Origin of the sequence: Paenilisteria newyorkensis (genome assembly GCF_000766145.1) — a bacterium.
In the GTDB taxonomy this organism is placed as follows: domain Bacteria; phylum Bacillota; class Bacilli; order Lactobacillales; family Listeriaceae; genus Listeria_A; species Listeria_A newyorkensis.
In genome coordinates this window covers 1-57,671 of sequence record NZ_JNFB01000015.1, presented here as the reverse complement: position 1 = coordinate 57,671, position 57,671 = coordinate 1, and the positions used below count along the sequence as shown (strand labels likewise).

Annotated in this window: 54 protein-coding genes (1 of these 54 running past the window's edge); 7 read left to right on the top strand and 47 right to left on the bottom strand. The window is 44.5% G+C overall.

Annotated features, from left to right (window positions below; all coding sequences use genetic code 11):
- The 19 genes from ftsH to EP58_RS08105 all read right to left on the bottom strand — a co-directional run.
- On the bottom strand, positions 1-1,255 hold the 5' portion of the coding sequence (gene ftsH / locus EP58_RS08190) for an ATP-dependent zinc metalloprotease FtsH (protein WP_036092256.1). It extends 854 nt beyond the left edge of the window; only the first 1,255 of its 2,109 coding nucleotides appear in the window; its start codon is at positions 1,253-1,255; its stop codon lies beyond the left edge, outside the window.
- A 324-nt stretch (positions 1,256-1,579) separates the two neighbouring features.
- Positions 1,580-3,520, bottom strand: a complete 1,941-nt coding sequence (hpt, locus tag EP58_RS08185; protein ID WP_103035030.1) for a hypoxanthine phosphoribosyltransferase — start codon at positions 3,518-3,520, stop codon at positions 1,580-1,582.
- A 112-nt stretch (positions 3,521-3,632) separates the two neighbouring features.
- Positions 3,633-4,073, bottom strand: a complete 441-nt coding sequence (locus EP58_RS08180; RefSeq protein WP_036092254.1) for a S1 domain-containing RNA-binding protein — start codon at positions 4,071-4,073, stop codon at positions 3,633-3,635.
- Between the two features lie 90 nt (positions 4,074-4,163).
- Positions 4,164-4,559, bottom strand: coding sequence for an FtsB family cell division protein (locus tag EP58_RS08175; protein ID WP_036092252.1), 396 nt, complete (start codon positions 4,557-4,559; stop codon positions 4,164-4,166).
- 192 nt (positions 4,560-4,751) lie between these two features.
- The gene (locus EP58_RS17510; protein ID WP_156110591.1) at positions 4,752-4,904 is read right to left on the bottom strand and encodes a hypothetical protein; all 153 of its coding nucleotides are present in this window, start codon (positions 4,902-4,904) and stop codon (positions 4,752-4,754) included.
- A gap of 63 nt (positions 4,905-4,967) precedes the next feature.
- Positions 4,968-5,681, bottom strand: coding sequence for a DUF2238 domain-containing protein (locus EP58_RS08170; protein ID WP_036092249.1), 714 nt, complete (start codon positions 5,679-5,681; stop codon positions 4,968-4,970).
- A gap of 86 nt (positions 5,682-5,767) precedes the next feature.
- Positions 5,768-6,418 carry a response regulator gene (locus tag EP58_RS08165; protein WP_036092247.1) on the bottom strand — a complete coding sequence of 217 codons (651 nt, stop codon included), beginning with the start codon at positions 6,416-6,418 and terminating at the stop codon, positions 5,768-5,770.
- Positions 6,415-7,449 carry a sensor histidine kinase gene (locus EP58_RS08160; protein ID WP_036092245.1) on the bottom strand — a complete coding sequence of 345 codons (1,035 nt, stop codon included), beginning with the start codon at positions 7,447-7,449 and terminating at the stop codon, positions 6,415-6,417. Before EP58_RS08160 ends, EP58_RS08165 begins: the two co-directional genes overlap by 4 nt.
- Before the next feature lie 6 nt (positions 7,450-7,455).
- Positions 7,456-7,899 (bottom strand): GAF domain-containing protein, encoded by a 444-nt coding sequence (locus EP58_RS08155; RefSeq protein WP_036092242.1) that lies wholly within the window; start codon positions 7,897-7,899, stop codon positions 7,456-7,458.
- A 21-nt stretch (positions 7,900-7,920) separates the two neighbouring features.
- Positions 7,921-8,943: a uroporphyrinogen-III C-methyltransferase gene (gene cobA, locus EP58_RS08150; RefSeq protein ID WP_052171406.1), complete on the bottom strand. Its 1,023-nt coding sequence runs from the start codon at positions 8,941-8,943 to the stop codon at positions 7,921-7,923.
- Positions 8,940-9,251, bottom strand: a complete 312-nt coding sequence (nirD, locus tag EP58_RS08145; protein WP_036092239.1) for a nitrite reductase small subunit NirD — start codon at positions 9,249-9,251, stop codon at positions 8,940-8,942. The genes cobA and nirD overlap by 4 nt, the downstream gene beginning before the upstream one ends.
- Positions 9,252-9,256: 5 nt before the next feature.
- A complete protein-coding gene (gene nirB, locus EP58_RS08140; protein WP_036092237.1) occupies positions 9,257-11,656 on the bottom strand; it encodes a nitrite reductase large subunit NirB in 2,400 nt (799 codons plus the stop codon).
- 114 nt (positions 11,657-11,770) lie between these two features.
- Positions 11,771-12,202: a precorrin-2 dehydrogenase/sirohydrochlorin ferrochelatase family protein gene (locus EP58_RS08135; RefSeq protein ID WP_036092234.1), complete on the bottom strand. Its 432-nt coding sequence runs from the start codon at positions 12,200-12,202 to the stop codon at positions 11,771-11,773.
- Positions 12,199-12,909, bottom strand: a complete 711-nt coding sequence (locus tag EP58_RS08130; protein WP_036092232.1) for a sirohydrochlorin chelatase — start codon at positions 12,907-12,909, stop codon at positions 12,199-12,201. The genes EP58_RS08135 and EP58_RS08130 overlap by 4 nt, the downstream gene beginning before the upstream one ends.
- Before the next feature lie 69 nt (positions 12,910-12,978).
- On the bottom strand, positions 12,979-13,242 hold the full coding sequence (locus EP58_RS08125; RefSeq protein ID WP_277619741.1) for an RNA-binding S4 domain-containing protein: 264 nt from the start codon (positions 13,240-13,242) through the stop codon (positions 12,979-12,981).
- Between the two features lie 316 nt (positions 13,243-13,558).
- Positions 13,559-15,130 (bottom strand): putative polysaccharide biosynthesis protein, encoded by a 1,572-nt coding sequence (locus tag EP58_RS08120; protein WP_036092229.1) that lies wholly within the window; start codon positions 15,128-15,130, stop codon positions 13,559-13,561.
- A gap of 38 nt (positions 15,131-15,168) precedes the next feature.
- Positions 15,169-18,714: a transcription-repair coupling factor gene (mfd, locus tag EP58_RS08115; protein WP_036092228.1), complete on the bottom strand. Its 3,546-nt coding sequence runs from the start codon at positions 18,712-18,714 to the stop codon at positions 15,169-15,171.
- Between the two features lie 64 nt (positions 18,715-18,778).
- Positions 18,779-19,333: an aminoacyl-tRNA hydrolase gene (gene pth / locus EP58_RS08110; protein ID WP_036092225.1), complete on the bottom strand. Its 555-nt coding sequence runs from the start codon at positions 19,331-19,333 to the stop codon at positions 18,779-18,781.
- A 429-nt stretch (positions 19,334-19,762) separates the two neighbouring features.
- Positions 19,763-20,296, bottom strand: coding sequence for a hypothetical protein (locus EP58_RS08105; protein WP_036092222.1), 534 nt, complete (start codon positions 20,294-20,296; stop codon positions 19,763-19,765).
- 137 nt (positions 20,297-20,433) lie between these two features.
- Here EP58_RS08105 and EP58_RS08100 point away from each other — a divergent pair, with 137 nt between their 5' ends.
- A complete protein-coding gene (locus EP58_RS08100; protein WP_036092221.1) occupies positions 20,434-20,664 on the top strand; it encodes a hypothetical protein in 231 nt (76 codons plus the stop codon).
- Between the two features lie 380 nt (positions 20,665-21,044).
- Here the strand turns inward: EP58_RS08100 and EP58_RS08095 are convergent, their stop codons facing one another.
- The 4 genes from EP58_RS08095 to EP58_RS08080 all read right to left on the bottom strand — a co-directional run bounded on the left by EP58_RS08095 (position 21,045) and on the right by EP58_RS08080 (position 25,584).
- Entirely contained in the window at positions 21,045-21,806 is a 762-nt protein-coding gene (locus EP58_RS08095; RefSeq protein ID WP_036092219.1) for a tyrosine-protein phosphatase, read from the bottom strand.
- Positions 21,807-21,828: 22 nt separating this feature from the next.
- Entirely contained in the window at positions 21,829-23,331 is a 1,503-nt protein-coding gene (locus EP58_RS08090; protein WP_036092217.1) for a phosphohexomutase domain-containing protein, read from the bottom strand.
- A 92-nt stretch (positions 23,332-23,423) separates the two neighbouring features.
- Complete coding sequence (locus EP58_RS08085; RefSeq protein WP_036092216.1) at positions 23,424-24,353, bottom strand: WYL domain-containing protein; 930 nt, start codon at positions 24,351-24,353, stop codon at positions 23,424-23,426.
- Complete coding sequence (locus EP58_RS08080; RefSeq protein ID WP_036092214.1) at positions 24,340-25,584, bottom strand: WYL domain-containing protein; 1,245 nt, start codon at positions 25,582-25,584, stop codon at positions 24,340-24,342. Before EP58_RS08080 ends, EP58_RS08085 begins: the two co-directional genes overlap by 14 nt.
- An 88-nt stretch (positions 25,585-25,672) precedes the next feature.
- Between EP58_RS08080 and EP58_RS08075 the strand changes: the two genes are divergently transcribed.
- Positions 25,673-26,890: an RtcB family protein gene (locus EP58_RS08075; protein WP_036092213.1), complete on the top strand. Its 1,218-nt coding sequence runs from the start codon at positions 25,673-25,675 to the stop codon at positions 26,888-26,890.
- Positions 26,891-26,955: 65 nt separating this feature from the next.
- Here EP58_RS08075 and EP58_RS08070 read toward each other — a convergent pair whose 3' ends face one another.
- The 5 genes from EP58_RS08070 to EP58_RS08050 all read right to left on the bottom strand — a co-directional run bounded on the left by EP58_RS08070 (position 26,956) and on the right by EP58_RS08050 (position 30,701).
- On the bottom strand, positions 26,956-27,285 hold the full coding sequence (locus EP58_RS08070; RefSeq protein ID WP_036092288.1) for a DUF2200 domain-containing protein: 330 nt from the start codon (positions 27,283-27,285) through the stop codon (positions 26,956-26,958).
- Positions 27,286-27,438: 153 nt separating this feature from the next.
- Positions 27,439-27,828, bottom strand: coding sequence for a DUF956 family protein (locus tag EP58_RS08065; RefSeq protein ID WP_036092212.1), 390 nt, complete (start codon positions 27,826-27,828; stop codon positions 27,439-27,441).
- A 117-nt stretch (positions 27,829-27,945) separates the two neighbouring features.
- A complete protein-coding gene (locus EP58_RS08060; protein WP_036092210.1) occupies positions 27,946-28,863 on the bottom strand; it encodes a PTS system mannose/fructose/sorbose family transporter subunit IID in 918 nt (305 codons plus the stop codon).
- 22 nt (positions 28,864-28,885) lie between these two features.
- Positions 28,886-29,692: a PTS mannose/fructose/sorbose transporter subunit IIC gene (locus EP58_RS08055; RefSeq protein ID WP_036092207.1), complete on the bottom strand. Its 807-nt coding sequence runs from the start codon at positions 29,690-29,692 to the stop codon at positions 28,886-28,888.
- A 25-nt stretch (positions 29,693-29,717) separates the two neighbouring features.
- A complete protein-coding gene (locus tag EP58_RS08050) occupies positions 29,718-30,701 on the bottom strand; it encodes a mannose/fructose/sorbose PTS transporter subunit IIA (RefSeq protein WP_036092206.1) in 984 nt (327 codons plus the stop codon).
- A gap of 576 nt (positions 30,702-31,277) precedes the next feature.
- Here EP58_RS08050 and EP58_RS08045 point away from each other — a divergent pair.
- Complete coding sequence (locus tag EP58_RS08045) at positions 31,278-32,141, top strand: hypothetical protein (protein WP_036092204.1); 864 nt, start codon at positions 31,278-31,280, stop codon at positions 32,139-32,141.
- A gap of 43 nt (positions 32,142-32,184) precedes the next feature.
- Here EP58_RS08045 and EP58_RS08040 read toward each other — a convergent pair whose 3' ends face one another.
- From EP58_RS08040 to EP58_RS08030, 3 genes are all read right to left on the bottom strand, one after another.
- Positions 32,185-32,595 carry a type II toxin-antitoxin system HicB family antitoxin gene (locus EP58_RS08040; protein WP_201740715.1) on the bottom strand — a complete coding sequence of 137 codons (411 nt, stop codon included), beginning with the start codon at positions 32,593-32,595 and terminating at the stop codon, positions 32,185-32,187.
- A gap of 12 nt (positions 32,596-32,607) precedes the next feature.
- Positions 32,608-32,814: a type II toxin-antitoxin system HicA family toxin gene (locus EP58_RS08035; protein WP_216362200.1), complete on the bottom strand. Its 207-nt coding sequence runs from the start codon at positions 32,812-32,814 to the stop codon at positions 32,608-32,610.
- A gap of 87 nt (positions 32,815-32,901) precedes the next feature.
- The gene (locus tag EP58_RS08030) at positions 32,902-33,669 is read right to left on the bottom strand and encodes an SDR family NAD(P)-dependent oxidoreductase (protein ID WP_036092200.1); all 768 of its coding nucleotides are present in this window, start codon (positions 33,667-33,669) and stop codon (positions 32,902-32,904) included.
- 96 nt (positions 33,670-33,765) lie between these two features.
- Here EP58_RS08030 and EP58_RS08025 point away from each other — a divergent pair, with 96 nt between their 5' ends.
- The gene (locus tag EP58_RS08025) at positions 33,766-34,131 is read left to right on the top strand and encodes a MerR family transcriptional regulator (protein ID WP_036092198.1); all 366 of its coding nucleotides are present in this window, start codon (positions 33,766-33,768) and stop codon (positions 34,129-34,131) included.
- Positions 34,132-34,181: 50 nt separating this feature from the next.
- Here the strand turns inward: EP58_RS08025 and EP58_RS08020 are convergent, their stop codons facing one another.
- The 12 genes from EP58_RS08020 to EP58_RS07965 form a co-directional block, all read right to left on the bottom strand.
- Positions 34,182-34,538: a DUF805 domain-containing protein gene (locus EP58_RS08020; RefSeq protein WP_036092195.1), complete on the bottom strand. Its 357-nt coding sequence runs from the start codon at positions 34,536-34,538 to the stop codon at positions 34,182-34,184.
- 76 nt (positions 34,539-34,614) lie between these two features.
- Positions 34,615-36,804 carry an alpha-galactosidase gene (locus tag EP58_RS08015; protein WP_036092192.1) on the bottom strand — a complete coding sequence of 730 codons (2,190 nt, stop codon included), beginning with the start codon at positions 36,802-36,804 and terminating at the stop codon, positions 34,615-34,617.
- 15 nt (positions 36,805-36,819) lie between these two features.
- Complete coding sequence (locus EP58_RS08010; protein WP_171002425.1) at positions 36,820-38,808, bottom strand: beta-galactosidase; 1,989 nt, start codon at positions 38,806-38,808, stop codon at positions 36,820-36,822.
- Positions 38,809-38,826: 18 nt separating this feature from the next.
- On the bottom strand, positions 38,827-39,651 hold the full coding sequence (locus EP58_RS08005; RefSeq protein WP_052164990.1) for a carbohydrate ABC transporter permease: 825 nt from the start codon (positions 39,649-39,651) through the stop codon (positions 38,827-38,829).
- On the bottom strand, positions 39,648-40,505 hold the full coding sequence (locus EP58_RS08000) for a carbohydrate ABC transporter permease (RefSeq protein ID WP_036078035.1): 858 nt from the start codon (positions 40,503-40,505) through the stop codon (positions 39,648-39,650). Before EP58_RS08000 ends, EP58_RS08005 begins: the two co-directional genes overlap by 4 nt.
- Positions 40,506-40,595: 90 nt before the next feature.
- Entirely contained in the window at positions 40,596-41,876 is a 1,281-nt protein-coding gene (locus EP58_RS07995) for an ABC transporter substrate-binding protein (RefSeq protein ID WP_036092191.1), read from the bottom strand.
- A 185-nt stretch (positions 41,877-42,061) separates the two neighbouring features.
- Complete coding sequence (locus tag EP58_RS07990) at positions 42,062-43,051, bottom strand: LacI family DNA-binding transcriptional regulator (protein ID WP_036092188.1); 990 nt, start codon at positions 43,049-43,051, stop codon at positions 42,062-42,064.
- Between the two features lie 140 nt (positions 43,052-43,191).
- Complete coding sequence (locus EP58_RS07985) at positions 43,192-43,380, bottom strand: hypothetical protein (protein WP_036092185.1); 189 nt, start codon at positions 43,378-43,380, stop codon at positions 43,192-43,194.
- Positions 43,381-43,399: 19 nt separating this feature from the next.
- The gene (locus EP58_RS07980) at positions 43,400-43,738 is read right to left on the bottom strand and encodes a zinc ribbon domain-containing protein YjdM (RefSeq protein ID WP_036078022.1); all 339 of its coding nucleotides are present in this window, start codon (positions 43,736-43,738) and stop codon (positions 43,400-43,402) included.
- Between the two features lie 43 nt (positions 43,739-43,781).
- A complete protein-coding gene (locus tag EP58_RS07975) occupies positions 43,782-44,105 on the bottom strand; it encodes a type II toxin-antitoxin system RelE family toxin (protein WP_052164989.1) in 324 nt (107 codons plus the stop codon).
- Positions 44,102-44,422, bottom strand: coding sequence for a hypothetical protein (locus EP58_RS07970; protein WP_036092184.1), 321 nt, complete (start codon positions 44,420-44,422; stop codon positions 44,102-44,104). Before EP58_RS07970 ends, EP58_RS07975 begins: the two co-directional genes overlap by 4 nt.
- Positions 44,423-44,559: 137 nt before the next feature.
- Positions 44,560-49,335: a SpaA isopeptide-forming pilin-related protein gene (locus EP58_RS07965; protein WP_052171405.1), complete on the bottom strand. Its 4,776-nt coding sequence runs from the start codon at positions 49,333-49,335 to the stop codon at positions 44,560-44,562.
- Positions 49,336-49,814: 479 nt separating this feature from the next.
- Here EP58_RS07965 and EP58_RS07960 point away from each other — a divergent pair, with 479 nt between their 5' ends.
- Positions 49,815-50,534: a YebC/PmpR family DNA-binding transcriptional regulator gene (locus EP58_RS07960; RefSeq protein ID WP_036092181.1), complete on the top strand. Its 720-nt coding sequence runs from the start codon at positions 49,815-49,817 to the stop codon at positions 50,532-50,534.
- A gap of 163 nt (positions 50,535-50,697) precedes the next feature.
- Positions 50,698-50,844, top strand: a complete 147-nt coding sequence (locus EP58_RS17800; protein ID WP_308738479.1) for a putative holin-like toxin — start codon at positions 50,698-50,700, stop codon at positions 50,842-50,844.
- Positions 50,845-51,025: 181 nt separating this feature from the next.
- On the opposite strand, the gene EP58_RS07950 is transcribed toward EP58_RS17800, so the two are convergent.
- The gene (locus tag EP58_RS07950; RefSeq protein ID WP_036092176.1) at positions 51,026-51,415 is read right to left on the bottom strand and encodes an ester cyclase; all 390 of its coding nucleotides are present in this window, start codon (positions 51,413-51,415) and stop codon (positions 51,026-51,028) included.
- A 112-nt stretch (positions 51,416-51,527) separates the two neighbouring features.
- Between EP58_RS07950 and EP58_RS07945 the strand changes: the two genes are divergently transcribed.
- Positions 51,528-52,940 (top strand): MFS transporter, encoded by a 1,413-nt coding sequence (locus tag EP58_RS07945; RefSeq protein ID WP_036092171.1) that lies wholly within the window; start codon positions 51,528-51,530, stop codon positions 52,938-52,940.
- Positions 52,941-52,987: 47 nt separating this feature from the next.
- On the opposite strand, the gene EP58_RS07940 is transcribed toward EP58_RS07945, so the two are convergent.
- The 3 genes from EP58_RS07940 to EP58_RS07930 are packed head-to-tail and all read right to left on the bottom strand — an operon-like array spanning position 52,988 to position 57,538.
- Positions 52,988-53,731, bottom strand: coding sequence for a hypothetical protein (locus EP58_RS07940; protein WP_036092170.1), 744 nt, complete (start codon positions 53,729-53,731; stop codon positions 52,988-52,990).
- A 33-nt stretch (positions 53,732-53,764) separates the two neighbouring features.
- Positions 53,765-57,094 (bottom strand): DEAD/DEAH box helicase family protein, encoded by a 3,330-nt coding sequence (locus EP58_RS07935; RefSeq protein ID WP_036092167.1) that lies wholly within the window; start codon positions 57,092-57,094, stop codon positions 53,765-53,767.
- A 30-nt stretch (positions 57,095-57,124) separates the two neighbouring features.
- On the bottom strand, positions 57,125-57,538 hold the full coding sequence (locus tag EP58_RS07930; RefSeq protein WP_255309529.1) for a restriction endonuclease subunit S: 414 nt from the start codon (positions 57,536-57,538) through the stop codon (positions 57,125-57,127).
- Between the last annotated feature and the right edge of the window lie 133 nt (positions 57,539-57,671).

The following is a 57,671-nucleotide window of genomic DNA, read 5'->3' as shown; positions in this document are numbered from 1 at the left end:
CGGCGATAACGCGATCACTTGCTTCGTCCAAGTCTTTCATATCGATTTGTTTCTTATCGGAACGCGCGGCAACAAGGGCTGCTTCATTCAGTAAGTTTTCTAAATCGGCACCAGAGAATCCTGGCGTACGTTGAGCAATCGCTTTTAAGTCAACGCTCTTCGCAAGTGGTTTATTACGAGCATGCACTCGAAGTACGGCTTCACGTCCTTTAACATCTGGACGGTCTACCATGATTTGACGGTCAAAACGGCCTGGACGTAGTAACGCTGGGTCAAGTACGTCGGCACGGTTAGTCGCAGCAATGATAATGATTCCTTCGTTACCGCCGAAACCATCCATTTCTACAAGTAATTGGTTCAATGTTTGCTCGCGTTCGTCATGTCCGCCGCCCATTCCTGCGCCACGTTGACGACCTACAGCATCAATTTCATCGATAAAGATAATACATGGAGCGTTTTTCTTCGCATTTTCGAACAAGTCGCGGACACGGCTTGCACCGACACCAACGAACATTTCCACGAAGTCCGAACCACTGATTGAGAAGAACGGTACACCTGCTTCACCGGCTACTGCACGGGCAAGTAATGTTTTACCTGTACCTGGAGGACCTACGAGTAAGACCCCTTTAGGAATACGTGCGCCAAGTTCGGCAAATTTGCGTGGATCTTTTAGGAAATCTACAACTTCTACTAATTCTTGTTTCTCTTCATCTGCACCGGCTACATCTGTGAAGCGGACTTTATTCTTGTCGTCGTTATAAAGTTTGGCTTTACTTTTACCAAAGTTCATAACTCGACCGCCACCGCCGCCACCTTGTGCTTGGCTCATTAGGAAGAAGAACAGGATAAAGATAATAACGAAAGGAATGATAGAAGTGAAGAACGTGATCCAGCCACTATTTTGCTTTGCTGGTACAACTGTCATTTTCACATCGTTGTCATCCGCAACCTTATCCATTTGAGTTAGCAATTGATCACTGTTGATAGCATATGTTGTGAATTTCGTTGTTGTTTGATCTTTTCCAACTTTGCTGTCAGTTTTCACTGCTTTCTTCAGTTCTCCATTAATCACATACACGCTGCGATCCGGTTGTATGGAGAATGATTTGATTTGATCGTCACCCATTTTCGTGATGAACTCATCATAGCTGATTTCTTTTGCAGACTCACTATTGTTATTAAAAGTGGCTACGATTCCTATGATGACAAGGAAAATGATAACGTAAAATATGGCGTTTCTAAAAAAGCGATTCATTCCTTACCTCCTCCCACGTAAGAGCATGGATTAAGTCTTTACAGTTAGGTTTTTTTGCATTCCCTTTTTGGCTGTAAAAACAGATCCGCCTTGTGTTTCTCTCACGAAGACTTTCTATTAAAAAGCATGGTTTATTATTATTCCTCAAATAGGCATATTGAGCTAAAAACTAAGACTAATGATAGCATAACGAATTGCAATTTCCCAATGATTTGCATGTTGTTGGACACGTTTTTTTATCACAGGAAAAATTTAACGCGGAATAGCTACCTTTGTGCCTTGTTTTCTATATGTTAACAAATTTAATTCATTTTGTGAACTAAATCAATCTGCGTATATTTCTGGTTTCAAAACGCCGATGTATGGTAAGTTACGATATTTCTCTGCGAAGTCAAGACCGTAGCCAACGACGAATTCATTTGGAACGACAAACCCGACGTAATCTGCGTCAATATCTACATTGCGTCCTTCTGGTTTATCAAGCAACGTTACTAGTTTTACGGATTTGGCTTTGCGGTATTTTAGAAGATCAACTAAATAGCTAAGCGTGCGTCCGCTGTCGATAATATCTTCCAGAATCAGTACGTCTCGACCTTCCACTGATGTATTCAAATCTTTGATGATTTTTACTTCGCCGGTTGAAACTGTGCCGTTACCGTAGCTCGATACATCCATGAAATCCATTTCTAGATATGTATCTACTCGTTTTAGTAAATCGGTCATGAAAGGCGTTGCACCTTTTAAGACACCGATGACTAGCGGGAAGCGACCGTCGTACTCGGCTGTCAGTTCTTTGCCCAGCTCAGCAATTTTCTCCTGGATTTCATTTTCGCTAATCAACACTTTCTGAATATCGTTGTGCATACTTTTGTTTCCTCCTAAATTACGATGATATCTTATAATATATTGCTTTGTTTCACGGTTTGGTTTCGTTTGGTGGACCGACGCCTGAACGCCTGGAATCCATAAAATTTCACCTGAATAATCTGTCACAATAGGCCACGTATCACGTTCATGCTTCGGAATTTTGGCATCGATGAAAATCGATTTGAGCTTGCGTGTGCCACCTGTCGTTTTCATGCGATCACCGTTCATGCGCCCGCGGATAATGAGCGGTAACTGGATTGCCTCTTGATTCACAATCATACCATCTAATCCTGCTGTTTGCACAACTGAGCTTTTGGTCTTGATGCGAATCTCTGCACCATCTGCTAGCGTCACGCGATCACCGTCGTACAATTGATGATAAAAATCCTGCACTTTCTTGCTCGACTCGCCATAAAAGAAGTCCAGCTGGTCATACGCACGCCTCACAATTAAGCTATTCGGCAAATGAATGACGCCCGACGGATTGGTTTCCCGATTCAGTCGTAAAATCTGGTCCACATGCCCTGCCGAAATAAGCGACATCGTGTCTTTATACAGATGCTTCAATAGTAAATGAATTGTACGGCGTTGTAAAGGTTGGGGCAGTTTTCGCCACTCGGTTAATGAAAGTTTCACATCGGTTTCGCTATATTCGGTCATGTTTCGCAGCGCCTGTTCCGCCAACTCATTCAAAAACAGAAAATCTTCGGTCGTTTCTTCCGAAAAACGCCGGAATTGTTCATCGACATGCGTATTTTCTTGTTTTAAAAAAGGCAGTAAAGCTTTGCGATAGCGATTGCGCGTATACGTATCTTCCTGATTGGTCGCATCCTCTAAATAAGGAACGTCTTGCGCCTCACACAGATGCACAATCTCACTTTTCGTTAACGGGAGGAACGGCCGAACCACCATCCCCGTCGCAAAATCGCGTTTTGGTTGCATCCCGAGCCAGCCCAAATCGGAACTCCCTCGAACAAGCCGCATCAAAATCGTTTCCATCTGATCGTCCGCATGGTGCGCTAGAACGAGCTTCTGACAGTGATATTTCCGCATAAGCCCTCTGAAAAAGGTATACCGATACTTGCGCGCCGTTTCTTCAATCCCGGTTTTCTCCTGCTCCGCTAACCGCCTAATATCCAGTTGCGTCGCTTCAAAACGAATGCCGTAAGTCTCACAAACATCCGCGACGAGTTGCTCTTCATCGACAGATTCTGCTCGCAGACCATGATTGACATGCGCCACAATAATCGCCTCTTTTGGCACAATCCTTGTTTGGATTAGAAAATGAAGCAACGCCATGGAATCCGCGCCACCAGAAACCGCGACGAGCAGCTGATCGCTTGGCTTAATAAGTTGATGCTTATTTATAAACGCCATTACTTTTTCGCGAGCCATCATGTTTCCAACCTCTTTCATCATCCAAATCAGGCAAAAAAAGGAGTTGTACCTAAGCCAAGTAAATCAGACTTTAGTTGACTTTGAACAGCTCCTATAAATTCACTATTTATGATTAGCTACGTTTCGCGCCACGGCCGCCACGTTTGGACTCCGTTTGACGTTTTAAGGTAGATAAACGGTCTTCGCTATCTTTTAAGAATTTAGACATTTTATCTTCAAAATTCTCTGGACGTACTGGCTCTGCAGCCTTTTTGTTGTATTTCGGTTTGCGAGGACCATTGCTATAACTTCTCTCTGGTCTTTCTGGACGCTCCGGTTGGTCAACTGCTTTACGAATTGATAAACCGATTTTGCCGTCATCGCCGACATTCATTACTTTCACAGTGACTTCATCGCCAACCGTTAAAATGTCATTGATATCCTTCACATAGTTATCTGCAACCTCACTAATGTGAACAAGACCTGTCTTGCCACCCTCTAACTCAACAAACGCCCCAAAATTAGTAATCCCGGTAATCTTCCCTTGTAACTTGTTGCCTACTTCAATCGACATAAAACAATGCTTCCTCCTTAGAATTTCACTCTACCCTTAATTATAGCTAATATAAAAAGAGTGTCAATTACACGAAACTTTTTTCGCAAATTAATTGGACGACTCTTTCTTCTTATCGTTTTCGTCAGGAATATTGAAAATGATTTCCCCCTTCTCAGAAAGGAAATACTCACTCCTAGCCAGTTTCGCGATGTAGTCATCATCATGTAATTTGTTAATCGTGTTCTTTAGTTCTTTCTGATCTTGCGCTACTGCGAGTGCTTTCTTATCTAATTCTACTTTCTCTGTTTCCTTGGCGTGTAGTAAACTCACTTGTTGCGAGTAGACGTACACTAAACCACCGCTGACCACCACAATAACTGCGGCAAGCATTAATAGCCTCCGAAATAGTGCGACTCTTCTGCGTGATCGTTGTTTCTTCATGATCGTTTCATCTTGTACGTAACGATTATTTAGTCTTGTAACAGTACGTTGGTCTCTTTTCACACATCATCCCCCATTTCTTCAGTATTAATTCGCCACTAGCCCCAATTTAAAGACTAGCTGTGATCCGCCTTGAAAAAAATTGGTTCTTGTTTAAAATAATAACAATATTTCAGCCTTTTGTCCATTGCTATCCGTTATTTTGACGATCTTTTTTAAGTACATCTGTTCTATTTAGTTGCATAATTTATTTTTTTATGCTTTATGGTCTGGATATTTGTCCCTAGCTGGGCGGTTTTTCGTTCTGGATAAGGTAATGACTAATAGGATGATTGCTATGATAATTGTGATTGGAATGAAAAATACAATCGCCGTGAAAATCATGTCTCCCAATGAGAAGGCCATCATTTTGTTCCCCCTTTTCAAAAAAGGCTTGCAAGGAAAAACCATGACAAGCCTTTGATCGTACTATTACTTTTTCACTGTTTTTTTGAATTCGAATTTCGCCATCCAGCCTTTTTTGCGCTTCAGGTTGATGTAGCCGATAGTCGCGAATACGAAGGCCCCGAGGAAGTCGACGAACAGGTCTTCCATCGTGTCGGTTACCGCGGCGGTCCCAGCGAGTTTTGTGCCGTCTTCTAGCATCGTTTTTTGCATGTTCATGCCTAGCCATTTGTCGGATGCGAACTCGTAAAATTCCCAGACAACGCCTAGTGTTACCGCAAAACATACGGCGAACAAGGCTACAAAAGCCGGGCTTAAATTCATCGTTGTGCGCTCATCCTCATTGAGAAAGGAGATGACGGAAAATCCGAGTGCGCCGAGCATAGCACCACTAAATGTGTGTAAAATCGTGTCCCAATTTGGAATTAAATAGTAGAAACTTTGAACTTCTCCAAGGTAAATCGAGCAGTATAGAAAAATAATAAAGACGAGATACATGTTCCCTGGAATTTCAAATTTGAATCGACGTCCAAGAATCGACGGTAAAAACATGGCTACTAGCCCAAGAATACACTGGCTTACCATGAGCGAATAGTCGCTGCGTGTCGGTTCTCCTTCTGGTACACCGGTCGCTGGTGTCGTCATCAAATTGTAGATGGAAAATACTAATGATATTAATAGTGATGCGAAAACGAATATCGCGATGATTTTCGTCCAATTCCACTTTCTGGTTTTCTTCAAATGAATGCCACTCCCTTTTTCAAAAATCTTGCCATTTATTCATTATAATAACTTTTTCAGGAAAAAGGAAGTTTAAACCGAGCGCGTCATAAATCGATGAGGTTTTTCTTGATGGCGTATTTGACAATTTCGGCGCGGGTAGTGAGGTCGAGCTTGTTCATGATGTTTGATTTGTGTGTTTCGACGGTTTTCACGGAGATGCATAGTTTGTTGGCGATTTCTTTGTTGCCATAGCCGAGCGCGATGAGGGGTAAAACTTCTTGTTCGCGGTTGGAAAGCTGGACATAGGAATCGCTGACTTCTTCGCCGTTATTTTGTTGTAAAAATTGGCGGACGAGAGCCGTCGTTACTTTTGGATAGATATAGGTTTCGCCTTGCTGTAAGGCTCGGATGGCATCTAGTAGTTCGTCGTCTTTGGCATTTTTTAAGATGTAGCCGGTCGCGCCTAGTTTTAAAGCTCGGAACAGGTATTCTTCGTCGTCGTGCATCGTCAAAATGAGGATTTTAGTCGCAGGAAAGTTCTCCTTGATTCTTTTTGTGGTGACTAAGCCATTTTCGCCTGGTGGCATGCTGAGATCCATCAAAACAACGTCTGGTGCGTGGCGCTCGGTTTCAAGATAAGCCTCCAAACCATCTGCGGCGTCTGCTACGACGGTCATGTCTTCCTGGGAGTTGATGACGAAGGATAGGCCACTTCTGACTACGGCATGGTCGTCTACAACGAGTACTTTGATCATGTTGTTCTGCCTCCTTTTGGCTCGATTGGTATTCTGACGAGTACTTTCGTTCCTTGATTCGGCTCTGAACGAAGCTCGAATTCCCCGTGCAAGAGTTCCACGCGTTCTTTCATGTTTAGCAAGCCCAAGCCGCTTCCTTCTGCAGTAAAATGGTCTGGTGAAAAGCCAATGCCTTGGTCGTTGATTTCGAGTACGATCGTGTGCTTCGTCTTGAAAAGGTATACTTCGATTTCGTCTACATCGGCGTATTTAGCGGCATTCGTGAGCGCTTCTTGGGTGACGCGGTATAGCATGGTTTCGACGCTTGCTGGAAAACGCGTGCCATAAAGTTCGGAAACGAAGACAACATGGACACCGAAAAGTTGCTCATAGCGTTTAAAATAGACTTTTAGCGCTGCAAAAATTCCGAGGTCATCAAGGGAAGACGGACGTAATTCTACCGCCATATTGCGAATGTCTTCCAGTGTCGTTGCAAGCATCGAGTCCATTTCGGCAATACTTGATTCGTAGTCTTCTTTTTTAGTCATGTATTTGATTTTGCGAAGTTCGATGAGCGTGCTGAAAAGGCCTTGCGCCAAACCGTCGTGAAGCTCGCGGGATAGGCGTTTCCGTTCGTTTTCCTGGGCGTTGATAACGTATTCGGTCATTGTTTTTTGCTTCAGCAGTTGTTCGGTTTGTTGTTGTTGGGTTAGGTTGCGCAGGAGCAAGACGCTGATTCCAGCTGATTCGTCGATGAGCGTGTAACTCGCGCTAAATGGGATGTTTTCGCCGCCTTCCACGTTCAGGAAGATTTGGAAAGCTTCGTTATCAACTCGTTGGTGCAAGAAGCAATCAAGACAGGTTCGCTCTTCGAAAATCGAGGTATAGCCGCTGCAGTAGGTGCAGAAATCGTCTAGCTTCACTTCATAGCGATCGAGCAATTGGTTTGCCGCCGGATTCGACGCGATGATTTCACTTTTGTCTCGTAACAAAAAAACAGCGTCGCTCATCTGTTCGTAGGCTTTCATGAATAGTTCGGATGTTATTTCCATTTCGCATCATTCCTTTACGGCTAGTAAGCTTTGTTGCATTTTGTCGGCAATTGCTTGGAAATCGGTGGGCATCGAGGTTTTTATTTGCGTGACTTTACGGTAACCGCCCAGCATTACACCGATGACAGCGCCCTCGGACATGATGGGAACGGCGATAATGCTCGCTAAATTCTCGGTGAGTGCGATAGGATATTCTTGAAGCGGCGCGAGCCTCTCGGTTTTGAGATCTTCGGAAATCATTGGTCTTGCGGTCCGCCAAACGATTCCCGCGATGCCTTTGCCAACTTGGAGGACGATTTTTTGGTAGCGGTTATTGCGGTTGCCGGCGACGTATTTCCAGCGTATTTCTTTTTGTCCGTCTGCTGCAATCGCGGTGGCAATGCCGACAAAGTCTAGACCGAATTGCAGCCTAATATCGATCAGTTCGCTTGCTATGTCTTGTTCTTTCATTGGTTTGACATTCCTCCTTAACTACCCTTCTAGAATAACATGCGCGGGATCGTTTTGGAATATGTGAAAGGTTTCATTTATGCCCAATCGGAGTAATTCTTCTTGAAAAATTCGAGCTGGTGTTCCGTCGTGTAAAATGACGCCATCCCATTGTTGCTCGGATAAGACGCGGGTCGTGATGTCGTCGAATCTCGCGTCTTGGATTCGGAGCGCGTAAACATGAGCGCCGAGCTCGGTGTAGTCGCAGATTTGGTCGAAGGTGATGCCCGTTTCGGATGCTAGTAGGTAGCGTTTGCCGAATAGTGGCGTTTGTTCGAACCAAGAGGTGTCGCTGCGTTCTTTGACGACGTTTCCGATGATAATCATGGCAGGGTTCGCCATCGTGGTTTGCGCTAGCTCGGATTCGATTGTCGCGATGGTGCCTGTAAGTACTTTTTGGCGGCCGAGCGTTCCCCATTCGATAATGGCTACGGGAAGTTTGGCGAGTTCTGGTTGCTTGGTGATTTTTTCGCAGATGCGCGGGAGGTTTTCGATTCCCATGTAAAATGCGAGCGTGCCACCTTGTGCGAGTGTCGTCATGTCAATCTCCGTGAGGGCGTTGTTTTTCTGATGACCGGTTGCAAAAGTGACGTGCCCGTTATGGTCGCGATGTGTTAGGGGAATTCCCGCATAGATCGCCGCGGCGGAACTGGACGTGATGCCTGGAATGACTTGATAGGTCAAACCGGCGTCTCTGATGGCTTTCATTTCTTCGCCGACGCGTCCAAAGATAGCGGGATCGCCACCTTTTAGACGGACTACTTTTTTGCCTTGCGCGGCGTTCGCGACGATGGCTGCGTTGATTTGATCTTGGCGCATGATGTGATGGCGTGGTAGTTTGCCGCAGTATAGGAACTCAGCGTCTTTTTTCGCTAAGTAGAGCAGTGTCGGGTTGACGAGCCGGTCGTAAATGATGATATCTGCTGTTTCTAGGTGACGCCGGCCTTTTTGTGTCAAGAGTCCTGGATCGCCTGGGCCTGCGCCGATGAGATAGACGTTTATCATGGATTCGTTACCAGATAAATTTTGCCGTTTTCGACTACGGTTTCGTAGGTTTTGACGCAGCCTTCATCGGGCGCCACGACCAGACCCGTTTCTAATGATATTTTATAGTCGTGTAGCGGGCAGAAAACGTCGGTTCCAGATACGGTGCCTTCTGCAAGTGGACCATTTTTGTGTGGGCAGCGGTTTTCGATGGCTTTTATGCTGTCGTCTGATAGTCGGAATAACGCGATTCGGGCCTTGTCTAGGAGCACTTCACGGCCGATGAGTGGCACCAAATTTTCTAAGTCTGCTACATATTTTTTCTCCATCGCGGTCACACTCTTTCTACGTGATATAGTTTTTGTTTTTCTTCGTCTTGCAAAACTTGCTTCCATGGGTCATCGCGGCCTGCGAGTGCCTCATCTAGCGCGGTTTTTAGAATCGCTTGTTCGGCTGGGTCAAGAATGATATCGCGGACGTGTTCCATGCCCATGCGTTCAAGCCACGGCGCGGTTCGTTCCATGTAAACGCCGGTTTCGCGGTAGTATTGGACGAAGGCGCTGCAAATGTCGAGTACTTCTTGCTCGGTCGCGACGGTGGTTAGGAGCTGTGCTTCTTTGATTTCCGTGCCGCCGTTTCCGCCGATGTAGATTTGGTAACCGTTCTCGACGCAGATGATGCCATAGTCCTTGACACCTGATTCGACGCAGCTTCTTGGGCAACCGGAGACACCCATTTTGAATTTATGTGGCGTGTCGACGAACTCGAAGCGACGTTCTAAAGCTTCGCCGAGTGCGAGTGCATCTTGGGTTCCAAAACGGCAAAATTTCGAACCGACACAGGATTTTACGGTGCGTAAAGTTTTTCCGTATGCAAAACCGGAACGCATGTCGAGTTCTTCCCAGATTTTCGGAAGGTCTTCTTTTTTGACGCCATATAGGCCGATGCGTTGTCCGCCAGTTAGTTTGAGTAGTGGGACATCGTATTTTTCGGCGACTTTGGCGATTTTGATGAGTTGTTGTGGGTCGGTTTGGCCTGCGTACATCCGCGGAATGACGGAGTATGTGCCGTCGTTTTGAATATTGGCGTGTAGCCGTTCGTTGACGTAGCGGCTTTCTGGCTCGTCGGCGTGCGTTTGCGGATAGATCATGTTGAGGTAGTAATTGAGTGCTGGACGGCATTTCGAGCAGCCTTCTGGGTTGCGGAACGCTAGGACGTGACGGACTTCTTTTGCGGTTTGTAGTTGTTTGGAGCGGATTTGGATGATGAGCTGGTCGCGCGTGAAGTCCGTACATCCGCAGATTCCTGCTGGTGCGGCGCTTACGAAATCGTCGCCGAGTGTGTGTTCGAGAATGTCGCCGATGATTGGTTTACATTTCCCGCAAGATCCGCCGGCTTTGGTGTATGCAGTGACTTCGCCGATTGTAGTTAGGCCTTTGTCTGTGATGGCGTGCGTGATATCGCCTTTCGTGACGCCGTTACAGCCACATACGGATTCGTCGTCGGGCATTTCTGCGACGCTCGCGCTTTCTGTTTCGCCTGATTTGTGGAGTAGCGAAACGAGCGTGAAGTCGGTGAGTTCTTCTTCTTTTTTGAGCAGGTTATAGAGGCGGTTGCCTTCTGTTGTATCACCGTAAAGCACGACGCCGACTAATTTCCCATCGCGCATGAAGATTTTTTTATATTTGTTTTCGATGCTATTGAAAATCGTGACGCCTTTGATTTCGGCGTTTTCTTTGATGTCGCCGGCCGAGAATAGGTCGCAACCGGATACTTTGAGCTGGGTGAACATTTTGCTACCATGATAGCCTTTCGTTTCGATGCCGCATAGGTAATCTGCGAGGACTTTTCCTTGCTCATAGAGTGGCGCTACAAGGCCATACGCGATGCCATTATGTTCGGCACATTCTCCAACGGCAAAAATGGCTGGATCGGCGGTTGTCATAAAATCGTCGACTACGATGCCGCGTCCTGTCGGTAAGTTCGCGTGTTGTGCTAGTTCGATTTCGGGTTTGATGCCGATTGCCATGACTACTAGATCTGTCTCGATTTGTGAGCCGTCTTTAAACGCTAGACCTGTGACGCGTGATTTGCCGAGAATTTTGGAGGTCGCTTTTTGCATGAGAAATTTCATGCCTTGCGCTTCGAGATCTGCTTTTAAAAGTTCGCCTGCTTTCGCGTCAAGTTGGGTTTCCATTAACCAGTCTGCGAGATGGATAACCGTGACGTCCATACCTTGATCGAGGAGTCCACGCGCTGCTTCCAAGCCAAGCAGACCACCGCCAATGACAGTAGCTCGTTTGTATTTTTTGGATGCTGCAATCATTTTTTCTGTGTCGGCTATGGTTCGGAATCCGAGCACGCCTTCTAAATCTGCGCCTGGAATTGGCAGGATGAAAGCTCTTGATCCTGTCGCTAAAATGAGACGGTCGTATGTGATATTGCGCTTTGTCGTGGTGACGGTGTTGGTGAGCCTGTCGATTAAAATGGCTTGCTCGTCTGTATGTAGCGTGATGTTGTTGGACGCGTACCATGTTTCGTCGTTTAGGATAATTTCGGACGGCGTCATTTTGTTTTGCAGAATATTGGACAGCATGATGCGATTGTAGTTCGGATGTGGCTCATCGCCGATAATCGTGATGTCGTATTTGTCTGGATCGCGGTCTAGAATTTCTTCAATCGTGCGCACACCAGCCATTCCGTTGCCGATCATGAGTAGTTTTTGTTTTGGCATGTGTTTCCCCTCCTGTTAATTGTGAAAATATGAACAATTAATTATAAAATTAGATAGGTTCATTATACAGGTAACATGTGATTTCATACATGGGGGAAAACACTGAAAAAGCGCCTAAATATCAGCGCCCTGTCGGATTTTTTGAAGGATTTCTTTGGCTCGTGTTGGGTCGTTTCCATTTGTCGAAATCGCGATGAGGTGGTCGTCTTGTTGCAGCGTTGCCATATTGAAAAAGTCAGACCTTGATTTGTCGGTGCAGTCGTTGATTAGTTGGTGCGGGGCTGCGTCTCGGATGATTTGTGTGTTCACCGCTGGATCATTTGTGCAGCAGAAAATGAGGAAGGCTTTGTTTAGATGCGCGGCTTGGTAGTTTTCTTGAATTCGGTGAATGGGCATTTGTTGTAGTTCTTCCGTGAAAATTGGTGCGATGACTGTAATGTTGGCGCCAGTTGTGAGTAAACCTCGTGCTTTTCTTGTTGCGATTTTGCCGCCGCCGATGATGGTGACATTTTTGCCAGTCAGTTGTAGAAGGACGGGGTAGCTCATATTGTGGCCTCCTCGATTTTGCGCAGGACTGCGGCTGCGAGGTTTTCATCTAATTCAAGACAGTTCGTTTCGCGCCAAGTTGGGCTGATTTCGGTGATGCCTGCGCGAATTTTGTCGACAAGTTGGCCTGTGAAAAGGAAATAGGGCATCCAGTAGACATTTTCATTTGTCGCGACTAATTCGGTGGCGACTTGCTTGTAGTTCGGCTCGCCGTGGAGCATGCCTAAGGTTACTTTGCGGCCAAGTTGAGCGCTTAGTTCTGCGACGACGCCTTGCATTTGGTCTCTCGGCTTGTCGTAGGATGCGCTTCCGTGGGCGATGACGAGGATTGTCGCGTCTGGCTCGGGTTTGGCGTCGCGGATTCGTGCGGTTGCCGTGGCGATTGTTTCCGGTTCGGCGCCGAATGTGTCCGCGATTCGAAACGCCACATTTGGGTGCGCGGCTTGCAAGTTGGCAACGTGTTCTGGGATGTCTTTTGTGGCGTGCATCGCTGGGAATAGGAGCATCGGCACGACTGTAATCTCGGTGGCACCTTCTTCCATCATCGCTTCGCCCACGAGTAGCATCGTTTCGTCTTCTTTTTCTAGAAAAGCGATTTTTTGGCAGGTTTCAGGTCTTTTTCGGGTGATTTTCGCTACGAAAGCGCGGAATTCGCGGTTTTTTTCGGGCAAGCGACTTCCGTGAGCAACGTACATGATGGCTTTCATTGATTTTCCTCCTTGGAATGTGAAAAAAGAGCTTGAAACCAGTCGTGCGTCTCAAACTCAAATCTTCATTTATTCTTCGTCTTTGCGTTCTTCTTTTAAAATCGTGTACATTTCTGTCGCGACTTCTTTGCGGGCGTTTTCTTCTAAACGGTCGATGCGCGCCGTCACGGTTTTTTGTCCAAATTTGATGACAAGTTCGTCTTCTACTTTGACATTCGTGCCGGGTTTTGCGACAACGCCATTCACGGAAATACGGCCTTTTTCAGCGACTTCTTTCGCGACAGTGCGCCGTTTGATTAGTCGGGATACTTTTAAAAATTTATCTAAACGCATTGTTACTGCCATGTTCATCCATCCTTTGTTTGTAAAATTTATCTTTATCTTCGCATGATTAACGCGAAATTGCAACTATCCTAAATGTTTTTCACTAAACTCGATGCAACGCTAACCGAGCGAAAGCGTTTGTATTCAGGGGATTTGGATAGGATTAATCGTTCACGGTGTTCACGCCTATATTGGGACTGTAACTCATTACATGTCGAACAGTCCCAACAAAGCGGAGCATACCCCCGTATGTGAGAACCGGAAGTCCGCCAAATCCCCTGAATACGAGCGTTTGCCGCCGGTTTCCAGATTGAGCCACCAAACATCACCTCTTATGGATTTTGTTGGCGAGCCATAATAGCTTGGAGCCAAATGGCATGTAGACGAGGTCGCGGGTCGTGAGTAGCCGGAATTTGATGATGCAGTAGAAAAAGATTGTGCCTCCGATTAGTGCGCCGAATAGGGCTTGGATCGCGCTGCCGGTGCGGCTTGTGAGTGGCCAGAACGCTTCCCATGTGACTGGGACGATGATCATTGCAGCGAACGCGAGTAGGGCCCAGCCAATCATGTGTGTTCGGATGAACGGGACTGGGAGTTGGCGTTTTAGCAGGATATAGCACATGATGAGCGTTGCTGTGAGGCCAATGACGGTGGACCAGGAGGCGCCGTATGTGGCGAATCGCGGTACTAGGATGGCGTTTGTTGCGACCTTGACGGCGAGTCCGACGCACACGGCGACGGCTGGGCCTGCCATATTGCCGAATCCTTGTAGAATGCTGCTCATGGTCACGATTAGCGAGCTTATGAACAATGATAGGATGAAAATTTGCAGGACGCCGGTTCCTGCTGCGGTTTCGAAAAGCATCTGGTTTGTTGGACGCATAATCGCGATGAGTCCAAGTGTTGCTGCGCCTGAAAGTAGGATGGTGAGCTTGATGATAAGCAGGACAGAGCGCCGTAATTCTTTTGTTTCACCGCGTGCTTTTGCGGATGTAATCATGGGTACGATGGCGAGCGCGAGGCCCATGCAGAGCACCAAGCCTAGTTGTAGCAATGGCTGACCGCGATCATAGACTCCTTTTAGACTTTTTGCAGTGGTGGCGTCGATGCCTGATTCGCGCATGAGGCGGTACACTTGGAATGAGTCTAAAAGTTGGAACAGGATGAGCATGGCGCTTGTGGTGCAGACGGCGATACTTTGCGCTAGGAAGCGTTTGACGAACTTCGCGCTGGCCCATTTTCTGGTGAATTTGATGGTTTCGGGTTTCTTGCGCCAGTAGAAATAGAGGAGCGTGCCAAGTGCACCGAATCCGCCGACGACTGCGCCGCTCATGGCAACAGCGCCAGTCATGTAGAGGTTCCAGCCGAGCGCGACGGCGCCTGTTGCTCCAGCGATAATGATGACGACGCGTACGAGTTGTTCGATGGTTTGCGAGATGGCGGTCGGGATCATCTGCTCATGCCCTTGGAAAAAGCCGCGCAAACTGGCTAGAAACGGCATTAATAGGAATGCAAAACTGATGACGCGAATCAGCACGGTTAAGTGGACGTCACCCATGACGCGGGCGATGAACTCGGCTCCAAAGAAAATAACGAAGAAAAAGACGAGTCCGACGCCGATCATGACTTGCAATGCCGATTGAAAAATTTCTTCGCGTTTTGTGACGTCTTTTTCCTCCGCGATTAGACGCGAAACAATGATTGGAAATCCTGCTAAAGCTAGCGTCATCGCGATTCCGTAGATTGGATATACTTGTTGAAATATGTAAAGACCAATATCCCCAACCATGTTCTGGAAAGGGATTCGGTATACTGCGCTTAAGATTTTAGAAAGGAGTGACGCAAGTGTTAACCAAACCGCGCCCTTCATTAAGTTCTTGATTGTTGTTTGAGCCATTTGTACGCCACCGCCTTTTCTAAAAATTTGGTATCAACTTACTCTGCCTTCGATTCCGCGACTTCTTTTTTCGCCTCGGAAAGTTTGTCCGTCAATGTTTTCAGTTCGAATAGCCATTCTTGAAGTGGCTTCGTGCCAACGTTCACCGTGATTCTAAGCTGCTGACCGTCCATACCAACGCCAATCGAACGACCATATTCGCCGATGACTTGCATCACCATGTCGCCGCGCATATTTTGCGTGCCTTCTTCTGAGAATTGAACCGTGATCTTCGTCGCATCCTGCTTCACCGACTCAATGCCAACTCGCATCGCGTACACTTTCAACTCCGTAATCGTGAATAAATATTCCACTTGCTCTGGATATTCGCCGAAACGGTCCATCATGTCCGAACGCAATTCCTCCAAGTCATCCATATCAAGAACCGTCCGGAAACGTTTATACATCTCGATTTTTTGACGTCCATCCTGAATATAATGCTCCGGAATATACGCATCCACCGTGATATCAATCTCCACCGGCACGATTTTTTCATGATCCTCTTTAGGCTGACGTGCCGCAATGGCTTCTTGCAACATTTGCGAATACAAATCAAAGCCGACCGAGTCAATAAAGCCATGCTGCTGCGATCCTAAAATATTACCCGCACCCCGAATCGACAAGTCGCGCATCGCAATTTTGAACCCAGAACCGAGCTCTGTAAATTCCTTAATCGCCTGCAATCTTTTCTCGGCTTCCTCCCGCAAAATTTTATCCTTCTGGTACATAAAATACGCATACGCAATCCGGTTCCAACGACCAACACGACCGCGCAATTGATACAGCTGGGAAAGTCCCATGTGATCCGCGTTTTGAACGAATAGCGTATTCACATTCGGAATATCGACACCCGTTTCAATAATCGTCGTCGTCACCAGAACATCATATTCCCCTTCTAAGAAACTCAAAATAACAGACTCAAGCTCCGTTTCCGTCATCTGACCGTGCGCCACAGCAACACGCGCATCCGGAACGAGCATCTTAATCTCATCCGCCTTTTGCAAAATCGAATCCACCCGGTTATGCAGGAAGAAAACTTGACCGTCGCGCGCAAGCTCCCGCTCAATCGCTTCCCGAATCAACACGTTATTCTGCTCCACCACATAGGTTTGCACTGGAAAACGGTTGGCTGGAGGCGTCTCAATAACCGACAAATCACGCACACCAAGCATCGACATATGCAGCGTCCGCGGAATCGGCGTCGCAGTCAGCGTCAACACATCAATTTTTGACCTAATATGCTTAATCTTCTCCTTATGCGTCACGCCAAAACGCTGCTCCTCATCGATAACAAGGAAGCCCAAATCATGGTATTCCACATCCTTCGAAAGCAGGCGATGCGTTCCAACTACAATATCCACGTGACCCGATTTCAAACCTTTTAGCGTCTCATTCTGCTGTTTACGCGTCCGGAATCGACTCAGCAACCCAACCTCAATCGGGAATCCTTGGAACCGCTCCTTCATTGTTTCATAATGTTGCTGCGCCAGAATCGTTGTCGGCACAAGGAACGCCACCTGCTTCCCGTCCATCATCGCCTTAAACGCCGCACGCAGCGCGACCTCCGTTTTCCCATAACCAACGTCCCCGACAAGCAAGCGATCCATTGGCCGTTCGCGTTCCATATCCTTCTTGATTTCCATAATCGAACGCAACTGATCCTCCGTCGCCTGGTACGGAAACGCATCCTCAAACTCACGCATCATTTCGCCGTCAGGACTATAGCCATAACCACGCTCCGCCTCACGTTCCGCGTACAATTTAATCAAATCATCCGCAATATCCTGCACAGAAGCCTGAACCCGCGTCTTCACACGTTTCCACTCCGCGCCACCAAGCTTGTTCAACTTCGGCGCTTTGCCTTCCGAGCCAACGTATTTTTGCACGAGCTCCAGCTGCTCCACCGGGATAAATAACTTATCATCGCCTTGGTACATCAACAATAAGTAATCCTTATGAACACCGTTAATATCCAGCGTTTCCATCCCAACATAGCGCGCAATCCCGTGATTCACGTGCACCACATAATCGCCAACCTTCAGCTCCGAATAACTCTGAATCCGCTCCGCATTCGACAATTTCTGCCGCTTCTTAGGCTTCTGCTGCTTCTTACTGTTAAAAAGTTCCGTCTCACTTATAAAAACAACCTTGGCAAGCGGCAACTCAAAGCCATTCTGAAAACTCCCCAGCACGAATTGCGTCTGGCCAAATTTCGGAACCTCCGACTCATCCTTCAAAATCACGCTTTCCATCTCATAATCCGCGAGCGTCTGCTTCATTTTCTCCGCACGCTCAATAGACGGCGCCAAAATCACGACCGCGTAATTATTTTTAGACCAGCTATCCATCTCCGTCTTCAAAACACTCATTTGACCGTGGAATTGCTGCATTTGCTTATACACAATATTCGTCATCTTCGCAATCCGCACACTGCTCGGCGTCTTTTGGAACAACGACAAATAAATCCGCGACAAGCGATCCGTTTCCAAAAGCGCTCGGAAATTATGGCTCATTTTCGTATCACGAACCGTCTCCAACCGTTCCAGCGTCTCCGTTTGCCACTCCGCTTCCTCTTTTTCTAAACGCTCATCCGTCTCCTGAATCCGCGCAAATTCATCAAACAGCAAAATCGAGTTTTGCGGCACATAATCCAGTAACGAAGCCGGATCCGGATAACACATCCCGATATATTTGAAAAACATGTCCGGTTTTTGGCCGTCACGAAGCAACTCCAAATCCTCTTCCAAGTTTTCGACCAATTGTTGCTTATCCTTCTCGCCCGCCATCTGTTTCAGCGTCTGCGCTAACTTTTTCTCAATCCGAGTCACCAAATCCGGGAAAAACGCCGGCTCCAGCAAAATCTCCGTCGCAGGCACCAAGCGGAACTCCTCCACCGTCTCAATCGACCGCTGCGAATCCACATCAAAGAAGCGCAACGACTCCACTTCCGTATCGAATAACTCCATCCGAATCGGGTGCTCCTCCGTGATCGGATAAATATCAATAATCCCGCCACGAATACTAAACTCACCCGGCGTATTGACCATATCACTTCTCGAATACCCCATCGTCACGAGCTGATTCTGCAACACCTCAGGCTCAATTTCCGCACCTTGAATCAGCGAAATATTATACTTCTCCCAAATCGAAACCGGCGGCAAAATTTTGCGCATACCAGAAACAGGTACAATCACGATTCCCGGTTTTCTAGACAACAGAAATTGTAGTACCTCCACACGTTGCCCCCGAAGTTCTGGGCTTGAGATACTAAGTTCCGACGAAATCAACTCATCGGCAGGATATAAGTAAAGACGATCGCTGTCCACCAAAGCCGACAAATCATCATATAATTTCTGAGCATGGTATAAATTATGCGTCACAAAAATAACCGGTCGCTGCGTCCCACCCTCAATAACACTAGCAAATAACGCCCGACTCGAACCCGAAAGCCCCGTTACTAATTGCGATTTCCCCTTTTCATCCAATTCTTTGATAACGCCACGAATATCTTTTTGTTCATAGACAAGCTGTTGCAATCCCTTCACTAAAAGGCCTCCTTTTTGAATATTCCATCTAAATTTCTCGCCGAAATAATCCGGCAACTAATCACTAGTTAAATTGATTCATAACCTCTGCAAAACCCTTATTTGACCAGGCTTCCACAGCATCCGCACTCTTCTTGATTGCGTCGATAATATCCGCTTGCTCCGACTTTGGAAAATCCCCAAGCACGTAATTAATAATATCACCATTCGCAGGTCGATCCACACCAACACGAATCCGATTAAACTCCTGCGTTTTCAGATGTTGAATCAATGATTTCATCCCATTATGACCACCCGCGCTACCCTTTTGTCTAAGTCTAATTTTCCCAGTAGGCAAGTCCAAATCATCATAAACAATCATCACATCATCGACTGAAATATCATAATAATCCATTAATGGACGCACACATTCCCCAGAAAGATTCATAAAAGTTAACGGTTTCACGAGTAGCATTTTCTCGCCATTCACCACGATACTGCTCGTCATCCCATTAAACTTCGACTTCTTCCAAGGCGTGTGGTATCTAAAACTAAGCTCATCGACGACCATAAAACCGACATTATGCCTAGTACGTTCATATTTTTTACCCGGATTCCCGAGCCCAACAATCATCTTCATAACGACTCTCCTCAATGAATTAAACCACTTCACTAATGAAATGGTTGTTTACGGCTATACGCTTCGTTTGATTATACCACGATTTGGCGCTGTAAGAAAGGGATGTCTTTTAGCAAAATAGGGGTGGATAGAAATAAATACTACTAAACAAAACTACACCTGTAAACTCTGTAAGCCAATTTTATAAGTCACTTTTTATTTCCAGAGGAATAATAACCTATTTCATTTAAAAACAGCGTAAGCGTAGAGAGGTAGGCATTTTTGATGATTTGAAAATCATTGTGTCGCACAGATTTTGAATTATGAAATCATTCGGAATACAAAAAGATGTCTCCTTAAGATTACGGAAACACCTTTTCGCTATCCAGAAATTTCATATTAATCGATTAATATTTAGAATATCATTATTCATACATAACAAATACCTATTTATAGGTTATAATAATAATTTTTATAAATTTCTCTTACTTTTTTTGTTCTAGCCGAATCCTTGTAAACTAAATGAATGGTCTGCAATTTATTCTGTTTTCCTTTATATCCCCACCATGTCGCAACTTTATAGTATTCTACAAAAGAAGATGTTTTATTGTAAATAATACCTGCTGATACCTTTCCAGCTGAGTCCGTCATACTTTTAGCCGAACGCTGTGTGACTATATTTTTGGTGGCACCACCACCAGCCCAAAACGCGTAGAAATAACTAGCTATCTCGGCCCATTTTGAAAATTGTTTAGTATCTCCCAACTTATATTGAGTCAATTTGTATGTCCATCCATCAGAATAACCGTCTGAAACATTTGCTCGCAGTAAAGGTTTAGCCTGGGTATTTTTAGTCTCCAATTCAAATGCTTCTGCATTCGTTAACAACTCTACTGAACCATCACCCATTATAGAATAGTTCTCAACTTCGACAGGAATTTCTTCTGTACTAGTTGTCTCCGCTTCTTCTGCCAGAGCATTCACTGGAACCATGCTCAAAAGAAGAATCAGCGCTATGAAAACGCTTAATATTTTTTTATCCTAACTCCCCCTATTTGTATTTGTAATACCTATAGTATATACTATAGGTATTACAAAAGCTACAGCTAGGAGGTTATAAAATGAAAACGAATACAAAAGTTCGGATTTTCGACATTTTTGTTATGCTTATCCTAGGAATCACTTTGATATATTTAGTCATGAATAATCTAATGAGTTGGTGGATGATTATTTTAGTTCTATTTGCTAGTATCGGTGTCAGGATGCTCGGATACTCACTACTTGGTGTGTATGAGCAACAGATAAGAGATAAGATAAAACAAGAAGAAAATAATAAACATGTAAAAAATTAAAATTCTTCACTTGAAGCATCCAGAAATATAGAATCCATATGAAATTTTTCAAATCGAACTACCTCTGTATCCTTGCTCTAATCTACTTTATCATAAAATTCACATATGTCAGCTTGACAAGCCAATTTTTCTACCGGTCAGTGGCGCTGGTATCATGGCCTTTTTACTCATGTTGCTAATAGATTATCTTAAAAATAAAAAACTATACAAAAAAACAGCATTTAATCGCATCTTCACCGACCACTACATGAAAAACGTGTATGGACACAGATTACTCTGTATCTATACACGTTTTTTATGTTTATAACAAAATCGGATTCATCTAGCGACGCTTTTGCTATTATAGCAAAAATCCATTTTTCATATCTCGTTCGCCTTACTCAAAACAAGAAAAACCGTTTTTGCGATGGCATCGTATAATCTTCCGCAATAATCACGTCATTTTTAAGTACTTTCGCGCCATTTTCTTTCAAATAATCTACATAACGCGGATCAATCTTCTTCACCAATCGCTGCTCAATTTCCTTATGCAAAAGTGGTCGGCGAACTGTATCATGCGCATCCGTCGCCAAAAAGTGGACCAACTGATTTTCCAGTAAAATCTCGCTCGATTTCTTCGACTTTTTCCCGAACTTCCCGTCCAAACTCGACCACGTAAGTTGCGCCAAAGCACCATGCGACACGAATTCATACAACCGCTCTGGATTTTCCATAATCTCGAAATTCCGCTCTGGATGCGCAATCACCGGCACATATCCCGCCATTTGCAAATCGTAAAATAATTGCTCCGTGAAAACCGGAATGCTCTGCGTCGGGAACTCAATCAACACGTAACGGCTACCCGCAAGTGACGCCAAATCGCCATTTTTCAAACCTTCAATAATTTCGCCGTGCAAGCGCACTTCCTGACCCACATGCACTTGCAGCTCCATTCCGTTATCCTTAATCGCCTCGTTCAGCTCCGCCACATGTTCTGCCACAGAAGGCCGTAGATTAAAATAATCACCTTTCAAATGATGCGGTGTTGCAATGATATCCGTGAAACCCTCTGCTATTGCTTGTTGTGCCATGGCAAGACTGCCCGTTTCCGTTTTTGGCCCATCATCCAACTGATTCAAGATGTGGCAATGTATATCAATCATACTTCTCATTCCTTCTATTGGCTTATTTTTGCAGGCTTCCGCTATCGATTTCCTCGTATTTGCCGAAGAATTCTTGCAATACCGCCTTGATTTTATCGACTCCGCCTATTTCATCACTCTCTAAGTTTACTGGCATAACCGGCTCGTGTAAACTCATACGTAACAAGAACCAGCCATTTCCGAACGCGCCACTCGTGTTGACCCTTACGCCCTCTTGGTTTACAGGCTCCAATTCCAAGCCATCCGTTTTCGCCACAAATCCTTTAAAATCTTCCAAAGCAGCCAAACCATACGCCTTAAAATTACTTGCCAAAATCGATAAACGAATCTCGTCATTGTCCGCCGGAACTTTCAAATCCCGCGTCAAATCCGCCAAATCCTTACCTTCTTTGCGCAATTTCGCATAACGCATCAAGATTTTTGCAATCAAGTACGCGCCGTCATCCAAGAAATAATTCTCCTTCAAAGCCGCATGACCACTAACCTCAATCGCAATCTCACTCTGCGTCCCAGCCTCATTCAAGCGAATCGCCTCATTGATCACGTTACGATACCCACGCTTAAATCGGTGCTGCTTCCCGCCAAGCCCTTCGATGAAATGCTCCAAATGCGTCGAAGTTGTCGAGTCCGTCACAATCGTCGTTCCCGGATGCTCCTCCAAAATAATCGCCGAAATCACAGCAATCAGCGGATTCCGATTCAAACTCTCACCCTCACGGTTCACAATCGCCGCCCGGTCCACATCCGTATCAAAAATAACGCCCAAATCAGCCTTATTCGCTAGCACCGCTTCCTTCAAGCTCGCCATCGCCTCATTGTTATCCGGATTCGGAATATGATTCGGGAAATTCCCATCAGGATCAAGGAACTGGCTCCCCGTAATATCCGCGCCTAGTTTTGCCAATACTTCCGTCGCAAAAAAGCCACCAGCACCATTTCCCGCATCCACCACGATATGGCTTCCAGCAAGCGGTTTCTCGTAATCCTCCTGGTCATCAATCCCAGCGCGAATTTTGTCGACCAAGTCCGCCGCGTAGTTTTGCAATAACGGTTTGTGCGCCACCGTTCCCGCAACTCCCGCCACCACAACCGCGTCCGCATGCTCCACAATATAATCAATATCCTCATGCTCCGCGCCACCGTCACGCGTGAACAATTTCAAGCCATTGTAGAAATAAGGAAGATGGCTCGCCGTAATCATAATCGCCGCATCACATTGGTAATCCTCGTATTGCGTCGCCATAAACATCGCCGGCGTCGTCGCCAAACCAACATCCACGACATCAATCCCAGACCGCGTCAAGCTCGCCACAAGCACATCCTTCACGCGCTCCGCAGACAAACGACTATCATGCCCAATCGCTACAGTCGGCTTGTCGCCCGTCTTTTTCACGTCACGCAACCAAGCCGCGAAACCAGTCGCAATCGCACTTACATGTTCATCCGTCAACGTCACATCGTGTTTTTCCGTTTCAATCGCAATTCCTCTAATATCCGAGCCATTCTGCAAGTCCTTCAAAGCCATAATCCCATTCCTCCAATTTCTATGTATATTCTCTCGTCCATTGTACCAAAAATCCGCCCCGATAGCGACGCATGTTCCTTCCCAATTTTGTTTTATAACGCCAATTGCCTCGCCAATCGCGCCTTCAAATCCCCAACCACGCTCGTCGGCTCCAAAACCTGCATCATCGGCCCAAACGACAACAACTGAATCACAAGCTCCGTCAAATCCCCACGCGGACAATGAATTTTCAGCTCAAACACATGCTCACGATCCGTCCGAAACGCCTTCTTCTTATAATCCGCAAAATGAATCATCGCCCGATCCACCGCGTTCCGATGGTTCACCACATGACACGTCACAATCACCAGCTCCGCCCGATGCTCCGGCAGCTCCACATCCATAAACGCACCAATCCGCGCCTCCATCACCTTCCCCAAATTCATCGTAAACGGCTTCAAATCCGTTTTTCGAAAACAAAGCAACCGAAACCGATCATTCTTCTGCGAAAACTCCAACCGATACGGCAAAAATGTCCCCTGCAAAACGTCCCGTTCCCGCGCCCGATACACTAATTCCAACTCCCGTTTCTCCTCACAAGCCTGCAAAATCACATTAAAACGCGTCCGATATCCCAGCTCCAAATAAGCATCCCCATCCCGAAACTGGTCAAAACACCAAATCGAATCCGCATCAAACAACACCTCATAATCCGCAAGCTCCCGCTCCAATTCCCCAATCTCATCATCCGTCAAAAACAATCCCATCCGCGGGTCCCGCAAAACCGTTTTCAACCACCGTTTTTCAAGCACACCCTGCACCGGCATCCAATCCCGTTTCAAAAGCGACACATACGCACCGTCCCGCTCCGCCAACAAATGCCACTGCTCCGTCAATTGCGGCAATAAATGCAGGCCACTCTCATCAAAACCAAGCTCCTGCACAATCCCCGCCATCTCCTGTTTCGTCAGCCCACGCCGCTGCGTCAAAATCTCCAGAACAATCCGGTAATACGTCCCATACAGCTCATTAAATATCTCCAACCGTCGTCCCCTCCTCAAAATAAAGTCGATACATATCCGCGAGCTCCGCAAAAAATTGCCGTTCCCAAGCCTCATCCCCCGAATCAAGCGCCACAATCCGTCCCACAAACGTCCGCAAAAACGGCTTCATCCCATTCAAATCATACGTCTCAATCCGAAAAACAAATCGCTTCGACGTCAACCGCTCAAGCGTCCCGTGCCGCCCTTCCATCCGAATCCGATCCAACATATACGCCTCACGAATCTCATCAATCGCAAGCGTCACACGAAGCGTATGCACCACCCGCCGATCAAATCCAGCGCTCCACATAAATTTTCGCACCTCATCAAAATGTTCCTTTTCCAGCTCAAAATCCGTCGCAATCTCCGCCAATTCCACCCGCTCAATCTGATCCAACCTGTGAAACGCAAAAAACTGTCCCTGTTTCGATTTTCCAACCACGTACCGCCGTCCAGACTGCGCACTCACAAGCACCTTCACAGGCATAAATCGCATCGCCCGCTCCCGCCCAAACCGCGTCAACGCCACCCAACGCTCCTCCCGAATCGCCGTCAACAAATCCAAACAAACCTGCTCCTCTAGCGTATGCATCACAAAATAATGCTTGTACCGAAACACCGCGTCCAATCCGCGCTCCTGCTGCAACAAATAATGCCCCAACACACCAAGCGGCGCCATCTCCTTGAAAAACTGCACCGCCCGCAACGCTCGATCCGGCAGCGCCACACTCGCCACCCGCGAAAAATAAATCTCACGTCCACGCGTTTCCCGTCGCAACACAGCCAGCGTCACATACTCCGCCAATTTTTTCCGTAACGTCAGCGCCTCCACCATGAACCCATCCTGAAAATGCACCAAATAATCCGCATCAATCCGCGCCAGCACCTGATTCACCGAGTACGCCTCGCCCACCTGAAAAATATCCATCAACACAAAATGCAGAAAAACATCATTCTTCGTAAAACTCTTTGCCTGCCAAACCGCAAACATCGGATTCTCCGTCACCTCACTCGGATCAATAAACAACCGCAACGCCTTCCCGCTCCCCTGCTGCTCCACCTCCACATACTCTCGCAAATAACTCTCAATCCGCCGCCGCTCATTATCATAACTCCGACCACTTTTCGCCGTAAAATCCTCCCGTTGCTTAAACCCATACACATAAAATTCCCGCACATAATTCCGAATCACCGCGAAATTTTTAATCAACTCATTAAACGATTTTGCCATAATGTCCCCCGTTCGCACCTTTTTTTATAAGATAAACCCGCGCAACTTCTCTATACTAAAACCATAAACCAAAAAAGGAGAATTAACAATGTTTACTTACTACGAAAAAAATGAAACCTCGAAACCAATCAAAATCTGGCTTTCCGACCAATCAGCAATCGAAGACGGGTGCTTCGAGCAAGCAAAACAAATCGCGAACCTGCCATTCGTCTATAAATGGCTGTCCCTCATGCCTGACACCCATCTCGGCGCAGGCATGCCAATTGGCGGCGTTCTCGCCACGAAAAACACGATCGTCCCGTACGCAGTCGGCATGGACATCGGATGCGGCATGTGTTATATCCAAACCGACATCCACGAAAGCGAACTCACCAAGAACTTCATCCAAAGCGTCGTAAACGAAACCCTGTTCACCGTTCCCGTCGGCAAAGCCCGTCACCGCGAACCCCAAAAATCCGCCGTCATCGATATGGCGTTCGCACAAAAAGACCATTACGAACTCCTGCCAAACGCGGCGGAACTACTCGAAAACGCCTACTATCAAGTCGGTACACTCGGCGGCGGCAACCATTTCATCGAGTTCCAAAAAGACGAAAACGGCTATCTCGGCATCATGCTCCACTCTGGAAGCCGCCATCTCGGCGCTCAAATTTGCCAACACTTTCAAAAACTCGCCGTCAAGCGCAACCAGCAATGGCTCAGCGACACACCCGAACGCAACCCGCTCGCCTTCCTACCAACCGATTCACAAGAAGGAAAGGCCTACATCGAATGGATGAATCTCGCGCTCGACTACGCATTCGAAAACCGCGAAGCCATGCTTAGCGCCACGATGACAATTTTTGCGAAACACAGCAAGAAAAAGCTCAGCAAAACACCCGAATTCACCGACAAAATCAACTGCCACCACAACTACGCATCACTCGAAAACCACTACGGCAAAAACGTCTGGGTTCACCGTAAAGGCGCCACACGAGCAAGAACCGGCGAACTCGGCATCATTCCAGGCGCGATGGGCGCAACAAGCTATCTCGTTCGCGGCCTCGGTAATCCCGAAAGCTTCCACTCCTCCTCGCACGGCGCCGGACGAAACTTTTCCAGAACCCACGCCAAAAGCAATTTTCCGATGGAGGAAGTACTACAAGACCTAAACGAACATAACATCGCAATCGGCAAGAAAAACCTCCAAGACGTAGCCGAAGAAAGCCGTTTCGCCTACAAAAATATCGATGAAGTCATGCATAACCAAACCGATCTTGTCGAAACCATTAAAACACTCACAACTTTAGGCGTCGTTAAAGGCTAACAACAAAATACGAAGCGTAGAAGCTAAATCACCATCACGGTTTCCACTTCTACGCTTCGTATTTTTTAATTCTGTCTCAATATTTTCTCCATCGCTTTGCCTTTCGCCAATTCATCAATCAACTTATCCAAATACCGAATCTGCTGCATCAACGGATCTTCAATTTCCTCCACCCGATACCCACAAATAACGCCCTTAATCAGCGATACATTCGGATTCATCGCCGGCGCCTCTTTGAAAAACGTTTCAAAATCCACTTTCTGATCCAGAACTTGTTGCAAACCCGCCTCATCATAACCCGTCAGCCAAAAAATAATCGCATCGACCTCCGCCTTCGTTCGCCCTTTCTTCTCTGCTTTTTGTATGTAAAGCGGGTACACACTAGCAACTGACATCGCAAAAACCCGTTCATTATTCTTCACAAACTTCTCCTCCTATTCCCCATACCTTCCATTCTACCTATAACGCTTACATTTGCACAGCAAAAAGCACTTCGCCCTACATCGCAAGGGAAGCACTTTCAGATTTCGCTATGCATAAAATAACGCTCATTTCTTCTTTTTCGGTTTCTTCTTGAACATCGATTGAAAAGCGTTTTTTAGTACGTCGAAGAAGCTCAGAGAAGTCACCATATTGGCCGGATCTACATATACGCGAATCGCTCGGAGGACGTCTTTCGGTTTTTTAGAAGCAAACGTAAATGTCCCGTTGCGCTTTGTCTTAATCGCATAACGCGGAATCCACTTTCCCTTAAGCATCACGGAAACGATAACTTGATCGACTTCTTCCCAAGGAATCTGGATAAACTTACGAACATCACGCGAGTTGAAAAATTCAAAACCGTTGTCTCCGATCATGATTTCTCCGTAATCTGTAAGCCCTGTAAAAGCAGTGGCATCTATTTTCATGTCTACCTTTGTATTAATCGATTGAACCAACTATTTTCGCTCCATTTCTTTTCACGTGTTTTCTTCATTATACGTTTTTTCACGCCATATACAAACAAAAAGAGGCTAGCGATGATTGCCCAGCCTCTTTTTTTATCGGCTTATTTATTACAGAAGTCCGATGACGTGACCAACTACACCAACTACGAATAGACCTAGAATGATGATGATTGGACTAATTTTCTTTCTAAGCAACCACATACATAGGAATGTAAGTAGTAATGCTGCAAGACCTGGAATTAAGCTGTCCAAGTTGTTTTGTAGTGTTGTTACTTTTACTTGAGATAATGACAAACCTTGTGTGTATTGTTCAAATGCCATTTTAACGCCGTCAATACCACTTGGAAGGGAATTCCAATCAATATAGGCACCGTTATCTAATTTAACCTCAGAGATAACTGGTTTGAAGACAATAGATACCCACCTTTGAACCAGGGCGGCGAGCACGAACATCCCGAGAATCGACGCGCCTTTTGTAATATCTTGTAAAAGACCGCCAGATAGATCGTCCGTGATTTTAGAACCTGCTTTGTAACCAAACTCTTGTGTATACCACATGAAGCTCCAACGAATAATATTCCATGCTACGAAGAAAATGATTGGGCCAAGGATATTTCCACTAATTGCAAGGGAAGCACCTAGCGCACCAAGCATCGGACGAACTGTGAACCAGAATACCGGATCCCCGATACCAGCTAGTGGTCCCATCATCCCAACTTTTACCCCTTGAATTGCTACGTCATCAACTGGCGCTCCATTTGCACGTTCTTCTTCCAGTGCAAGCGTTACCCCTAGAATTGGTGATGCTACATATGGATGTGTATTAAAGAATTCCAAGTGACGTTTCATCGCCGCTGAACGGTCTTCTTTTGATTTATATAATTTTTTGATTGCTGGAATCATTGAGAATGCCCAACCACCATTTTGCATACGCTCATAGTTCCAAGAACCTTGAATAAACGTAGAACGCCAAGCTACACTCAAGCGGTCTTTTTTCGATAAGACAATTTTTTCTGTTTCTGCCATTCTTTTCTCCTCCTTTTTAGGTTTAATAGTCGTTTAGAATGTCGCCAAGCGGATCTTTGGAATTACCGCCTCCGCCTCCGTTTGAATTACCGCCACCCATTTTAGAAAGGTTAAGGTAAATAAGAGCTAACGCAACACCTAGAGCACCAATTGCGATAAGTGTTAATTGAGTAATTGCTGCTACGACAAAACCGATGATGAAAAATGGCCATACTTCTTTTGTTGCCATCATGTTAATAACAAGTGCATAACCTACTGCTACTACCATTCCTCCACCAATTGCCATACCTTCTGTTAACCATGCAGGCATTGATTCTAGGAAAGCTTGTACGCTGTCTGCTGGAATGAATAAAAGTGCTGCTGCTGGAATCGCGATACGGATACCTTGCATACAGATTGCACCGATATGCAACCATTCTACTTCTCTGAAACTTCCTTTTGCTGCGGCTCTATCCATTAAATGTACAATAGGAACGGCCAAAGTACGAACGATCATTGTTAAGAAAAGACCTGCTACTGCAAGTGGAATCGCGATAGCAATCGCAGAAGGAATACCTGCAACGCCTTGTCCACCTAATACTAAAATAATTGCTGATGCTACAGATGCAAGTGCTGCATCGGGTGCTACGGCTGCTCCAATGTTTGCCCAACCAAGTGCAATCATTTGCAGTGTCCCACCAAGGATAATACATGCTGTTAAGTTACCAGTTACTAGTCCAATTAACGTACATGCTACTAACGGCTGATGGAATTGGAATTCATCTAAGATTCCTTCCATACCAGCTAGAAAGGCAACGAGTATTACTAAAATTATTGCTATTGCAGACATAAATATACCTCCTATTTTGAATGTATTACTGTGCTTTTAATTCAGCTTTTGCTTTTTTGATAATGTCGTCCATGTTTGCGCTCGAATCGTTAGGAACTTTACGAACATCAAACTTGATACCCTTTTCTTTCAACTTATCAAAAGCTTCTACGTCGTCTTGTCCCATTGCAAGTACTTTACTTACAACTACTTTCCCAACAGAGTGGGCCATAGAACCAACGTTTACTTGCTCGATTTCTACGCCGCCTTCTACAGCACGGAGAACATCTTGCGGGTTTTCGAATAAAAGAAGTGCTTTTGTATTCCCAAAACGAGGATCTTTTGCAATCTCGATCATTTTGTCTACTGGAATAACATTGGCTTTAACGCCTGGTGGTGCTGCTTGCTCGATTAATTTTTTACGAAGATCGTCTTTGGCAACCGCGTCAGATACAACGATGATACGTGTTGGATTTGTTGATTTTGTCCATGCAGTAGCCACTTGACCGTGTAGTAAACGAGAGTCAACGCGTGCTAACACAAATTTAATTTTGCCGTCGCCAACAACTGTTCCAGGAGCAAGTTCTCCGTTTGGTTGTTCAGCAACTGCTGCTTCTTGTGGTTTCGGTTGTAATTCTTCTGGCTTGATACGCACGCCTTCTTGACCTGGTGCCAAGATGCTTGTAGCGATTTCTTGCGCAGAATTCATTGAGAAGCGTGATGCAAAAGCTTCAATCAACATTGGCAAGTTAAGACCTGCTACAATTGCCCACTTATCTTTATGTTCTTCATACAAACCGTTTGCTTGGTTGAACGGGGTGCCTCCCCAAAGATCAACTAAGAATAGTACTTCATCTTGGCTATCAAATGATGCGATTGCGGCTTCCATCTTGGCTTTGATGTCTTCTGGGCCTTCGCTTGGCATCAATGTGATTGCTTTAACGTTTTCTTGTTCTCCGAAAATCATCGTTCCGGATTGCAAGATACCTTCAGCAAATTCGCCGTGAGTTGCGAGGATAATTCCTACCATCTTTTTCCCTCCTAAATAATTAAACTTTACTTTCTCAACATTTAGAGACGTCTTTCGTTATGCCTCTTCATAAGCTCGAAATCCCTCTCCCCCTTTCAAATCGTCAGAGCCTCCATCAAACTCTGCGCGCGTTTATAAGCCCAATCCCCTGGCTATTTTAAAATTTTGAAAAGCTACAGGTTTAGTATTACCTACCGCGCCTGCTTGGATACCAATTAATACCCAATATTTGCTTCTTTCAATCCTGTTAGTTTTCATTATCTGTTACCTGTTTAATATAAAGCAATTTCCGTGCCAAGTTTAGTGTATCATTAAGTAAACAGCTATGTAACAGTAAAAAAGGCGCGATAACAAGCGATAGAAGAGATAGTGTATTATTTCTCGATACGCTATTACCACTTCTGATATAGTATATTATTTTAGGATTGATACTGTATAGAAGCGTTGTATTACTGTAGGATATTATACCATACTCCATGGAAATGCAACCAATAATTTTTTAGTTTTATTATACTTCCAGATATTGCTTTTATTTTGTGATGTTGTATACTTACATATATAGGGAGGGAGATAAAAATGATAGAATTAGCTTTGATTTGTGTTTTTATTGGCTTACTAGCGTTTTTTGTTAAGAAGAAAAGCTTCAAAAAAGGGATGTCACTATTTTTAGCTATTAGTCTGGTTGGGATTATTCTAGCGGGTTGTGGTGCTGCCAGTGACGAATTAACAAAGGAAGATGAACCAACTACGGTGCAGAAAGAAAAAACGCCGAAACTTGTCTTGAAATCTGAAAGCGTTTTTAAATCTGATGAAAATGGAACCGTCACCATTACAGGGAAAACGACGCCTAACGCGGAGTTAACGCTCGTGGCAAGCGGTCAGTCCGACCAAACAGCAACTTCGGATTCTGATGGGAACTTCTCATTTGAGATGACAGAGGTGCACAATGATGGAACAGCAGTACTCACGACCACGTGGAAGGGCCAAAACAAGTCAAAAGATGTTACATACCAGGCCAACCCGACATACAAAGCAAAAGTCGCGAAAATAGAGCAGGAAAAACAAGTCGCTGAGGCAAAACGAGTGGAAGCGGAGAAACAAGAGCAAGCGCGCATTGCGGAAGCACAGCGAGTTGAGGCTGCTCGAATTGCGGAAGAAAAACGCGTTGCCGATCAAGAAGCTGCAACGGAAAAAGCGCGTATCGCAGCTGCCAAACAAAAAGAGCGGGAAGCCGCTGAACAAAGAGAAGCCGCACAACGAAAGCAAGCCGAGGAGCAACAGCCAGCTGATAATCAAGGTGAGATGGTGTATATCACGGCTACCGGCAAACGTTATCACTTCGACCAAAATTGCCGTGGACTCAATAATTCTAACGGTGAGACACAAGTCACTTTATCCGATGCACAGTCACGTGGTCTTACAAAATGTAAATTCGAATAAAACGAAACGCTAGTTCAGCACTTTTCGCGAACTAGCGTTTTTTCTATACGTTTAATTTCTCTTTCAAGCTTTCTTGCAGTGTTTGTGAGAAATTGATATTCTCTCTTTCCGCTAAACTATTTAGCCAAGACGGGATTGTAAGCGTCTTTTTTACCGCTTGGTTGCCGTTCTTTATTTTGTAAGCCAAGTAATCGAAATCAATTAACGCGATAAATGCACCTTCTTCATCTACAGAAACATATCCTGGGTTTGACACAGTTGGAAGAGACTCCCCATTCTCCTCCAGATCATACAAATAAATACCTAATGCGTCCTCCGCCATTTCTGTTGCTGTAGCAATATCCTCGCCCCCAGATAGTACTTCTGGAATATCAGGAAACGAAACCCAGTAACCGCCATCTTCTTCTGGATGATAAATCGCTGGATAATATACTTTTTTCGGAAATTCCATCATACACTCCTCCTCTCATTGCTGGATATCTACTACTTTAATCCTGCCTGTTTTAAAATTGCCTGTTCTAAGCCCTTTTCCTAGTGTCTTGCTGTGGTATGGTACTGTCGTCGCCCTGTTCGATACTGGATTTTTGAAAAACATGTGCAAGCCTTGCGTCCTGATGTGCTTGAACCCATTCTTTTTCAATATCCTTGCCATTTTCTTAGGAGTTATCGGCATACTCATACCTCCTTTTCTCTGCATCTATATGCTAACACGTATGTACAGATAAAAACAGATCGCTAGGAACGACCTGTTTTTTTTCGATTATTTAGAAGTTTTGGCTCTGGTTGCATAATTGAATTGCGGATCTTTCAGTTGGAACGTATAATTATCTGTTTCCACGATACCAAGTACTTTTTCGCTGTCGTAGAGGTCTAGTAGAAAGCCTGCCATCTCTTTGCTTGTATGGTATTTCGCCACCGCGCCTTTATACTCAAAGGTTTCTTCGTCACGCGCGCGTTTGGCAAATTCGGTTTCTGTTGCTGCTGGGGCTAGCACTTTGGCTTGCATTTTTGCGTTGTTGGCTTTTAGTTCGTGTGACAAACCTTCCGTAAAGGCGCTAACGTAAAATTTGGTCGCGCAGTATGTGACGGCGTTGGGAACGATTCTGTAACCGCCACCTGAGGATATATTGATCAGCTGCGTGCCGGCTACATCAGCGTAATCTCGGACGAAAAGCGACGAAAGAATCGTCAAGGCTTCGATATTTAAATGTAGCATCGATTCAATTTTGGATAATTTCTGTTCGCCTACTGTATCAAAATTACCGAATCCGGCATTATTTATCCACGTTTCCAGCTCTAAATCTTTTAAATCTTCATACAAGCCGTAAACATTTTCTGCTACTGTCAAATCGGCTATTTTGATCTGTACATCCACATCTGCTTGGGTTTTCGCAATTTCTGCTTTTAGTTGCGCCAGTTCTGTTTCGCGGCGAGCAACGATGACTAGGTTTTTACCTCTCGCGGCAAAGGCTAGCGCCGTTTCGTACCCAATTCCTGAACTTGCTCCCGTAATGACTGTATATTTCATCTTCATTCCTCCAGTGGCTTTCGCCGGATATTTATGGTATAGTCGCAAGTATAGACCTTACAGTAAACTCTAAGTCAAGTATTTAGGAGGATTTCGATGTATTCTATTGGAGAAACGGCAAAATTGGTCGGTTTGAGCACGTATACATTGCGATATTATGAAAAAGAGAAAATCATCATGCCCCATAGAAATGCGAATGGTGAGCGGGAATTTGACGAGCAGCATATCGCTTGGCTAAGATTCGTGATTCGGCTAAAAGCTACGCAAATGCCAGTTGCTCAGATCAGAGAGTATACAGAGCTATTTTTAGCAGGCGAACACACGGCACCACAACGAGTTGAGCTTTTGCGGAACCACCAAGCCTTTATTCGAGAGCAGTTGCAAAATTTGGCGAGTGTAGAAAGTGAACTGCAATATAAGATTGAGAATTACGAAAAATTGATTGCGACTTCGGTGAAATAAAAAAAGTTTGAGATTCTGTTTTTGACGCAGAATTCCAAACTTTTTTTGTATTATTTTGCTAGTGGGTCTTCGCCAAAACGGTTCGAACCTCTGTCTCCCGCTGTGCAGTAGAAGATAAGCATGATAATCCAACCAACTAGCGGGATAAGTCCCAGTAGGATGAACCAACCGCGTTTGTTTGTGTCATGCAGGCGACGAATCGCTAGACTTAGCATTGGAAGGATAACAATCAACGCGAAAAGCCCATCTAAATAATAAATAAATTCACTAACATAACTAAAGATTCCTAGTACGAAGAAAATAATCCAAAGTGCCAATTGTGCAAACCAATACTCTGAACGGCTTGCTCTCCCGCTAAAATTAATGTAATTTCCCCAAAATGCTTTGAATGCTTCTGAAAATCCCATTTTAAGCCCCTCCTTTTTTGTAATCTGTTACACATTTATTTTACCATAGGTGGGCTCGCATTTGGGGAAATAATGCTTATTTTAGTTGGAAGTGCCAGCTTACTGTTTGGAAGTCCCCGATGAGTGCTGTTGGGACTTTGATTCCCGCATACATCAGTTCATCGCCGCCAAAAATTTGTTCTGTTCCGCGTAGTTGGTATTGCGCTGCTACATTTAGACCTGCTAATTTCACGAATTGCAATGGTCTCGCTGGTGTCGCCAAGACTTGGAAGTAAAATACATAGCATTCTGTCTTAGCCTCATCGACGAACATCCACGCGGTTTCATTTCCTTCAAAAGGACTTTTTAAGCGGTAAAAATCGCCGAATTGGATGAGTTGTCGAATTTCTTTGTATGTCGTGATTTGTTGCTTTACTATTTTTTGTTCGGCATCGGTTAGTGTTGTTAAATCGAGTTCGTAACCTAGGTTTCCTGACATTGCAACGTTTCCGCGCATTTCTAGCGATGTGAAACGGCCGACTTGATGATTCGGAGCGCTAGAAACATGGGAACCCATCGTGACGATTGGATAAACGAGACTCGTGCCGTATTGAATTTTCAGGCGGGAAACGGCGTCGGTATTGTCACTCGTCCACGTTTGCGGCATGTAGTAGAGCATGCCAGGATCGAAACGCCCGCCGCCGCCAGAGCAGCTTTCGAATAAAATATCGGGAAATCGCGTTGTGATCACATCCATAACGCTGTAAACGCCCAGAATGTGACGGTGCGCGATCTCCTGTTGCCGATCGCTCGGAAAATGCGCGGAACCAACTTCGGTCAAATGCCGATTCATGTCCCACTTCACATAGCTGACCGGAACTTCTTCCAAAATCGCGACCATCCGGCGTGTAATTTCTGCGCGAACATCCTCGCGTGAAAAATCGAGAACTAACTGATTGCGGCTCTCCGATTTCGCTCGGTTTGGCACATGGATACACCACTCTGGATGCTCTCTGTAAAGATCACTGTCTACCGAGACCATCTCTGGCTCGAACCATAATCCGAATTTCATTCCAAGATTGTTCACGTTTTCCGCGAGATTTTTCAGGCCGTTTGGTAGTTTTTCAGCGTTTACGAACCAATCTCCAAGTGAGGATTTGTCGGAATTTCGTTTGCCAAACCAGCCGTCATCTAGCACGAGCAGTTCCATTCCGAGCTTCTCGCCGACTTTTGCGATGTCTAAAATCTTTTCTTCGGTAAAATTAAAATACGTAGCTTCCCAATTGTTTACTAAAATAGGGCGTGTCTGGTCGCGGTAAACGCCTCGTACTAAATGCTTCTGGTAAAAACGGTGATACTGGCGCGACATGCCGCCAAGCCCGGTGTCCGAGTATACCATCACCACTTCTGGCGTTTGGAATTCCGCGCCTGATTCCAGTTTCCAATCGAAATTAAACGAATGGAGTCCCATAATAACCCGCGTCGTCGCAAACTGATCCACCTCGACAGATGCTTCGAAATTCCCGCTGTACACCAAGTTAAAACCGTAAACCTCGCCCGCGTCCTCCGTCGCATGTTTCCCGAGCAACGCCACAAACGGATTCTGCTGATGGCTACTTCCACCGCGCACACTATCCACACTCTGCATCCCGTGGCGCAACGGCGCACGCTCCACTTGTCGCTCATTTCCCCAAGCACCCGGCAACGTCAGCAAATCATAATCACTATCCTTGAAATCCACACTCGCGCTAGCCGCCTTCATAATTTGCAAAGCTTCCTGTCCCTCATTTACGAATCGCGCAGATCTCGTTATCACATTTTCCGCCTCAAAAACCGTATATTGCAAAATAACGCGCAATCCGAGAACCGCATCCACCATCGTAATTTCAAGCGTATCCGCGTCACCATCGCGCTCCACATACGTCGCCGGCAACCCGTCCAGCCCCACTTTTCCAGCAAAAATGCGGTGAGAATCATAGCGTAAATCCGAAATCGTCGTCCCGTCCGCACCCTTCACCTGATACGCCGGTTTCCGAAAATCCGTATTGCCATACTGCGGGTACTCCTGCGGCAACGAATCCAGCGAAAACGTCTCGTCCCCAATGCCCACGCTCGGCGAAAAATCCCGCTTAATGAACGTCAAACCATTGGAACCCGCGAATTCACGAATCCCTTTCCCATAATACAAATGCGCCAAATACCCCTCACGCACCACGCCGAGCACATAGCTCACATCTTTTCCGCGTAAATGAAACACCCGCTGCGCCTCATCGTAAAAAATTCCCATTTGCGCGCACCTCCATTATCCTTTTAAAATTTTCACATCACGCGCAGGCAACATCATAAAGTCCGCGATCGTCTCCCCGCCAACCAATTCCGCAAAAGTCCCACCAATCGGGAAAACTCGCGTCTCGTCTGTATGATTCAAAAAGAAGTAATACGTCACGTCCCCTTTGCGGCGCACCGTCACTTCCACACCATCCGGCACAGTAAAAGCAGGCGCAATGTCCGCAGTCTCCAAACAATCTCGCAACAACCGCTCCAAGTACCCTGCATCCGGCTGCGTCCCGATATAATACGCCGTCCCCGCGCCAAACTTGTTCACTGTCACGGCCGGCATATCCTTCATATACCCGTCCTTAAACGATGCAATCGCATCCGCGCCACGCAAATGAATCACTTCCTCCCAAACCACAATATCAAAATCACCATACTGCGTCTGAATACCGTGTTTCACTCCACGTTTTAGTGGTGCAAATTCCTCCACATAAATCCCCAGCACATCGCGATACGCGCCCGGATAACCGCCCAAATACACACGCTCATTCTCGTCCACGATACCACTAAAGAAGTTCGCCACAAAATGACCGCCCGCCTTCACGTATTCCGTCACTTTTGCCGCAAAATCCTGCGAAGCCTGATAACTCGCCGGCGCAAACACCACTTTATACCCCGTCAAATCCTCACTCGGATGCACGAAATCAACACGCACATTCAAGCGATGCAGCACTTTATAGTAAGTCAACAACTGGCGCATATACATCACCAAATCAGACGGTTTCGAGTCCAGCTCCAGCGCCCACCAATTTTCCCAATCAAACACAATCGCGACTTGCGCATCAAACTCCGAACCCACGAGCTCGTCAAGTCCCCGCAACTCCTGTCCAAGCTCTGCAACCTCTCTAAAATTCCGGCTGTCCTCGTCACCAGAATGCGGCACCATTCCACTATGAAACTTCTCCGCGCCACCTTGCGACGCCCGCCATTGGAAAAACATGATCCCATCCGCACCATGCGCAATCGACTCATAACTCCACAACCGCATCACGCCCGGCGTCTTCACCCCATTCTGACTCCGCCAATTCACCGCACTCGCCGCCTGCTCCATCAATAAAAACGGCTTTTTCTTCAAACTCCGCGTCAAATCATGCGCCATAAACTGCGCGTACGGAATCACATCATGCGGATCCGGATACGCATCCCAAGACACCAAATCCATCTCCGGCGCCCATTTAAAGCCATCAATCGGCTTATGCAGCCCCATCAAATTCGTCATAATCGGAATATCCGTCGAAAACTCCCGCAAAATATCCCGCTCCATTTTATACAAATTCAGCAACGAATCACTCATAAAACGCTTAAAGTCCACCTGCTGATTCGGATTCGCGTACGTCGGCGTCTTCCCAGGCAAGAAAATTTCCTCCCATTCATAGTACCGCTGACTCCAAAAATCCGTCGACCAACTCACGTTCAACTGCTCGGTCGTGCCATACTTCTCCTTCAACCAGCCCTGAAAATCAGCTTGGCATTTCTCGCAATAACACTCGCCAATATGGCAACCATACTCATTATTTATATGCCACATCACAAGCGCCGGATGGTCATGATACCGCTCCGCCACTTTTCGCGTCAACGCCCCCGCCAAACGCGCATAATCCACGCTATTCGGGCAGTAATGCTGTCTCGATCCCGGCAACAAACGCGTCCCGGCAACATCCACCGGCAACGACTCCGGATATTTCCGTGCAATCCAAGCAGGCGGCGCCGCAGTCCCCGTCGCCAAATCCGCCCCGATGCCATTTTCCGCAAGCATATTCATAATCTTGTCCAGCGTCGTAAAATCATACGTCTCCTCATTCGGCTGCAACTTCGCCCAACTAAAAATATTCACGCTGACATAATTCACGCCCGCCTTCTTCATCAAACGCATATCCTCAAGCCAAACCGACTCATCCCACTGCTCCGGATTGTAATCCCCACCATAATAAAAATTCTGCTGTTCACGCAACATTCCCATAACCTCCTAAAATTACTTGAGCGCACTGCCCAACATTCCTGAAATAAAGTGTTTTTGCAACATCAAGAAGAAAATAATGATCGGAATCGTCGCAAATGTAATCCCCGTCATCACTTGTCCATAATCCGTAAACGACACGCCCATCAAGCTCGAAAGCGCAACTGGGAACGTGTACATCTCACTCGAAGTCGTCACAACGAGCGGCCACATAAAGTTATTCCACTGCGTCATAAACAAGAAAATCGACGTCGCGGCAAGCGCTGGCTTCATCGACGGCAACACAATTTGGAAGAAAATCCGATATTCCCCCGCCCCGTCCAATCGCGCCGACTCCAACAATTCACTCGGAAACGCCATGAAATTTTGCCGCATTAAAAAGATCGCGAACGGGTAGCAAAGTTGCGGCACAATCAACGCAAAATACGTGTTCAACAACTCAAAATTCGACATCAATTTAAACAGCGGAATCACTGTTGCCTGCGACGGAATCATCATCGAAAGCATAAACAATAAGAAAATCAAATTCGCGCCACGGAATCGAAATTTTGCGAGCACGTAAGCCGCTGCTGTACTAATCGCGAGCGCCAAAAGCACATAAGCCCCCGACACGAGCAGCGAGTTAAACAACACCCGATAAATCCCGATATTATCGTTCAAATTCACCAAGTTCGTAATAAATTCCTTACCCGGCAAAAGCGTAATCGGCTTCGAAAACATCTTACTCGAATGGTTAGTCGCCCCAATCAACATCCAATAAAACGGAAAAATCGAAATGACCATAAAAATCGAGAGCAACACATATCTACCAATCGTTCTTCCCATCATTCTCTCACTCATTTTTTCTCAGCTCCCGTAAATTTGAATTGGATAAAGGACAGCACCGCAACGATAATCACGACAACGTAAGCAACCGCCGACGCGTAACTAAAGTCAAAATACTTAAATCCGTTCTGATAAATATACAAACCAAGCGTCATCGTCGAATCGGCCGGCCCACCTTTGGTTAAGTTGAAAGGCTCGTCAAACAGTTGCAGCGTCCCAATCGTCGACAGAATCGCCGTAAACAGAATCACCGGTTTCAACTGCGGAATCGTAATACTGAAGAACTGACGTATTTTCCCAGCGCCATCCATATCCGCCGCCTCATACGTGTCCTCTGGAATATTTTGCAACGCCGCCAAATAAATAACCATATTGTACCCCGTCCAACGCCAAATCATCGCTAAAATAATCGAAACCTTCGACCAACTCGCCGAAGACAGCCAAGGAATCGGTCCAATCCCTATGTACGACAACAAATTATTAATCAATCCCGAATCTTGCAACATAATCGAAAATAGCAAAGAATACGCTACCAACGACGTCACCGCAGGCAAATAAAACCCAACTCGGAAAAACCCTTTCCATTTCAGCAACTTATTGTTCAGCACTGTCGCCAAAACAAGCCCCAAAAATAACATAATCGGCACTTGGAAAATGAAAATAATAAACGTATTTTTCAAAGCTTTCCAAAAGATCTCGTCATGCAACAACCGTTCATAATTCGCCAATCCCGCAAACGACAATTCCCCACCATCACTCGTCTGAAAGCTAAGCACAAACGACGAAATAATCGGATATAAAATAAAAACAACAAATAATAATACCGATGGCAAAATAAAAATATACGGAAACGCCTTACTTCTACTCATAATGTCCATTCTCCTATCAGGCAAGGAAGAAGAAATCTCCTCCCCTGCCTTTTCTTTATAACAATACCCAGGCCTTCCGCCGCATCGAATTTACTGTTGGATTCGGTTGGCTAGACTTTTCTTAGCCGCTTCCAATGCATCTTTCACATCGCCGCCCTCAAGTGCTTTCGACTGCGCCTTCACTGCCTCATCTTTTGCGATGGAGAAATTCCCAGTATAATTCGCTGGTTTAATCTCGTCCATTTCAGCCGCAAACAACTGCCAAATGTTATCTTGCGTGAAGTAATCCCCTGCATTTTTGAATGTATCTGTTTGATATACAGTGTTAAGCGATGGGAACAGTCCGCCTTCGCTCATCGCCAACTCCTGCACATCATTGGAAGTACTGAAATATTTCAAGAACTTATAAGCTTCATCCGATTTTTCGCTCGCGGTCGGAATCATGAAATTACTACCACCATTGTTCGCCGCATGACTACCACCTTTTTCAACGGATGGAATCGGGAAAACGCTCCATTTCCCAGCTAAGTCAGGCGCTTGTTGAATCAGCGAACCCGAGAACCAAGCCCCAGTTGGTGCCGTCACGACTTCCCCATTTGCAAGCGCGCTCACCCACGGATCCCAGCCAGACGTATTTTTCGAAATGCCAGCATCCTTGATTTTTTGAATCGTGCTCATCGCTTTCACAGACTCATCCAACGTAAACGCGATGTCCCCTTTGTCATCAAAATAGAACGTGCCAAGCGTATTCAACATAATACGATATTGACCATCATCATTGTTATAATCCATACCAATCATATCTTTACCTGTTTTTTGCTTAATAGTTTTACCTGCTGCAATGTAATCATCCCACGTTTGAATCGCTTTAGGGTCTACACCAGCCTCTTTGAAAATATCCGTACGATAGAAAACGCCTGCAGGACCAGCGTCAAACGGGAATCCATAAATTTTATCTTTTTTACTTAAAAGACTAATTTTATAGTCTGGGAACTTACTTTTCTCATCGTCAAATCCCTTATCAGACAAATTAACAAACGCTTTCGGGAAATTTTCTAAGTAACCTTGCACTTGGTCATCTTCAATTAGCAGAATATCTGGCAAGCCCTTTCCCCCAGCTTGAAGGCCCGTCGTGATTTTTTGGTATGCATCCGTATTACTCATTTCGACAACTTTTAACTTGAATCCCTTATTATCCTTCTCATATTCCTTCGCAGCTTCCTCTAATGCTTTGACATTCACATTCCAAGCCCAAGCCGTCAATTCTTTCTTGTTCTCATTCACGCTATCCTTGGAACCACTTCCACAAGCTGCTAAAGCAAGCATGGCTACCATACTGACCATCAACAAAATCGTAAAACGTTTCTTCATTCCTTACCCCTCCATTTTTGTAATCGCTAACATTTCGTTAGTTTGTGAAAAGCTTTAATGTACTTCTCCAACAGAATATCAAGTTTTTAGTTAAAAGTCAATGATTTTTACCTTTTGTTTACTAAAAACGACAAAAAAGCCGATAAAATCAGCGGAATACCTGACCTCATCGGAATTTTATAGCGTTATTTGGAACTTTCTCTAATAATTAAGTCCGTTTCTAAAATCGTACGCTTCGCAATTTTTCGTCCGTTCATGCGCTCGTACAACATGTCCATGCCTTCCTCACCCATGAACTCGGTGTAGACACGAATCGTGCTGAGTGCCGGGGAAACATATTGAGAAACGCTAATATCATTGAATCCAACAATACTTACGCGCTCTGGAACTGAAATATTGTGTTCCGCAAGTGCCCGAAGACAACCAATCGCCATCGGATCATTCGCCACAAAAAAAGCAGTCGGTAAATCTTCTCCCAGTTGCTGAATCGCTTGCTTCATCTGTTCGTAACCCGATGGCACATCAAAACGCCCGCCAACCACAAACATGTTCTGCTTCTCATACAATCCGTGTTCCTTCATGTACGCCACATAAGCCACAGAACGCGGATCATTCATATTTCCATCTATTTCACTGCGCTCCTCAGCCCCTATAAAACCGATATTCGTATGCCCACCTTGGATAAAGTAATCGATCACATCACGCGTCGATTGCCGAAAATCAATCACAACCGAATCATATTTATTCAGCCGATAATCCGTATCCACAAAACAAATATTGCTATGAATCGCCTGCAACTGCTCCACTTGCTGCCACGTGAATTTACCGATGGCCAAAATCCCATCAATAGTCGCCGATGAAATCTTCCCTAGTTCATACAACGTCGAAATCTCAATCCCGTGATCCCGCGCCCGATTCTCCGCTCCAATCCGAATCGACATATAATAAATATCATTCAACTCTTCCTCTTCCGTATTCCACTGCACAATCGCAATTTTGCCAACCTTTTTCGTCGATTTCTGCTTATGTTTCGTATAATCCAAACTCTCTGCAATTTCAAAAATTTTACGTCGCGTTTCCTCTGAAGCCGAAAGCGTCTCATCATAATTCAACACCCGAGAAACCGTTGCAATCGAAACCCCCGCCAATTTCGCAATATCTGTCATCGTCGCCATTTTATCACCTTTTAAAAGTATTTAATAGCCTTATTATAGAGCTAAAGTAAAAAAATCGCCAGACAAAACAGTAAAATACTCAACTTTTTTTATTTATTTTACTAAAAACCCGACTCTGCAGTAGAATCGGGTTAACATACTTATTTTAGATCATCAAGTTCACGATACGCTTCCATGTACTTTCCACTATCCGCAACTTCCGCATGATACAGCGCCTTCAACGCATAACCCTTCTCCAAATCATGGTCCTCCATCAACTGTTTCAGCTTCTGTTGCAATCTCACATCTTCTCGCACTAACTGCTTCATCTGTGATTTAATATATCTCATTTTCTATTCCCTTCGTAAATCAAAGTTTCTTAACAAACTCCGATTTCAGTTTCATCGGACCAAAACCATCAATTTTGCAGTCGATATCGTGATCGCCGTCTACTAAGCGAATGTTTTTTACTTTGGTTCCGATTTTGACCACGGATGAACTTCCTTTTACTTTCAAGTCCTTAATCACCGTGATAGAATCGCCATCTGTTAAAACATTACCATTAGAATCGCGGACAACCTTCACGTCATCACTTGCTTCGGCCGCGTCAGCAGACCATTCGTGACCACATTCTGGACAAATAAATAGACCTCTATCTTCGTACGTGTATTCTGAATTACATTCTGGGCATTTTGGCAAATCAGCCATATTTTCGTTCCTCCATTCGATTTAATACTTCTATTATAGTACATTATCGCGAGGAACTCCATGCCGCGGCGATTTCTTTCTTTAACTCGTTCAATGCCATCTGAAAAACAACATCGTCTTCCCGCTTCGCCATCGTTAAAATTGTAATCACAATCTTGCCGTTATCAATCGTGTATATGAGACGCAAGCCATCCGCGCGAAATTTCAACTCCCGGCATCCTGCAAGTTCTCCACCTAGCGGTTTGCCAATCGTATCGCCGCGTTCAGCCAATCTTTTGATACCTTTTAAAAGCATTTGTTTCACCGAGCCATCCATTTTCTTAAGCTGTTTCGCCGCCAAGTTGGTTAATTCGATGTCGTAACTCATTCAAAAAGCTCCGCATCCGGCGTTCCATCGTCTGTGATTCCAGATAAATCTAGTGCTACCGTCGCACTCGTCCCATTTCGGATTGTCTGTAGCTCTACTCCTGCCTGTTTATAGTATTCCATTTCTTGTGCCTCCAGTGCTAAGTTGTACATTGCTAGATAATCATCATAACTTAAAATCACCGTGTCAATTTGATTCTTATTCGATACAAAAATTGGATTACTCCGCGCTTGCTTCTTAATTTTGCTAAATTCTTTGTTTACTTCGCTTGTACTCACAAGCTGGCTTGGTTTCAATGACGGTTCTACAAACATCATTTGAATCACGCTCCTCTATTAGAGTATAACACGATTAACTTTAAAATCATAGTATAAATCAATTTTAAAATTAATGATTAAATTGACTCGAAAAATAAAAAAGCCGCATAGTTGTTAGCTACGCGACTTCGTATATGTTATCTCCGGCCAAATCGTACGACACCCGCAATCATCGTTAAACCAATAACGACTAGCCAGCCTGATTCTGCCCCTGTATCACCAGTTGCAGGGAGTTTAGAAGTGGCGGTTATCCTGTCTGGTACCACTTTTTCACTCGGCAACTCTGTTTTCTTGCCTGTTATTTTCTCTTCTATCGTTGGTTTTTTCTTGTCTGGTGGTGTGATTTCCGCAGGGGTTTTATGATTTTCAAAGCTGATTTCTATCGTTTCTGGTTTGCCGTTCGCAGTGTTAGAAATCGTAAAAGGAATCTGCTTGTTGTCTAATTCGTATCCTGTCGGCGCTTTTGTTTCCACGAAATAGTAATCCCCTGGCGCTAAATGAGGCACTTCTATTTTGCCGTCACGATTAGATGTTAAGCCGCTCAAAACTAGCTCCTCGTCTTGATTCATTAAATCGAACTGTGCATCGGCGAGCGGTCGCTTGTCTGTATCCGTTTTGGTTAGCGTCACCGAACCTTGATAGTTCACAAATACGCCCAAGTCCAGCTCTTGCGGTTTCCCAACACTGCTGGCTTCAATCGTAAACTTGATCGCTTGCCCGTTTAAAAGATACCCGCGCGGTGCTTCAATCTCTAGTAATTGGTACGCGCCAGGTTCGAGATTCCCCACGCTAACCGTACCATCTTTATCTGACGTCACTTCTTGTAGCGCATTTCCAGCTCCATCAACGAGTTTGAAAACCGCTCCTTCCAAAGCATTTCCTGCTGCATCTTGCTTGTGCAATACGGCCGAGCCTTGATAGTTAACCATTTCGCCTGCCTCGACTTTTTCGGGCTTGCCTTGCGCGCTATTTTCTACCGTGAATCCAATTGGCGTCGTGTCTAAAATATATCCTGATGGCGCCTCGATTTCGATAAACTGATAATCACCTGGCGCTAAATTGGTTGCCTCGATTCGCCCTGTATCGTCCGTCACAAGGCGATCTTGCACCGTTTCGCCCGACGCGTCTACCACTTTAAATACCGCTCCAGATAACAGATTCCCGTCATCGCCTTTTTTCACCAGCTGCGCGCTTCCTTGATAGTTAATAAATGCTCCGACTGTGACATCTGGAATCACGCCCGTTGCCTCTTTTTCAACCGTAAAAGGAATCGGATCCGTGTTGATAATATACCCATTTGGCGCCGCTATTTCGACGAATCGGTAATGCGCTGGAATAAGCCCACTAACCTCCAACTTTCCGCTAGCATCACTTGTATATGTCTCATCTGGACGAATATCGGCCCAGTCATCCCCAACGCGCCACTGCAATTTAAAAATGGCTCCCGCTAAAGCTTCCTGTTGCTCATTTTGCTTGGTAAGCGTCACTTTATTAGGACTGTTTACGAGTTTTTCGAAGTTATTTGCGCGACTACTCTCTTTAGAAATAGTCACTTTTTTCCCGTTAGCAAGTTCCTCAGAAACGCTGTATCCATCTGGTGCTTCAACTTCTTTCAAAATATACGTTCCATATGGCAAATTGCCGAATGTGAGTTTGCCGTTTTTATCGACTGTTCCTGTGCGAATAACCAGCTGATCATTCTTATCCCGCAGCTCAAATTTCGCGTTTTGAAGTGGCCTATTATCATCGCTCACCTTTTCAAAAGAGATGCTGCCTTTCGTGCCAACCGCTGTACCGCCGCCTTCTGAGACAATCACATCCACCGTCGTATCATCGCCACCTGTGACCTGCTCCTCGTGGTTCCCGGTGATTTTGACATCGTTTGAAACGGTATCTTTGGCGCCCGTCATCAGAACCATCGTGCGGTATTGAATCACGTATGCCTCGTTCAATTGATGCGCAAAAATGACTTTCAACTCTTGTTGCCCCGTCGCGTTATCCGTCGTCAGCTCCAACGTATAATCCAGGCCTTCTAGAAGCGGCATCCGTTGATTCGTCTCAAGCGAGCCATCTTCGTTCACAACCGTATGATAAATCGCAACCGAATCCAGATCAATCGATTGGTTCGTAGATGGGCGATCCGTCACAACAACATCATCGAGTTGCGACAAACTAGGATTCACCATGATTTCCCAGTTCACAAAGCCATCCTCATCTTGTTTCCCAGATTTCATCGCCAATTTGCCACCATGTGTCACCGAAACGTCCGCACTCAGCGTATGATCTGGATAATTATTATTTTTGAAAACCGCATCGTTTTTGTAATTCGTAGAAACCAGTTCACCCTCCACACTCGTATCAAATGTCACCAAATACATCGCGGATTTTCCGTGCGGGAAGTTCACCGTCAGCGTATTTTTATTGCGCTTCGAAGGCTCATTAATCACAAAATCGGAGTAATCGCTAATCTCCTTCCCTTTTTTGACAGAACCATCCGGATTCACCGTATACGTATAAATTTTCACAGAGCCTTTCACAAACTTCTGATTCCCTAAAATCGGATCGACAATCTGCGCATTATCCAAATCTGCCCCATCATAATTAATGCCAATTTCCCACGTAATCAGACGCGTTCTGGCATTATACGAACCATTTTTAAAACCGTTATATTTCGCAGGCTGATTCGGATCAAACGTCGCGTCATCCTTGCTACTATGCGGATTACCATTCTCATCCTGCCAAGTAGAAGACGCATTATTTTTGAAACGCTTATCCGAATCCTTGCTGTTCACATTGCGCATATCAAATGTCGTGCTGTACGAAATCTTGAACGCGTGGTTCGTCTCCGTCTTATACCCATTCAAAAATTCAATCGTGAACACGTTCGCCACCCCATCATAAACAAGCGCATAATCCATGCCCGCAACCAGCTCCCGTTTCGCATCCACATCATAAACAACCATCGAATCTGGAATCAACGTCAAACCATCGCTCAACGTGTCCGTCATTTTCCAATTTTTCATCACATAATGGTTTTTATTCACAGCGATATCCCAAGAAACCGTCTTATTATCATAATCCACAGCACCCAGTTTCTTCACCAAATTCTGCTGATACATCGTCCCCGTCGAGCCACCGTGTTGCCCTGTGCTCACATCCACACTATTTGACACATCTATATCATCCGTAATAATACCATCGATTCCCGTCTTATACTTGATTTTCACAGCCCCGTCCACATCATGCAAAAAACGAATCTCGAAGCCCCTCTCCGTCTCCAACAACTCGTAATCCGTTCCCGCAACAAGTGGCGCGCCCTGAACCTCTTTCCCATTCTGATCAAACGTCACATTATACAATCTCACCGAATTCGTCAGCAACACCATTTTGTCCGATCCGAACGTATCCATCAGCACCGCATCGTCCTTATCAATATGCTTCTCGCCATAATTATACTTAATCGTCCATTCAAAAACTTGCTTATCCGGATCATAATTCGTCGATGATTTCGCCAAAACTTTCCCGTAACTCGCGTCAACCGTTGCCGAAGCCGTCACATCATCAACCCCGTCACCACTCAACGTCGCACGGTTCTCAAACTTAATCGTACCACCATCCAGCGGCTTTTTATCATCCTGAATCGACGTATCATAAACAAGTCGGTACGCGCCATCAATCGGATTCGTAAACGTCACGTTCCCGTCCGCATCCAGCGTATAGCCCGTCGTCACCAATTTTTCACTGCCCGGAATCACGTTCCCACGCAAATCAACATCCACCGTATAAACCTTCACCGAGTCAAACGTCAAGCCATCCGGAAAAGCCTCCGTCACGCGCGCATTCTCAATCGTGTCCAAGCCCTTATTAATATCCACATTCCAAATCACCCGATCCGGATTCTTCGCCTTATCAAAATGCCCGTTCTTATCAATCGTAGCGCCCACTTCAGGCTTAATTATCACTTCCGTACTCGGCAAATTCTCCTCACCCGGCACTTTTATCGTCGTATCACCAGGCCCATCAATCGCATGCTCATCAAAACCAGCCTCAAAATGCAGCGTTCCATGCACATCCGAGCTACCTTTGACCGCATCCGTAAACGTAATCGTCACCGTGCCATCCTTGTTCACAACAGCCTTTGCGTACTCGCCCAAATCGATCGTCATATTTTGGTTAACCATCACATTATCAGGCAACTTAAACGTATAATAATCACCCGCATTGACCAGCGCCCCAACATCATCCGGAATACTCCAATCAAACGCAAAATGAATTTTATCATCCACGGTTGGCTCTGTAACAACCTCACCGTCCTTATTCGTATACGTCACACGCATATCCGTTAAAATCGTCTGCTCCTTATCCTCATAGCCAAGCGACGCAAATAAATCCTTCAAATCCCGCGGTCCATCCTTCAAAACCGGCGTCTTCACAACATCTGGGGTAACAACAGGCTCCTGCTTCGGCACAACATCCGCCTTCCCAACATCCTTCGAAATCACATGCACACCATCCGAAAACGTTGCCTTACCCGCTTTCCCATCATACACACCTTTGATTTGAAAATTGAAAACTGTACTCATTTTAGCCGGAATCGAAAACGTAATCACATTCCCATCCAGCTCATATTTACCAATCTCTTGCCGATCCGCATCCAAAACAATACCATCCAAAGCGACAGATAACGCTACATTATCCGAAACCGTAATGCGCGCCGGAATCGCGTCTTCCGTATCATTTTTTGCCTCACCAGCAATCGTATAATCACTTGTTCCCTCTTTCACAACCACATCCGTCAACGTAACGCCATTTCCCTCTTTTTTATCATTCGTTGCCTGTGCCATAACCACTTGCGGTAAAATCATTTGTAGTACCAAGAGAAGAGCGGCGAAAAGACTAAAAATCCTTTTCATCCTAATACCCCTTCCAACGAACCAATCCCCACTTACACATGACCAAGCAACTTGCTATGTACTTAAAAAAACCGCATGAATAAAGAAAGCATTCGTCCTTCTTAATACCGTAAGTCTACACTTAAAAACCCTCAAAAACTAGTGGTATAGCCAAAAATGTGAGTATTGTAATGTTTTTTACACGTCAATCCGATAAAGCGACAGAATCAAGAGCAAACCGCGTCAAAACGCCATTCCTCATTTTCATTTCCACATTGTACACGATTACATCCCAAATCTCCTTTTTCAAATTTGGGTATATGGACTTACAATATCCACAATGAACCGAAACGCCCTCATATCAACGCTTACATCCAATTTTTTCAATCCTTAAATTAACAAAAAGGAATTAATTCCACGTCCCTACTTAACAAATCACGCTAATACATTTATAATGAAACAGAGTAAGCGAAACTCCTAATCAGAAAGAGAGTGGTAATATGGGCCGCAAATGGGCAAATATTAAAGAAAAGAAAGCATCAAAAGACGCAAATAACAGTCGTATTTACGCAAAATTCGGGGTTGAAATCTACGTAGCCGCCAAACAAGGCGATCCAGATCCCCATTCCAACCAAAAACTGCGCTTCGTTATTGAACGCGCCAAAACATACAATGTACCAAAACACATCATCGACCGCGCCATCGAAAAAGCAAAAGGAACCGGCGATGAAAACTATTCCGAGCTACGTTACGAAGGCTTCGGTCCAAACGGCTCGATGGTGATTGTAGATGCCTTAACAAACAACGTAAACCGCACAGCATCAGATGTCCGTGCCGCTTACAGTAAAAATGGCGGAAACATGGGCGTGAGTGGTTCTGTGGCATACATGTTCGACAACACCGCGATTTTCGGAATTCCCGATAAAGATGCCGATGAGTTGTTGGAATCATTGATGGAAGCCGATATCGATGTTCGCGACGTGGTAGATGAAGATGGTCAAGCAATCGTTTACGCAGAACCAGAAGATTTCCACAGCGTGCAAGAAGCGCTCAAAGCCACTGGTATTGAAGAGTTCACAGTAGCTGAGATTGAAATGATCGCACAGAATGAAGTGACACTCGAAGAAGATGATTTAGTGAAATTCGAGAAGATGCTGGATGCGCTGGAAGATTTAGAAGACGTGCAGAAAGTGTATCATAATGTGGATTTAGGGGAGTAATCTCTATAAAAATAAACGCGATGTCCATTACTCGAGACAACGCGTTTATTTATTTCTACACCAACTCAAAAGGGGTTGTTTTTAGTTAGTATTTAATGTAGAATAGAGCTTAACAAGTGAATGTTTTGAGTAGTTGGCTAAATCCTTGCAAGATTGCGTGGTGATGCCTATGATTGTTTGTCCCTTCATTCGATTCGATATGAGTGGAGGTGATACTGTGGACGTTGGTACGGCAATAGAATTAATGCTCCTTTTCGGAATGTACACCCTTGCCTTGTTGACTTACATGAAAAATGATCGAAAAAAATAAACTACTCATCTGCTTTTGAGAGGCTATTGAATAGTTTATCAATAATAAAAAATAGCTGATCATCCTTAACATGATCTTGTTAGGAGAGTTGTGTTGGTAGCATAGCTCTCTTTTCAATATCATTATAACAACTTCTCCTTCTTTTTGCAACACTAAAATATATTCCATTCAAATTGAGCTTTTATTCCTTTTGCAATTCCTGCCCTTTTCGATCGATTTGAATCCAATACTCCACAATTTTTCTATTTTCCACCAGATAAACCGCACTGGCAATTTCAATTATTTCTTTTCCACTATTATTTCTTCCAACTTGCCGCCATCTCACATACACCTTCGCCCCATCAGCAAGAATCTCCTGAATCTCGAGCGAAAAGTCGCCGTACTCATCCAACATCTCCTGAACATGATCCGCGTAATCTTGCGGTGAACGCGTGACACTATATTCATTTTCAGCTTGGACTTGATGCGCAACAACCGTCTCTGCCATGAACTCCGACGCACGTTCTATTTCTTTCCCAGACCGCACAATCTTGAAAAATTCGCTTACAATCTCTTTTTCACTTTTTATCATCGTAAAACTCCTTCACAGATTGGATTTTCTACCGATTATAGCATATACTTTCGAGTAGGCGTTTAGAATTTGGCTTGGAGGAAATAGACTAATTAGACGAGGGGGTTCAAAAATGGAAAAAACGGATAGACGAAGAACGTTAGCGCTAGTTTCTATCATGCTTGGTGCTTTTATATCATTACTCGATACAACGATTGTCAATGTTGCCCTGCCTGACATCACGACCGCGCTTCATGCAACAAGTGAGTCGATTGAGTGGATTATTTCAGGATACGCATTGGCGTTTGGGGTCGTTCTTATTTTAGCGGGACGATTAGGTGATCGCTTCGGTCGGAAAAATATTTATATCTTTGGGATTTTGCTATTTTTAATTATGAGTATCACGGCCGGGTACGCACAGACGGAGAAAAGCTTGATTATTTCCCGGGTAATACAGGGGCTTGCGGCGGGATTATTCTTCCCGCAAATCAACGCGGTCATTATGGACATGTATCACGGCAAACAACTCGGAAAAATATTCGGGATACTGGGCTCGGTGATTGGTGTGGCAACGGCGATTGGGCCACTTGCAGGCGGACTTTTGATTGAGTTATTTGGACCTGATAATGGTTGGCGCGCTGTGTTTTTCGTCAATGTACCGATTGTTTTAGTGACCTTGGTGCTGGCGATGCTGTACTTGCCGAAACACCAAGCGCCTAAAGAGAAAGTCCGATTTGATATTCCAGGCGTATTTGGGTTGACGCTCGCCTTGATGCTATTGCTATACCCCGTTATATCGCGCGGTTCTGACGGGTTCCGATTCGTCGATTATATGTGGATGGCGTCTTCTATACCGTTTTTCCTATTGTTGTATTGGTGGAGCGTACGCCAAGCAAAACGCGGGAATCAGCCGTTAATTTCACCGAACTTGCTTAAAAATCAACCATTTGTATCCGGAATGGTGCTTTCGTTAGTTTATTTTGCAGCATTTACGAGTATTTTCTTCATTCTCTCGGTGACATGGCAAACTGGTTTTGGCCAGTCCGCGATTGCATCTGGGCTTGCTATTACACCATTTGCGATTGGGAGTGTCGTTGCCGCGGCGAACAGTAATCGGTTTATTATGAAAATCGGGCGCCGGCTTTTGCATCTTGGCGTGATGTTAGTGATAATCGGATTGTCAGCGGTTTCCGTTGTTTTTCAGATGCATGATGGTGTTTTTTCAGCGTGGTGGCTTGCGCTTCCGTTGTTGATTGCAGGACTTGGAAGTGGTTTGATTATTGCGCCACTGAACAGTTTCACGCTTTCGACGGTAGTTGGGCCAGAGCGCGGTGGTGCCAGCGGAATGTTTAATACGGCGCAACGTGTTGGTTCCTCTTTTGGGATTGCGGTTGTCGGTTCGGTATTTTTCAGAACGCTCGGCGATGCTACCGGCGTGTCGCAAGCCAAGGCATTCTCAGACGGTTTGCAGACGAGTATGTATGTGAATATCGCGCTTTTGGTGGTTTGTTTTGTGTTGGTTTTTAGATTGCCGAAGAAGATATGAAAAAAGTGCTGAGAACTCTGTTTGGAGAGGTTCTCAGCACTTTTTAATTAATACTCTGATTTAGTAACAATAGCATAAACACTTGTCGGTGTATCAATAAACTCGTATGCATAGCCACCAGATTCAACTTTTCCAGACTCTGTTTTAGGATTTTCAAAATAGCGATCAAAGGTATCGTAAACTTTATCTTCCGCTTCTAAGACTGCAGAAATTGCCATAAAATCAGTTGTAAATTCGTTTATTTCCTTCTCATTCATAGCATCGATTGTGTAATCAGCATTTTGAATCATGACTGAGGTCAACATTCCTTGAGATATGTTTCCTATAACTTTAATGCCGTTTTTATTGTTAAAATCATGGATGCCATCCTCAACAGTTTCTGGCCATTTATTTTCAGCACCTAGTTCAGCTGCATCCAAAGCAAAATTATAGTCTTCTTGAATCTCCTCATAACTACCAATATAGCCAACTTTTTTCACATCAACTACCGTCTCTTCGCTCTTTTTTCCTATAGTTGAGGTTATTTTGACTTGTCTGTCCTCAATAGACTGATGGACACTGATAAGAAATTTCCCTGACAAATTCTCTGCTTTTTTGACTTCCCCACCGTCATCTTCATAAGTGATATCAGCAGTTGTATTGGTATCTCCCCTTATTAAGATCCCAAGCCCCTTTACCTCTGTAGACAAGATATTAATACTCGGTTGTACACATCCAGCTGATATCAGTAAGACGACTATGGATATAAACCCAAGTAGAGATTTTAACCAAATTTTATATGCTCTTCTCATACGTTGTTCCCCTTATCTGTTTTTTCATTCTGTCTAACTAATATCTAAGTTTCGATTGAACGTTTCAATAATTTTAATAACCTTCTTAGCATCACTGATATTGTCTTTGAAAATGGTTGATATGCTTCCTACCGTCTTAAATGGTTCTTCTTCTAAAACTTTATTTTCTAGCATGCCATTTTTCACAATATAGTCAACAATCAATTTCACAAATCTAGTTTGTTCTGCATTTAAATGCTCATTTGATAGAAACTCAGAAAAAGCTTTATTCGCAGCTTTTTGGTCAACTCCAACAATTTGTCTAACTAGTTTAGTAATTGGTGTATCTCCAAAATCCTTAGTGTATTGTTCTCGAGTTCCCAGCTCTTTCCATAGAATCCCTTCTAGATTTTCCAATTCCTGTCTAGTTAAAGCTTTATTTTGTCTTAGCTTCCTAATAGTAATATGATCTTGATGCGCTTTCAAATAATATTCTACTTTTTGGCGATAGCTTACTAGCTCATCACCATTAACCAACGGCCCATTTCCCTTTTGCTCAATGATCTCATCTTGAAAATTAGTGTAATAAATTTTTTGTACTTCTGCAGGAATCAATCTAACCAATTCACGTAGAGCAAACCTGACTTCTTCTATCTCTTCAACATTAGCTGCCTCCCAGAATTCCTGCTCACGTGCTTTTTGGATGATTTCTTTTTGTTCTTTCACTTGAGGTAACGTTCCAAATTTAGATAACTCTTCAGCCGTCAACATAACTTTCTTGATAGCGCTCGTAGCATTCTTCACGTCGAAGTATGCAGCTTCAATTGTTAATATCAACAAATCAAATCTTTTGACTAACTCATCACCCTGAATCGGTGGAATAAGCGGTGAGATGTGTTGCTTAATCTCGTCTGATTGTACCGCTGAAATTGCCTGCCAATTAGAAGGATCTCGATACTTATCGATGTACTGAATGTATTGTCTATTTCTGAAATTTTCCTCTTCTAATTTCTGTATCTCATTTAAAATATCGTCCAAAGTCCGTTGCCTATATTGACTATAAAAATCCGTTTGATACTCTAGCCCTTGCGTTTCTCTCACAATATCAACTTGCACATTGAATAATCTTTCCGTTAATGTTTTCATTGGACGATTTACAATTCCGTTTTTATTCGCTCTAAAAAACTCGAAATTACGACAATAATCAAAAACTATAAAATGATCTTTGTTCTGCCCTGGCCCAAATAAATCTGGACAAAGACGTGTTCCTCGACCAATAATTTGCCAAAATTTCACTTTAGAACGAATTTTCTTGAAGAGGACAAGATTTACCACTTCCGGAACATCAATCCCGGTATCCAACATATCTACAGAAATCGCAATTTGAGGCATTTTATGAGTGACTGAAAAATCATCGATAAGAGATTGATAATAATTTATACTATAATCAATAAGCTCTGCAAAACTGCCGCCTAAATAGGGGAAAAGTATATCAAAGCGTTCCTTAATTAAGTTGGCATGCTTATGATTCTTAGCAAAAATAATTGTTTTACCAATCTTATCGCCGCCTTCAATTTTAATTCCATTCGCCATCATATCTTTGAGTACTTGATCAATGGTATTAATGTTGAACAGCCATTTGTTCAAAGCATTTCCATCAATATCTTTCGGTACTGGATCATCGCCAAATATTTCTTCATATTCCGCCTTTTCTTCTTCTGACAAATTATCATAACGAATTCCCTCATCCATAAATGTCGTAGTCGTTTCCATCGTTCGATAATTAACCAGAAATTCATCATCAACAGCTTTATCCAACTCATACCCAAACGTAGGTACACCATTTTCTAAATCAAAAACAGAATAGGTATTTTTATCAATATCACCCTTAGGAGTCGCTGTTAATCCTACTAGTAAACCGTCAAAATAATCAAAAATGCTACTATATTTCTGATAAATACTGCGATGTGATTCGTCGATAATGATTAAATCAAAATGGCCTACCGTGAACAGTTTGCCACCACCTTTGCGCTCCTGATTATCAATTGCATTCATCATTGTAGCGTACGTTGAGAACACCATGCGACAATCTTCTGGATTCTCCTTGGACTCAAGTAAATTACATAGTGTCAAATGGGGCATTAAATGATTAAAGTTTCGGAAAGCTTGTTTCAATAAGGCCGTTCTATCTGCTAAAAAGAGAACATTTTTAACCCAATTTCGCTCTGTGAGAACATCAACTAGTGAGATAGCCGTTCTCGTTTTTCCACTACCAGTCGCCATTACAAGAAGCATTTTTCTTTGATTATTTTCCAACGCGTCACATGTTGCAATAATCGCTTCTTTTTGATAGTAGCGGTTTGAAATATCGTCATTAATTGTAATATCTAACAGCGGTTTCTTTAAGTCCCGTCGATCAATAATTAATTGCAAGTCTTCTTTCGTATAAAAGCCCGATGTCTGACGCGCAGGATAATCATCTTGCCATATGTATGTCGTAAAGCCATTGCTGTAAAAAATAACTGGCCTTTGTCCCGTTTTGCGTTCTAGAGCATCCGCATATAATTTGGCTTGTTGCCTTCCTTCTTTTGGATCTATCGTTGTGCGCTTTGCCTCAATAATCCCAATCGGCTTACCGTTATCGCCATACATGACATAATCAACAAAGCCAGATTTTGATTTGTTAGGCATTCCTTCAACAGAAACCTCAACCTCTAAATTATTGCCAAATTCCCAACCAGCTAATTTTAAATCTAGATCGATGTATTTTTTGCGCGTTTCAAATTCCGATAAATCGTTTACATGAAACTCCACTGCTCTAATATTATTATCACGTTGTAGCGTTATTTCTTGGCGTAATTCCTCATTAAACTTCCGCAAATCATCCAATTTTGTATCATATTTTCTCATTTGTTCGGAGATTTCTAATAATATTTCCGGCCTTTCACGCTTTTCACTGCCGACTTGTAATAGTGTTTCATCAAATTCTGTAGCTGTGTAATCTTTGGCATAGCGGTAATCTATCCAAGCGATAAATTCGTATAAATTACGCAGTCCAAGAATTGCCGCGTCTCGATTTACCGCTGCGTTGGTATGAACTGCTACATTGCCAGCTTTCACAATATATTTTATCAATGGAATCAAGTCTGGATCGATTATATTTAGAAACTGCTGCGCATGAATTAAAGTAGAAAGGTTATCTCTGTATGGAACTGCAACATCATTGTCAAACTGATACACCCACTTCACGGCAAGTTCTAGCGCTCGCCGTGTAGATATGACGCACATTGATGGGCTAACAGATAATGACTGTTCGGCCTCGATGCACGCTGTTGAAAAGCTATTAAAATTCGGTTTCTCTTTTAAGAATGTGAAATTCATCATGGCTCTTACCTCTTTTTATGTTTATTGTCTTCATTCACCTTTGAAAAGTTCGCCGTTAAATGCCCGTTGCATTAGCGAGTTAAAATTGTTCTCTAGTTCGGTTAAGCTTTGTTTTAGGAGTTGTTTTTGTTTTGTAATCTCAATAAAGTATTCTCCAAACTTATTTTGTAAATCTTTAGGTGGATACATGAACTTTATATTTTGAAAAGTGCTCTTACTCACTAATCCCTTCATTCCACCAGTTGACTTATCCTGAATCTTTTTTTTACTCACTAAAATATGAACATATAAAAAATATGTATTCACATCTGGCACAATAGCATTTATCTGCTGATTAAACGCTACCTCTCTGTCTGCAATTGCAGCATTTCCTATAACATTTTTTGAGCCAGCTATACATGTCACCAAAATTGAATTTCTTGGTACGATACGACCTTTCTTTATTCCAATTTCAGATAAGCCTTCCTTAGCCTTTGTTAAAAAATCCTCTGGCGTGTTTATGTGATGTGCACCCCAAAAGTTAGACCAAAAATCTAACGTTTGGGGTGTTTTGCTGTGGCAAAATATGATGTATCAT

Excerpts from the sequence above, each read along its gene's own strand:
- hpt (WP_103035030.1), bottom strand. The coding sequence starts at position 3,520 with ATGATGGCTCGCGAAAAAGTAATGGCGTTTATAAATAAGCATCAACTT.
- EP58_RS08180 (WP_036092254.1), bottom strand. The coding sequence starts at position 4,073 with ATGTCGATTGAAGTAGGCAACAAGTTACAAGGGAAGATTACCGGGATT.
- EP58_RS17510 (WP_156110591.1), bottom strand. The coding sequence starts at position 4,904 with ATGATGGCCTTCTCATTGGGAGACATGATTTTCACGGCGATTGTATTT.
- EP58_RS08165 (WP_036092247.1), bottom strand. The coding sequence starts at position 6,418 with ATGATCAAAGTACTCGTTGTAGACGACCATGCCGTAGTCAGAAGTGGC.
- EP58_RS08160 (WP_036092245.1), bottom strand. The coding sequence starts at position 7,449 with ATGGAAATAACATCCGAACTATTCATGAAAGCCTACGAACAGATGAGC.
- EP58_RS08155 (WP_036092242.1), bottom strand. The coding sequence starts at position 7,899 with ATGAAAGAACAAGACATAGCAAGCGAACTGATCGATATTAGGCTGCAA.
- cobA (WP_052171406.1), bottom strand. The coding sequence starts at position 8,943 with ATGATAAACGTCTATCTCATCGGCGCAGGCCCAGGCGATCCAGGACTC.
- nirD (WP_036092239.1), bottom strand. The coding sequence starts at position 9,251 with ATGGAGAAAAAATATGTAGCAGACTTAGAAAATTTGGTGCCACTCATC.
- nirB (WP_036092237.1), bottom strand. The coding sequence starts at position 11,656 with ATGCCAAAACAAAAACTACTCATGATCGGCAACGGAATGGCTGGTGTG.
- EP58_RS08135 (WP_036092234.1), bottom strand. The coding sequence starts at position 12,202 with ATGAGCTACCCCGTCCTTCTACAACTGACTGGCAAAAATGTCACCATC.
- EP58_RS08130 (WP_036092232.1), bottom strand. The coding sequence starts at position 12,909 with ATGAAAGCCATCATGTACGTTGCTCACGGAAGTCGCTTGCCCGAAAAA.
- EP58_RS08125 (WP_277619741.1), bottom strand. The coding sequence starts at position 13,242 with ATGCGTTTAGATAAATTTTTAAAAGTATCCCGACTAATCAAACGGCGC.
- EP58_RS08120 (WP_036092229.1), bottom strand. The coding sequence starts at position 15,130 with ATGGCTCAAACAACAATCAAGAACTTAATGAAGGGCGCGGTTTGGTTA.
- pth (WP_036092225.1), bottom strand. The coding sequence starts at position 19,333 with ATGAAGATGATTGTTGGGCTCGGGAATCCGGGTAAAAAATATGAACGT.
- EP58_RS08100 (WP_036092221.1), top strand. The coding sequence starts at position 20,434 with ATGAAAACGAATACAAAAGTTCGGATTTTCGACATTTTTGTTATGCTT.
- EP58_RS08095 (WP_036092219.1), bottom strand. The coding sequence starts at position 21,806 with ATGATTGATATACATTGCCACATCTTGAATCAGTTGGATGATGGGCCA.
- EP58_RS08090 (WP_036092217.1), bottom strand. The coding sequence starts at position 23,331 with ATGGCTTTGAAGGACTTGCAGAATGGCTCGGATATTAGAGGAATTGCG.
- EP58_RS08080 (WP_036092214.1), bottom strand. The coding sequence starts at position 25,584 with ATGGCAAAATCGTTTAATGAGTTGATTAAAAATTTCGCGGTGATTCGG.
- EP58_RS08075 (WP_036092213.1), top strand. The coding sequence starts at position 25,673 with ATGTTTACTTACTACGAAAAAAATGAAACCTCGAAACCAATCAAAATC.
- EP58_RS08070 (WP_036092288.1), bottom strand. The coding sequence starts at position 27,285 with ATGTCAGTTGCTAGTGTGTACCCGCTTTACATACAAAAAGCAGAGAAG.
- EP58_RS08060 (WP_036092210.1), bottom strand. The coding sequence starts at position 28,863 with ATGGCAGAAACAGAAAAAATTGTCTTATCGAAAAAAGACCGCTTGAGT.
- EP58_RS08055 (WP_036092207.1), bottom strand. The coding sequence starts at position 29,692 with ATGTCTGCAATAGCAATAATTTTAGTAATACTCGTTGCCTTTCTAGCT.
- EP58_RS08050 (WP_036092206.1), bottom strand. The coding sequence starts at position 30,701 with ATGGTAGGAATTATCCTCGCAACTCACGGCGAATTTGCTGAAGGTATC.
- EP58_RS08045 (WP_036092204.1), top strand. The coding sequence starts at position 31,278 with ATGATAGAATTAGCTTTGATTTGTGTTTTTATTGGCTTACTAGCGTTT.
- EP58_RS08040 (WP_201740715.1), bottom strand. The coding sequence starts at position 32,595 with ATGATGGAATTTCCGAAAAAAGTATATTATCCAGCGATTTATCATCCA.
- EP58_RS08035 (WP_216362200.1), bottom strand. The coding sequence starts at position 32,814 with ATGCCGATAACTCCTAAGAAAATGGCAAGGATATTGAAAAAGAATGGG.
- EP58_RS08030 (WP_036092200.1), bottom strand. The coding sequence starts at position 33,669 with ATGAAATATACAGTCATTACGGGAGCAAGTTCAGGAATTGGGTACGAA.
- EP58_RS08025 (WP_036092198.1), top strand. The coding sequence starts at position 33,766 with ATGTATTCTATTGGAGAAACGGCAAAATTGGTCGGTTTGAGCACGTAT.
- EP58_RS08020 (WP_036092195.1), bottom strand. The coding sequence starts at position 34,538 with ATGGGATTTTCAGAAGCATTCAAAGCATTTTGGGGAAATTACATTAAT.
- EP58_RS08015 (WP_036092192.1), bottom strand. The coding sequence starts at position 36,804 with ATGGGAATTTTTTACGATGAGGCGCAGCGGGTGTTTCATTTACGCGGA.
- EP58_RS08010 (WP_171002425.1), bottom strand. The coding sequence starts at position 38,808 with ATGTTGCGTGAACAGCAGAATTTTTATTATGGTGGGGATTACAATCCG.
- EP58_RS08005 (WP_052164990.1), bottom strand. The coding sequence starts at position 39,651 with ATGAGTGAGAGAATGATGGGAAGAACGATTGGTAGATATGTGTTGCTC.
- EP58_RS08000 (WP_036078035.1), bottom strand. The coding sequence starts at position 40,505 with ATGAGTAGAAGTAAGGCGTTTCCGTATATTTTTATTTTGCCATCGGTA.
- EP58_RS07995 (WP_036092191.1), bottom strand. The coding sequence starts at position 41,876 with ATGAAGAAACGTTTTACGATTTTGTTGATGGTCAGTATGGTAGCCATG.
- EP58_RS07990 (WP_036092188.1), bottom strand. The coding sequence starts at position 43,051 with ATGGCGACGATGACAGATATTGCGAAATTGGCGGGGGTTTCGATTGCA.
- EP58_RS07985 (WP_036092185.1), bottom strand. The coding sequence starts at position 43,380 with ATGAGATATATTAAATCACAGATGAAGCAGTTAGTGCGAGAAGATGTG.
- EP58_RS07980 (WP_036078022.1), bottom strand. The coding sequence starts at position 43,738 with ATGGCTGATTTGCCAAAATGCCCAGAATGTAATTCAGAATACACGTAC.
- EP58_RS07975 (WP_052164989.1), bottom strand. The coding sequence starts at position 44,105 with ATGAGTTACGACATCGAATTAACCAACTTGGCGGCGAAACAGCTTAAG.
- EP58_RS07970 (WP_036092184.1), bottom strand. The coding sequence starts at position 44,422 with ATGATGTTTGTAGAACCGTCATTGAAACCAAGCCAGCTTGTGAGTACA.
- EP58_RS07965 (WP_052171405.1), bottom strand. The coding sequence starts at position 49,335 with ATGAAAAGGATTTTTAGTCTTTTCGCCGCTCTTCTCTTGGTACTACAA.
- EP58_RS07960 (WP_036092181.1), top strand. The coding sequence starts at position 49,815 with ATGGGCCGCAAATGGGCAAATATTAAAGAAAAGAAAGCATCAAAAGAC.
- EP58_RS17800 (WP_308738479.1), top strand. The coding sequence starts at position 50,698 with ATGCCTATGATTGTTTGTCCCTTCATTCGATTCGATATGAGTGGAGGT.
- EP58_RS07950 (WP_036092176.1), bottom strand. The coding sequence starts at position 51,415 with ATGATAAAAAGTGAAAAAGAGATTGTAAGCGAATTTTTCAAGATTGTG.
- EP58_RS07945 (WP_036092171.1), top strand. The coding sequence starts at position 51,528 with ATGGAAAAAACGGATAGACGAAGAACGTTAGCGCTAGTTTCTATCATG.
- EP58_RS07940 (WP_036092170.1), bottom strand. The coding sequence starts at position 53,731 with ATGAGAAGAGCATATAAAATTTGGTTAAAATCTCTACTTGGGTTTATA.
- EP58_RS07935 (WP_036092167.1), bottom strand. The coding sequence starts at position 57,094 with ATGATGAATTTCACATTCTTAAAAGAGAAACCGAATTTTAATAGCTTT.